This is a genomic window from Streptomyces sp. NPDC031132 (assembly GCF_055570595.1).
This window is the reverse complement of the sequence record NZ_JBVIGX010000012.1, coordinates 173,040-230,239: the sequence shown is the minus strand read 5'-3', so window position 1 is coordinate 230,239 and position 57,200 is coordinate 173,040. Positions and strand designations below refer to the sequence as shown.

The window sequence follows — 57,200 nt, the reverse complement described above, 5'->3', positions numbered from 1 at the left end:
CGGTTACGCCCCTACGTACACAGCTATGCCGGCTACTGGGAGGCGGCGGGCGCCGTGCCCTATCGGGTGCGGTTGGTACCCACGGGTCGAGCCGTCGTGGTGATCAGTCTGGGCGAGCCGTTCACCCACGTCCGCCGGCTGGGGGAGTCGGGTCCCGACAGCCAGGTGACCGGGTCGCTCGTTGCGGGTCTGGAGGACGGGCCCCGGATGTGCGACCACCCCGGTGGCCAGGAGGCGATCCGGCTCGAGTTGACCCCACTGGGCGCCTACCGGCTGTTCGCCGTGCCGATGAGCAAGTTGACCAACAAGGTGGTCGGGCTCGGCGATGTTCTCGGACCCGAGGCCGGACTGCTGGCGGAGCAACTGGCAGCCACCAGCAACTGGGCAGCCCGGTTCGACCTGCTCGACGTCGCGTTGGCGACCCGGATCGAGCGCGGTCCGCATCCCGCACCCGAGGTGAGCCACGCCTGGCGACTGCTGTCCCACGCCGGCGGGGCGATCCAGGTCAGCCGGATCGCGGCCGAAGTGGGCTGGAGCCAGGGCCACCTGGTGCGCCGCTTCACCGAACAGATAGGCCTGACGCCCAAGACGTCCGCCCGCGTGCTGCGCTTCCACCGGGCCGTGCGGCTGCTCTCCCGCGAGGATGCGAATCTCACCGAAGTGACCGCTGCCTGTGGCTTCTACGACCAGGCCCACCTCAACCGCGAGTTCCGCGCCCTCGCCGAGACCACTCCCGGCCAGGTGGCTGCCGCCCGTGTGGCGGAGGGTGCCCTCGCCCTGTGAGGGGCGAGGTCAATTTTGTCCAAGCCAGGCCGCCTGACCGCCGATAGTGTCCCCGTTCGTAGTGGATCAGGCACCCGAGCCCCAGAGCTACGCCCCTGTCGCGAGACGAAGAGACCTTCAACTGGCGGCCGAGGGCGGACCGGGCAACGGTGAACCGGCCCAGAAGGGGGAGTACTCCATGGAAGACCTGATGCGCATCCTCGTGTCCGGCGCGCTCACAGGCGGCTTGATCGGTTTGGCGGGAGCCCTCGGCCGACGCCGCCGCAGGCGTCGGGAGGGCGGTGGAGGAGACGGCCACTGACGGCGAGCACGCCGACGAGGGGACATCGGCGCCGGTGTACGGGGGTCACCGGCGCCGAATCCCCCCGTCGCGGAGGGCGGCTCGTCGTCGGGGGCCCCGACCGGGGCGGGCTCTCAGCCGAGAACTCCGGCGGCCTCCAGGTGTTGCCAGAAGTCCCGGATCATCCGCTCGTCGACCTCGGGCAGGGCCACGCCCAGGCGCTCGAGGGCCCGCAGGGTCCGGTCGTTGCGGTAGGTGTCGGACGGGAGATCTGCAGCGTCCGCCGCGCCCGCGGCGTTCTCCGTCTGCTCGACGTGCTGCTGGAACACGTCCAGGTACGGCAGGAACGGCAGGTCGAGCCCGGCCTCGCTCGCCTGCCTGAGGCGGCGCAGCCACGTGCCGAGCCCCACCGGCTCCGACCGCGTCCCGCGCCACGCGTCGAAGACCCGCAGGAAGGCGTCCGCGCCGGTCTGCCGGGGATGATGCAGATGGTGCACGGCGGCGGAGTCCGGGCCCCCGTCGGTCAGGGCGAGGGCCACCAGGGCGCGGGCCGCGACGTCGGCGGGCAGCAGATCGGCCTGCAGCGCCGTGCCCTCCGGGTGGCAGCCGAGGGCGGCGCAGCTGACCAGCAGGCGGCAGAACATGTCGTCCGGGTTGACGGCGCCCCGCTCCGATTCCGCCCAGATCCGGCCGAGCCGGTACACGCGGGCGGACGCACCGCGGGCGATGGCCTCCTTGACCATCACGTCGGCCACCCACTTGCTCGCCAGGTAGCCGTCGGCGGCCCTGTGCCGCGCGTCCTCGATCGAAGAGCCCTCGGTGATGACACGCGGCGTCGGGCCGTGGCCGAAGATCCCCAGCGTGGAGAGGTGGTGGAAGCGCTTCGGCCTGCCCTCGGCCGCGAGCCGCAGCAAGGCCCGCGTGCCCTCCACGTTGGCCGCCTTCAGACGCTCGTACGCCGACAGGTGGTGCACGTACGCGCCCGCGTGGACGATCGTGTCCAGCTCGTCCCGCAGCCCGCCCCACCGGGCCGCGCCGATGCCGAGGCCGTCCTGCGCGAGGTCGCCGGGCACGATGTGCACACGCCGGGCGTCGGCGCCCACGTCGATGCCGTACGAGTCCAGTACGGCGTGGAGGCGCGCGCGTCCGGTCGGCTCCGCATCCGCGCGCACCAGGCAGTGCACCTCCCCGTCGGTCTGCGCGAGGAGCTCCCGCAGCAGGAACGCTCCGACGAACCCGGTGGCACCGGTGAGCAGCACCCGCCGCGGTGGCGCGCCGAAGCCCCCGGCGTCCCGGAAGCGCAGGCCGGGCCCGAGCCGCGCCTCCGACGGCGGCACCACGGCGGGAGAGCCGGGTGCGTTGCCCGCCGAACCGCCGGAGACGATCCCGGCGAGGTCGCACGGGCGCGGGGCGGTGAGGACGTCCTGCACCCGGACGCGCACGCCGAGTTCGGCGTCCATGCGGGCGAGCAGGCGCACGATCAGCAGCGAATGACCGCCCAGAGCGAAGAAGTCGTCGTCGATGCCGACCCGCTCCACACCCAGTACCTCCGCGAACAGGGCACACAGCGTCTTCTCGTGCGCAGTGCGCGGAGCCCGGTACGCGTCCGCGGCGACGGTGGGGTCCGGCGCGGGCAGGGCGGCACGGTCCAGCTTGCCGTTCGGGGTCAGCGGGAGCCGGTCCAGGACCACGAGGGCCGACGGGACCATGAAGTCGGGCAGCCGCGCCGCCACGAACGCGCGCAGCGCCCCGCCGTCGACGGCGTCCCCCGTCACGTAGGCCACCAACTGCTTCCCGGCGGGCACGTCCCTCGCGACGACCGCCGCGCGGGTCACGTCGGGATGGGCGGCGAGGGCGGCCTCGACCTCGCCGGGTTCGACGCGGAAGCCGCGGATCTTGATCTGGGTGTCGGTGCGTCCTGCGTACTCCAGGTGCCCGTCGTCGTTCCGGCGGGCCACGTCGCCGGTGCGGTACATGCGGGAGCCGGGTGGGCCGTAGGGGTCGGCGACGAAGCGTTCGGCGGTCAGGGCCGCCCGGCCGAGATAGCCGCGGGCCAGCTCGCCGGAGACGTACAGCTCGCCGACGACGCCCCGGGGAACGGGCCTCAGCCAGGGGCCGAGCACGTAGGCGCGCAGGGCGGGCAGCGGGGTGCCGATGGGCTCGCTGCCGACACCGGTCCGGGTGCCGTTGGTGGTGAAGGTGGTGGCGTAGAAGGACTCCGTCTGACCGTAGGCGTTGACGATCCGGACGCCGGGAAACGCCTCCCGCGCCCGCTCGACCAGCGTCGACGGCAGGGCTTCGCCTGCGAAGACGAGCGTCTCGACGGAGGTGGTACGGCTGATCCGGTCGAGGAGTTCGGCGAAGGCGGAGGGGACGGTGCTGATGACGCTGCCGGTCCAGGTGTCACGTTCGGCGAGTTCGAGGATGTCCTGCGCGAGATCGAGGGTGGCGCCGTGGCAGAGGGCGGTGAAGGTTTCGAAGACGGAGACGTCGAAGTTGACGGAGGTGGAGGCCAGCACGCGTGAGCCTGCTTGGATGCCGGTCTGGTCGGCGAGGTGGTGGACGCCGTTGGTGAGGGTGGCGTGGTCGAGCAGGACGCCCTTGGGGGTGCCGGTGGAGCCGGAGGTGTACATCACGTAGGCCAACGCCCGGGGGCCCTGCCCGTCCGTGGTGGCCAGGTCGTCGGCGGGCCAGGGGGAAACGTCGAGGTCGTCCACGTGCAGCATCGGGGCCGCGGCCTCGGGCAGTACGCCGGTCGTCTCCGTGTCGGTGAGGATCAGGGCGGGGGCGGCATCGCTGAGCATGAAGTCCAGGCGCGTGCTGGGGTACTTGGGGTCGACCGGCAGGTATGCGGCGCCCGCCTTGAGGACCGCGAGCATGGCCACGATCAGGTCGGGGGAGCGCGGCAGTGCGATGGCCACCACCGTCTCCGGGCCCGCGCCCCGGGCGGCGAGTTCCCGGGCCAGGCGGTTGGCGCGCGCGTTGGTCTCCGCGTACGAGAGGGCGGCGCCGTCGCAGACCAGCGCCGTCGCGTCCGGTGTGGCCGCCGCCTGCCGCTCGAAGAGCTGGGCCAGCGTCGCTGACGGAACCGCCGCCGCCGTGTCGTCGGGGCCGTGCAGGACGTGGTCGCGGTCCGCCGGGGCCACGACGTCGACCAGGGCCGTCGGCGAGTCGGCGGCAGTCAGGACGAGGCGCACGACGTCGGGCAGGCGCGCGGCGATGCGGCCGACGGTGGCCCGGTCGAGTGCGGACGGCTGGTAGTGCAGCGACAGGCGTAAGTACGGATCCATGCTGGCCATCAACGTCAGCGGGTAGTGGGTTCCGGTGAACGGGCGCAGACCGGTGATGGCGATCCCGGCCGCCGTGCCGGCGTCGGCGGCCGCGGCCCGGTCGACCGGGTACGACTCGAACACCACCAGGGTGTCGAAGAGCTCCTTCAGGCCGGTGGCCTGCTGGATCGCGGACAGGCTGTGATGGTGGTGGTCGAGCAGGGCTGTCTGCCGCTCCTGGAGCCTGGTCAGGATCTGCGCGAACGACATGCCCGGGGTACAACGGACGCGTACGGGCAGGGTGTTGATGAGCAGGCCCACCATCGACTCGACACCGGCGACGGCGGGCGGACGTCCTGAGACGGTGGCCCCGAACACCACGTCGTCACGGCCCGTGAGCCCGGCGAGCAGCACGGCCCAGGCGCCCTGGACCAGGGTGTTGACGGTCACGCCGAGCTCGGTGGCGCGCCGGGACACGGCCTGGGCCTCCTCGGCGGACAACGCCACGTCGACCTGCCCCATGCCGGTCGCTTCGACGGCGTGCCGCTTCTGCGCCGACCTCAGGCTTTCCTGCGCAGCGGAAGGGCCTAACGAACGCAATGAGATCATCCCCCTGGTGATGTGTGCCGTGTCGGCGCGGGGGATTCGCGGCAGTGACCGCCCGGTCGGACCGCCCTCCGCGCGCCCTGCGAGAGCAGTGAACGGCCGCTCTCCAAGAACAGTTAACAGACGGGAAGCACGTGGCGTCCAGACAAATGCAGGCAGGAGCAGCGAAAGCGCGTAGGACGGGCTTGCACGGGGCAAAACGGCGCAGCATTGTCAGGGGGTGGAGCGTGTCGAGGTGTCCCGGCGACGAGACACGGGCACGCTCCACAACGCTGATCCGCACGCCGCCCAGCACTCCACTGCCAGGTGGTTGGCGGTGTGGCGGGACCGAGGACGCGCGGGCCGGTGTCACCCTGGCCGGGGGGCGATCCGAAGGAGAGCGTGTGTCCGAGAACCCCGACGGTCGGCAGGAGATGCCCCACAAAGCCATCGACGACTGGCCCATGCCGCTCGGCGTGGTGTCCGTCGTCGGCTGGATCTGCGTCGTCCCGCTGCTGGTCACTCCTGCCTTCGTGCTCGTGTTCCTGTTGCCGTTCGCGTCGGTCGCGGCGATCGTCACGGGCGGGCTGGTGTTGCGCCGGCTGCGCGGCTCGGCCAACCGCCGAAGGCCCGCGATCGTCGGGCTCGTGCTCGGGACGCTGAGCCTGGCCACCATCGTCAGCATGGTCGTCTGGGTGGAATGACACCGCAGCGCGGCCCGGGGGCTCGATGACGGGCCCGGCTTGCGCCCCGCCACCCCCTCGCGCGTGGCACGACGACTCCAGGACGTCGTCCGGTCGGCCGAGGAACCCGTTGCCTGCCATCGTCCTGTGCACTACTCCTGGTCGGATGGATGAGATCGAGTTACAGCCTGCCGACATACGCAGCGTCGAAGAGTTCATGGCGGCGTTGCGAGGGCTCAAGGCCCGGTCCGGCCTGACCCTGCGCCAGCTGGAGAGCCGCGCTGTGACCCGGGGCGACGTACTGCCCCGGAGTACGGTCGCCGACCTCCTGCGCAAGGACACCTTGCCCCGCCGCGAGACCGTCGCCGCGTTCGTCCGTGCCTGCGGTGCAGAGGACAGATCGGCGCAGTGGCTGGGAGCATGGGAGCTCCTGGCGCGCGGGGACGCTCCTGCGGATGCCGGTGGCGGCCGCGACACCCGGGAACAGTCGCCGACGACGGGAACCGGACACCGGAGGCGGCCCGTGATCGTGGTGGCCGCCGTGACGCTGGCGGGAGCTCTCGCGGCCGGTGCTCTGTTGATCCACGATCTCACGACCTCGGGCCCACGCGTGCCGGTTGCCCCCGCCAACCGCCGTCCTGCGCTCCTCCCCGTGGTCTCCGCCGGGAGCTGGGCCCGCATCCGCCCCGCGCGGACCCCGGAGTTGTGCCTCACGGCGGGGAACGAACGCTCCGGGCGATACCAATCAGAGGTGGCGGTCCAACGCCCCTGCACGGACCCCGGCCCGCGCTCGTTCTTGCAGCCCGTCGGCGACGACCTGGCCAACATCAAGTGGGAGCATCCGAGGAACAGGGCAATGGGCTGTCTGACCATCCTCGACAGCGGACCCGCCAAGGGGCTGGTGGAACCGCAGGGCAACTGCCCGGCCGACAAGGACGCACAGTTCTTCCGCATCGAGCGTTTCAGTACGACGGCGGAGGGCTACCGCCTGAGGCGCGCGCACACCGAGCTCTGCCTGGGAATCCTTGACGGCGAGACGACCGCCGGCGTCGAGGCCGTACAACAACCCTGCGGCGACCAACCCGCCCAACGCTTCCTCGTCGACCTGCTCCCTCAGGCAGCCGTCCCGAGCTGACGGCAGACCCGCGACCGGACGCCGGCTCACGGGGCCCAGCCACGGTCCCGGTCCGGGCAGCGACCCGCCGCCCCGGGGAGGGCGGCGGGTCACCTGGGTTTGACGTGAGGTCAGCCGGCCACCGGCGTGACGTATCCGCTGATCTTCTGAACGCCGTTGGCCCAGGTGCCGACCTTGTAGGAGGCCCAGGTGTGGGAGCTCACCTCGCCGGGCTCGCCCTGGTTGCCGCCCACCACGGTGATCTTCGACCCGGATATGGCCACCACGACGGCCACGTGGTCGTCTCCGACGTCCGGGGTGTGCTGGTTGTAGAGGATCGCGTCGCCGACCTTCGGGGTCGAGTGCACCGGACCGTAGCCGGCGAAGCTGGAGGCGAGGTCGTTGAGCTTGCTGATCCTGCCGCCCACGCTGTTCTTCCACCACACCCAGCCGACGAAGTCGGCGCACCAGGCGTGCGCCTCGGTGTGGTTGGGGCCGCAGCTGCCCGTCTGCTCGGTGCCCCGGCCCCAGTAGCTGCCCTTGTTGTTCAGGCCGCACGGGCCCGCGCCGATCTGTCCCTTGGCGGTGGTGGCGATGTTCGCTCCTAACGAGGCCGGCTGGGCGTTGGCGACCCCTGTCGCGGTGAGCGCCGTACCGGCGAGCAGGGTGACCGCGGCGCCCCTGGCCGCGAGGGAAGTGAACTTGCGCATGGCTGACTCCATCGCTCGAGAGCTGTGGTTCGCACGGCTGTTCGCTGGGATGGCAGAACTCTCGACGGGGCGGCGCGGCGCGGCCAAGCGAAACCGCTGTCCGGGACTGTCCGGGACTGTCCGGCCCGCGTCCGTGCAGCTCGGCGAGGGCTGTGCTGCCGTCCGGGATCAGCCCGGAGGGGCGCGGCGCCCCAGGCCGGCTCGCTCGAACGGTCCGGGATCGGCTCTCGGGTCGTCTCCGTACACTGACGGGCATGGCATGCCGCATCAGTGAGCTCGTCATCGACGCCGCCGACCCCGAGCGGCTCGCCGCGTTCTGGAGCGACGTCCTCGGCTACGTCGAACTCGGCCGGGAGGACGACGGGAGCATCGAGATCGGGCCGCCCGACGCCGGCTTCGGCGGCCCGCAGCCCACTCTCGTCCTGAGTCCCGGCAGCGACCCGCGGCCCGGGAAGCTCCGACTGCACATCGACGTCAACGCCACCGACCGCGACCAGGACGCCGAGCTGGAGCGGCTGCTCGCTCTCGGCGCCAGGCCCGCCGACGTCGGCCAGACCGGCACCGAGAGCTGGCACGTCCTGGCCGACCCGGAAGGCAACGAGTTCTGCCTCCTGCGCACGCGGCTCCAGCCCCTCTGACCACGTGCGGCGGCCCGCCAACGCGTCGAGCTGGCCGCCGTCGGCGTTTCGTCGGCGCCGGAGCGGGGGCGCCGGCCGCCCCGTTCACCGAGGGGCCGGCGCGCCGGAGGCGAGGGGTGGGCTTGTGCGGCCAGGCGACCGCGATCCCGGCCGGCCTCCCGCAGCGCCTCCAGCAGTTCCTGCGTGGATGCGGCCAACGCGGCCGGCAGGGCCTCGCGCTCCCAAGGTGCGGCCGGGGCGCCCACCGATGCGGACTTATCTGCCGGCGGCTCTGTCGCGCTGACTGCCCATCACCGTGTCTCGGCCGACGGACGGCAATTTTTACAGTCGGCGCCGCGGCTGGTCAGCGCGCGTGGGCGAAGTCGGCATCCCCGGCGTTGCCGCCTTCGACCATCCGGGTGATCTCCTCCACCCAGCGCACTCGTCGTAGTTCGAGGAGACCCCGTCCGTGAGCTGGACGTATTGCGGACTGAAGTAGCGGGCCACGGTCCGCTCCAGCGGGAATTCCTCCTCCGATCCGAAGCAGACCTCGTTCAGCGCTCGCTCTACGTACTCCTTGGTGAGCTTCATGATGTCCTCCCATCGCTCGGTGGCCGGGATGCCGGGGCGGGTGTCGAATCGGCTACGGCCGGACCGCTTGCCCGGATGGTCGGCCCGGTCGCCACAGGGCGACCAGGCACGCCGCTACGGCAGCGGCGGCGCCGATGTACAGGAACGTCGGGTAACCGAGCGCGTGTACGGCCTGCCCCCCCGACGGCACCCGCCACCGACAGGCCGACGAACAGTGCGCTGTTGTTCCACGACAGGATGCCGGTCGCCCGGTCGGGGAACAGGTCCACCAGGTGGCGCTGCTGGGCGGGGAAGAAGGCGTACCCGGCCAGCGCGAAGAGTCCGAGCGCACAGGCCAGGCCCCAGGTGGCCGGAGAGACGAGTGCCACGGCGGCCTCCAGCACGGCCGTCAGGGCCAGTGCCGCCCCGGTGACGCGTACGGCGCCGGCCCGGTCGGCGAACCGGCCGCCCACCTGCCCGCCGATGACGGCTCCGACCCCGTAGACGACGAGCAGCCACGTCACCTCGGCCGCCCTGCCGTCGGCGTGCAGCGCAACGGCGAGGAAGGTGGAGAGGCTGTAGACGGAGAAGGCCCACAGGGCCGTGACCGCGACGCCGGACATCGCGACGCCCGGACCGGTCCGCCCGCCTGTCACCGGCGCCTTCGGTCTGCCGCTCACCGAACCTGGTCCGTTGCGCCAGGCGAACGCGTTGGGCAGAGCCAGCAGGAAGGTGCCTGCGGCGAGGATGACGAACGTGGCCTCCCATCCCACGTGCCGGCTCAGCAGTGATCCCGCCGGGGCACCCACCCACAAGGCGGTCAGCAGACCCGATCCCACGACGGCCAGCACCTGGGCCCGTGCCTGGGGCCGGGATCGGGTACTGACCAGCGCGTACACGGTGGGTCCGGTGGCCGCGGCCGCGGCGCCGGCCACCACACGGGTCACCAGCAGCAGTCCGAAGTTCGGCGCCAGAGCGGTACCGATGTTGGCCGCCGAGAACAACAGCAGGGCCCACACCAGGACCGTGGCGCGGTCCCTCCGGTCGGAGAGCCAGCCGGCGAACGGCGAAGCCCCCCGCAGCCACCATCCGAGCGCTGTTCGGACTACCCGTCCGGTGCCGCGTGACCACCCGGTCGTGCCAGTCGTGCGACTTCCGGCTCTCGGCCGACACCGCCGGCCCATGGCCGCGACGGGGGTTGACCTTGACCTTGGGTCAGGGTGCACGCTCGTCGCATGGCTGCCTCGCCGGCGCAACGGCAACCACGCGGGCAACGTTGCGCTCTCGAGCCGTGCCGAACACCTACCACCGCGAGACGAGGAATGACCATGGGTGAGTCCCTCCACACCGTCAAGAACACCGCTGCCGGGCCCGATCGGCCGGAGCTGCAGAAGGCCGTCCAGGAGATCGTCGATGCCGGTTTCGCCGGGGTGCAGCTGCGCGTGCACGACGAGCGGGGCCAGTGGGTCGGCACCGCCGGGGTGCGCAAGCTGGGCGAGGCAGCCAAGCCGCCGACCGACGGGCACTTCCGGGTCGGCAGCATCACCAAGACCTTCACCGCAACGCTGGTGCTGCTACTGGTGGCCGAGGGCAAGATCGGGCTGGACACCCCGGCGGACGACCACCTGCCCGACTTCGGCCTTGACCGACGGATCACCGTGCGGATGCTGCTCCAGCACACCAGCGGGTTGTTCAGCTTCACCGGCGAGATCTACGACGACGGGACGGTCGTGCCCGGTGGCGTCCCCGGGATGGGCAAGGAGTGGATGGACAACCAGTTCCGCACCTACCAGCCGGAGGAGCTGGTACGGATGGCGTTGTCCAAGCCGGCGCGGTTCGAGCCGGGGACGGACTGGAGCTACTCCAACACCAACTACGTGCTGGCCAGGCTGTTGATCGAGAGCGTCACCGGCCGCTCCTACGCCGAGGAGATGCAGAGGCTGATCCTGGGTCCGCTCGGGCTGACCGGCACCGTGGTGCCGGGCGCCTCGCCGGAGATCCCCGAGCCGCACGCCCACGGCTACTACGGGTACGAGGACGCCGGCCGGTGGAAGGTGGCCGACACCACCCGCTTCAATCCCTCCTGGATCTCCGCCGCCGGTGACATGATCTCGACCAGCCAGGATCTCCACACGTTCTTCTCCGCGCTGATGAGCGGCAAGCTCCTGCCGGCCCCGCTGCTGGCCGAGATGCGCACGCCGAACCCCAAGATGGGCTACGGACTGGGGGTGTTCGTGGAGCAGATGGAGGGCGGCGGCACCATCCTCCAGCACAACGGCGGCTTCTGGGGCTGGGCGGCGCTGATGTACAGCACACCCGACGGCAGCAAGACCCTGACCGGCTCGCTGACCATGGGGGAGGCCGAGCTCGACCTGGCGGCCATGGCCGAGGCGTTCGAGAAGGTCAAGCAGCGGCTCGTCAAGGAGGTGTTCGGCGGCGGGCAGACCGAGCCCGCCCAGCCGACGGGCTGAGCACCTCGGACCCGTACCCGGCTCGTGGCCGTAGATCACCAAGCCGTAGGCTCGTGCTGCAACACGACGCGAAGGGGAGCAAGTGGCGCGGGTTGCGGTGATCGGTGGGGGTATCAGCGGGCTGGGGACGGCGCTCATGCTGGGGCGGCGGGGCCACACGGTCATGTTGTTCGAGCAGGACGCGCGGCAGGCCGGAGAGGACCTGAACCAGGACTTCTTCCACTGGGACGGGCCCCGGACACCTCAGGCCGTCCAACCCCACTCGCTCCGCGCGCCCGTACGCACCGTATTGCGCACCGAAACCCCCGATGTCTACGCGGACTTGCTGGCACGCGGAGCCCGGGAGTACCACGAGTTCGACTGGTTCGGTGAGCATCCGCCGCATCGGGCCGGTGACGAGGACTTGGTGACCCTGCGCACCCGCCGGATCGTCCTCGAGGCCGCCTTGACCGCGGCCGTGCGGCGGGAACGCACCGTTGACGTGCGGCCAGGCTGCCGCGTGCGCGGCCTCACCGTCGAGGACGGCCGCCCTGCACGGGTCACCGGCGTGCAAGTGGGCGCGGAAACGCACCAGGCGGACCTCGTCGTCGATGCGGCCGGCCGTCGCTCGCCGGTCCCCGCCTGGCTGACCGCGGCCGGCTGCCGCCCGCCCGCGATCGAGAGCCACCGCGCCGGGATCGCGTACCTGTGCCGCTGGTACCGCCTGCGTGCCGACGGCCCGCGTGATCCCGGGCGGGTCAAGACCGGCTCGGCCGCGCCGTTCGCGATCGCCGGCGTCTTCCCGTCCGACAACGACACCTTCGCGGTGAACCTGGTGCTCTCCACGGGTGATCCGACCCGCGGCGCGCTGACCGACCCCGCCGTGTTCGAGGCCGCCGCCCACCGCTTCCCCGCCACCGCCGCCTGGCTCGACCTGGCCCCCGAACCACAGTCGGACGTGCTGCCGATGGCCGGCCTGGACAACCGCTGGACCGCGCTCGCCGACGACGACGGGCCTGTCGTCACCGGCCTGGTCAACGCCGGGGACAGCCTCGTCCACACCAACCCCACCTCGGGCCATGGCGTGTCCCTCGGTCTTCGCGCCGCCCAGCACGTCGCCACCCATGTCGACCGGATCGCCGCGGACCCCACGGGCTACCACACCTGGACGGCTCAGGAGCTCCGCCAGTGGTTCGACGCGCAGGTGACGGCCGACCGCTCCACCGCGCAGCGCCTCGCCGAGAGCTCACCAGCCTCAGATCGCCGGGCTGCCGCCCTGGGCGCCTGCGCCTTTGACGATCCCGTCGTCATGAGGGCCCGAGCCCAGGTACGCCATCTCTTGCGACCGGCCCACGAGGCCTACGGCACCGATGAAGTGGACCGGCACGTCACCGCCTGGCTGGCTGCCCGCCCGGACTTCTCGCCGCAGCACGACGGCCCGACCCGGGAGCAGTGGGAAGCACTCGTCTCAGACCGATCGGCCGCCCGGCGCCTGACCGCCGCGAAGCCCTGAAGGCAAGCGGCGGGTCACTCGCTCCCCGGTGCCCGGGCCCGGACCGCAGGGCCCCGGTCGTGGCCCTGGTCGTGGCCGTGGCCGTGGCTCGCGCACGTGCTCGCGGTGGCGGCCGCGTGAGTGCCGTCGCCGGCGAACATGGCCGTGTAGCAGGTGTCGTCGTCCTGCCTGCCCGGGACCACGCACCTGGCATGGCCCCTGCTGTCGGTCGTCTCGGCGCAGACCGGGGTCGAGTCGCTGGTGAACAGGATGCTCCTGCCTTCCAGGGGCTCGCCGCCACCGGTCAGTCCGGCCTTCAGCGCGAGACCGGGACGGCCCGGGGTACCCGACGAGTCCTTCGCCTTCCCCTTCCCGTGCTTCTCCGCCTTCAGCGTCATGCCGGTCGGAGTCGCGCCGACGTTCCTCGTTCCGATCGCGATCCCCAAGGGGGTGTCGAAGCCGGAGATGGTGTCGGAGACCGTGTGCGTGTCGGTATCGATCACCGAGACGGTGTCGTCCATGGAGTTGGTGACGTAGGCGTGAGAGCCGTCCGGGGTGACCGCCACACCGAGCGGTTCCTCCCCGACGGGGACCGTGGCGACGACGGACGGCGGGTCGGCGGCGATGTCGATCACCGACACGTTGTCCGAGCCGAAGTTGGCGACGTAGGCGCGGGTGCCGTCCTGACTCACCGCCACGTCGGCGGGTCTCGTGTCGCGGCCGATGGGCACGGTGCGCAGGACGGTGTTGCCGGCGGTCTCGATCACGGACACCGTGCCGTCGCCGAAGTTGGTGACGTAGACACGGGTGCCGTCCGGGCTCGCCGCCACACCCTGCGGGAGCTGGCCGACGGGGACCGTGGTGAGGAGGGTGTTGTCCGTGGTGTCGACCACCGCCACGGTGCTGTCGAGGAGGTTGGCGACGTACGCGCGCGTGCCGTTCACGGCGAGTGCCACGTCCTGGGGACGGGTGCCGACGTGGACCGTGGCGACGACGGACGGCGGGATCGCGTCGGCGGTGACCACGGTCATGTTGTTCGAGAGGGTGTTCGTGACGTAGGCGCGAGTCCCGTCAGGGCTGACCGCCACGCCTACGGGGTTCTCGCCGACGGAGACGGAGACGGCGCCGCCCGTGGCGGGCAAGATCAGCGACATGGTGTCCGAAAGCCTGTCGGCGGTGTAGACGACGTTTCCGTCAGGGCTCACCGCCACACCGTTGGGGTCGTCGCCGACCTCGATGGTGCCGGTGACGGAGTTGTCGGCGGTGTCGATCACCGACACGCTGCCCGCAGGGCCGTTGGCGACGTAGGCGAAGGTCCCGGCCGGCGCGGGGACGGGCTGCGTGGTCGCCGCGGCGGTCGGGACGACCGTTCCGGCCAGCACCGCCAGAGCCGCCAGCCAAACCCGCGCCGCACGACCCGACACTGCGATACCCGACACCAAGACCTCCTGCAGTGCACGACGGCGACGCGTGACGCCGTGGCGGCCGTCAGACCGCCGACCGGTGGCGGTCCGGGCTCTCCGGCACCGTCGCGGCCGACGCTAGGCGGCGCGAGCACGCCGTGCCTCGGGCCACGCCCAGGGACGAAGACCATACGGACCAGCCGAATGCCCCGAACGGCTTCGTGACAGCAGCCTTCAGCTGAGCTGCGCCATGCCGGACCTCCTCGGTGCGGTACGGCCACGGTGGCCGCCGCCTCCCCCTGGGACGGAGCCGGACCTCAGGCGGGTGCAGCGCCGCTTCGGCGCGCAGTGACCAGGAGGTACTCCCACTCCATCGCCCCGTCCCGGAGCGCGCCGCCCGCCAGTTCGTCGAGGGCCCGGTCCAAGGCCGCGGTCCTCCCCGGGTCGTCGGCGATGTTCCGGTAGACCGCGATCGTCGGTCCGTAGGTGGCCTTGAAGAACTCGCGGAAGTCCTCGGGCTTCTCGAAGAGGTCCACGCGGATGGTCTGCCGACGCGCCTCGACGCCGGTGACGCGGTCGCCGAACAGAGAACGGACGTGATCCTCCCGCCCCCACAGCGGCGGCGGCTGTGCCCCCGGCGGCGGAGGCGGCGCGTACTCCTTCATGGTGGTGAACATCTGCCCGATGAACCCCTCCGGGGTCCAGTTGATCAGCCCGATCGTGCCGCCCGGCCGGCAGACGCGGACCAGCTCGTCGGCGGTGGACTGGTGGTGCGGGGCGAACATGACCCCGACGCTGGACATGACCGTGTCGAACGCGGCGTCCTCGAACGGCAGCGCCTCGGCGTCCGCCTCCTGCCAGCGCAGCTCGACGCCGCGCTCGGCGGCCTGCCGCCGCCCTACGTCCAGCAGCTCGGGCGTCAGGTCGGAGGCGACCACGTCCCCGCCGGCCAGCGCCGCCGGAATGGCGGCGTTCCCCGATCCTGCGGCGACGTCGAGCACCCGGTCGCCTGGTTTCACCCCGCACGCCTCGACCAGCGCCGGTCCGAGCGCCGCGACGACCTGCGTCGCGACGGCCGCGTAATCGCCGAGCGCCCACATCGTCCGGTGCTTCGCCTTGAGCGCACGGTCGGCCTCGCGCGCATCCGTCGAATCGGTCATACCGTCCGCCTCCCTCGCCTGACGCTGTGTCACCGCCTTTCTAGCAGAGGTGTCCGGCCGGACCCGGCTGGCGAGCGCCGGACGGGTGAGGAGCGCCGGGGAAGGCGGGACGAGCCAGAGCCCGCCCCTGGTCCGGCTGCCAGCCGAGTCGAAACCGTCCTCACCGACCAGGCCGTCCTGGCCGTCCTGGCCGGACTCGGCCGTCTGCTCGCCGACGAGATCCTGTGGCGCGCGAGGCTGCGTCCCACCAGTCGGGCGAGCGACCTCACCGAGGCCGAGCGGCGTCACCGCACATGCGCCGCACCGTGCGTGCCCCAGTCACCGCCGGCTGCGTTCCGCCACGGGACTCATGGCCACCGGCCACTGAAACGACCCCGCCCCGACCTGCCCGTGCTGCGGAAACACCTTGCGCCGCGCCCGTCTGTCCGGCCGGAGCACGGTGTGGTGCCCGCGGTGTCAGCCGGACGGGTCCTGACCGCCTCCGCAGGCCGTGGCATCGGCGAGCCGGTCCACCACGGCCTCCAGGCTGCGGGTGCGGCGGAACGTATCGCGTTGGCGGTCCGCGCCGGTGCCGTTCCGGTGGAGCCGGTCGAGGAGGCCCTGGACGTCCTGCAGGTCGCCCGCGGAGCGTAGACCGGGCGCCGCGGCCCTCACCAGGGCGGCGGTCAGGTCACGGGAGGGCACGGCGGCGCCGGTGAACGGGTCGAGGGCAGGGCCCGTGCAGCCGTACCGGGCGGCGTATCGGTGCGCCGCACGCAGCCGCGCCATCGAAACGGCGGGCGGCGGCCGGCCCGCTTCGGCCTCGGTCAGGACGGTGGCGCACAAGCCCCGCAGCAGCAGCGCGACGAGAACGGTCGTCTCCGGGTCGGCGTTGACGTCAGCGACGCGGAACTCGACGGTCGGCTGGTGTTCGGAGGGACGGGCGAACCAGTAGATCATCCGCCGGTCCAGCAGGACACCCGAGGAGACCAGGGCATCGGCCGTGTCCTCGTACGTGTCCGCGTCCAGCAGCGGAGCGGGGCCGACGGTGGGCCAGCGGCCGAACTCCATGCAGCGCCGGCTCGCGAAGCCACTGTCGACGCCACCGGCGAACGGCGAATTGGCGGCCAGAGCCTGAAGGGTGGGGAGCCAGGGGCGGACGTGGTTGGCGAGGAGCAGTGCCTGGGCACGGTCGGTGGTTCCGATGTGGACGTGGCAGCCGCAGACGATGCCGAGGCTGCCGTCCACGAGCGTGCCGAATCGCCGCGCCATGAGCTGGTAGCGGGTGGTGTCGGTGACCGGGACCGGATCCCGCGGAGGTACCACGGCCGTGCCGGATGCGACGGCACGGCAGCCCGATTCGCGCGCCGCACGGGCGAGAGTGGTGCGCAGGGAGGCGAGCTGGGCACGCAGGTCCGTGGCGGTGGCGACAGGCTGCGTGCAGGTCTCGACCATGCAGCTGTAGAACTCGGCCTGCACCTGATCCCCCAGGGCCGCAGAGGCTGCCCGGATCACGGGGCGCGCGCGGCCCACGGGTGCCCGGGTGTGCCGGTCGACGAGGAGGAACTCCTCTTCGACTCCCATGGTGGAGACGACGGGCCCGCCGTGCCCCCGGCGGGCGTCGGCGGCCGCGGTTCCCTGTGCGCGGGTGCCACTGGCCCCGTGTCCCACTCCGGTGACGGCCATGCAACCCGTCTACCCGCCCGGGCGGTCCGAAACCAGACCGAGGGACGGTCGTCGGCGGCCGAAAGCCGCCGGATCGGGGCATGGCGGCCCCCGCTCGTGCCATGCTCAAAGGGTGCAGACGGATCCGACGGCCACCGGCGAGGGTGCGCCGCCCGAGGTACTGGCCCTGGCCAAGGTCGTGGCCCGGCTCCGGGTCGAGGTGGCGGAACTGGAAGGCCTTGCCACCACCACGGCGGTACTGGAGCGGGCCAAGGGCGTCCTGATGACCCGGGAGGGGCTTTCCGCCGACGCGGCGTACGAGGCGCTGGTCCGAGAGGCCGGGCTGCAGTCCAGGACCTTGATCGAGCAGTGCTGGATCACTCTCGGCGGCATCCGTTCGAGGCCCGTCGCGGTGCTCCCGCCACCCCCCGGGGCCGGTGTGGGTCCGGCCCCGGACCCTGCCGGGTCGGTCTTCAGCTCCGGCCGCCATCTCCCCGGTCGTGGCCGTGCCTCCGGCTCCCGCCTGCTCCTGGCCGGTCTGGCCGGCGAGCTGGCCGGCGCGCGGAGCCCGGGCGACGCCGCGGGAATCCTGACCGACCGGCTGCGCGCCCCCCTCGGGGTGGACGGGGTGATGATCTACCTCCTGGACGAGGCCGGGAGACTGGAGCTCGTCGGCCACGCGGGGATCGACGAGGTCCTGGCCGCACAGTGGCGGGACATTCCGCCGTTCACCGGCGTCGCTGCGCTGGAGGCGATCACCTCCGGGGAGCCGCTGTTGCTGCAGGACGCGGAGCGGGACGCCGAGAAATACCGGCTCATCGGCTCTCCGGCGCGGTGGCGCACGCGCGCGTGGATCCCCGTACCGGGGGAGGGGGCGACGATCGGCGCCATCGGATTCTTCCGGACGCTCCCCACGCCCTTCGCCGACGGCGACCAGGCTCTGCTCCAGCAGGCCGTGCGGCTGTGCGGCGGCGCACTGCGCGCCTTCGAATGCCGCAGGACCGGACCGGTGGACGAGGAAGTGGCCGCCGTCCAGAAGATCTTCGACGCCCTGCCCGGGTCGGCGATCCTCCTGTCCCCCCTGCGCTCGTCGGCAGGTGAGGTGGAGGACTACCGGATCGACGCGGCCGCTCCGGGTTCGGTGGACGTGGCCGGCCGCCGGGGGAAGGAGCTGGTGGGCCGGCGGATCCTGGAGACCTATCCCACCGTGGCGGGAACACCTCTGTGGCAGGGCTATGCCGACGCCTTGGCCACCGGGACCGTCTACGACGGCGAGCCGTTCGAGTACCGGGAGGTCGTTGCGGGGATCCCCGAGACGTCCGTCTTCTCCGTACGTGCGACGCGGCTGGGCGATCGGCTGATCGTCTCGTGGATCCGCCACGACATCAGCGAACGCGAGAACCGTCGCGTGGCCACCATGGGGCGCCTGGGCAATCTCGGCTGGGCCGAATGGGACCTGACCACGAACACGGTCAGCTGGTCCGAGCAGCTGTACGCGATCTTCGGCCGGGCGCCCGGGCAGGGCCCCATGACGCTGGAGGAGCTCCCGCAGCACGTCGTCCCGGACGACCTGCCGGCGCTCGCCGAAGCCGTCCAGCAGCTGCTGGGCGAAGGGGCCCCGATCGACCAGCCGTTCCGCATCACCACCGCGGCCGGGGTCCGGCACCTGCGGATCGTCGCCGAAGCCGAGGCGGACGCCGACGGCACCCCCGTGGAGGTGCACGGGTTCTTCCAGGACCTCACCCCCCAGCGCGACGCCGAGCTCGCGCTGCGGGAGAGCGAGCGGTCGGTGCTCGTCCAGCGGGGCATGCTGCAGGCCGAACGGGCGATCGCCGCCGGTCTCCGGCACGCGCTGCTGCCCGTCCCGGAGCAGTCGATCGAGCTCGTGGGGCTGCGCGTCGACATCGCCTACGTGCCCTCGGACAGCGGAGTGAACGTCGGAGGCGACTGGTACAGCGCCATCGAACTGCCGGACGAGAGCGCCCTCTTCGTCGTCGGGGACGTCGCGGGCCACGGGCTGGACGCGGTCGGGACCATGGCCCAGCTGCGGTTCACCGCCAAGGGCATGATCGTCACCGGCTCTGCACTGCCCGACGCCATGCGCCGGCTCAACACGCTCCTCCTGCACACGGCCGCGGGGATGTCGGCCGCCACGGCCACCATGATCATGGCGCGGTACCGCCCGGCGGAGCGCCGCCTGGCCTGGGTGCGGGCCGGGCATCTGCCGCCCCTGCTGATTCGCGGTGGCGAGGCGCGATTCCTCCCCCTGCCCGAGGGGAGCCTCCTCGGAGCGTCCTTCGACTCCGTGTACGTGGAGGAGACGCTCGAGCTGGAGCCCGGCGACCACCTGCTCCTGTACACCGACGGGCTCATCGAGGTCCCGGGGGAGGACATCGACAAGGGCCTCAACCGCCTCGCGGAGGCCGCTGCCCGTGCCGTGGCCGGAGGGGCTCCGGAGCCGCTGGCACAGCTGCTGTCGGCCCTCGACCCGGCCCAACGGGACGACCTGTGCGTCCTGGACATCCACCTGCCCCGGCATGCGTAGCCGCAGGGGAGACGCCCCTGCGCACCCGCGTTTTGCGCCGGGTGCCGGGTCAGCTCCTGCGACCGGCCCTCGTCCATGAGGGCTCCTCCGCTACGCGCCCCGGGCGGCCGCCAGCGCCGTGTCCACATCGGCGTGGATCCGGAAGAGACGGTCCGCTCCCGTGACGTGGAACATCCGCTCGACCGGTGGGTGGAGGCCGACCAGCTCGAGGCTGCCATGGGATTCCCCGGCTGCGAGCCGGCCCCGCAACAGCAAGTTCAACCCGGTGGAATCGCAGAAATCCAGGCGGCTCAGGTCGACCAGGAGCCGCCCGCCGACACTCCAGCCGGCGTCGAGAGCCTGCCGCAAGGGCTCCATGGTGTCGTGGTCGAGCTCCCCCACCAGCGCAAGGACCGTGGCCCCCGGGACGGACACCGCCTCGACGGTGAATCTTTCTCCGCTCGCGGCGGACATCAGGCACGCCCCCTCTCGCCGTACCCGGTCCGATCACCCGCTGAGGTTGCCATGATTCCTCCCATCCGGGATTTTTCGGGATGTAAAGCTCCTACCCTGACGAATGCCGCCCACGCCTGCGACCGAGGGGGCGTGAACGTGAAGGCAAGGCCGTGCGGGGCGGTGCCGCGGCCGCCGGGCTGCCGGCCGCCGGCGTGGCGACATGGGTCCTGACGCCTGACGAACACCTTGTGCATCGTAGGGGCGGCCGAGGGGCTCCGGCCGGGCTCACGTAGGGTTTTGACGAACCGTCAGGACATGTGTCAGGGGGCGGAGCGCATGGAGGGGACCGTGGAGGGGACGGGCGCGGGCGGGGTGCCTGTGGAGGGGGAACGTCGAAGGCGGATTCGGCGCGCCGCGCTCGTCGGTGGGATCGGCGGCGCGTTCGGGGTCGTACCGATCGCCATCGAGGGCTGGGGCCATCTGCCCTGGTGGCTCGACGTGTCGATCGCCCTCGGGCTCGCCCTCGTGCTGGGCACCGCCGGGGCGCGGAACGGCTACCGGGACGGCGCCAAGGCGGAGATCCGCAAGGGAACGCTCGATGCGGGCGAGATCGAGCTGAACGCCTACAGGGTGAAGCCGGTCGCCGAAGGCGCTTCGTCTTCCCGCCACATCAAGGCCGACGACGACACCCCCTACTCCCTGACGGTGACCGACCACCGGCTCCAGCTGTGGGAGCTGGGCTCGGAGCTGCGCTGGAGTCACCCGTGGCGGGACCTGCGCCTGACCGCGCAGGGGCACGTCCTGGTCGTGAACGGGCCGCAGGGTCTGCTCGGCCGGTTCGTCCTGGCCGAGATGCTCGTGCCGGAAGAGCTCGTCCTGGTGTCGAACCGGCTCCGGCCCCGCGCACCCCGCTGAGCGCAGCGACGCCCGTCGATCGGTCGGTCTTGACCTTGACACGGTGACAAGGTCTTCACTGCGGTCGAGGAGGTGGTTCCGATGACCACGGCACACCAGGGCACGCATACGGCGAGAGCCCTGCAGGGGCTGGAAGACAGCCGCTCGTCAGTGCGGCTGCGGGCAGCGCTGGCGATCGGCTCCGTCCCGGACGCGCGGTCCGTCGAGAAGCTCGTCGAGCGGTGCGCGATCGAGCCCGAGTTCTCCGTGCGCGAGATGCTGACGTGGGCGCTCACCCGCCACCCGGCAACCATGACGGTCCCACGGCTCATCGCCGAGCTCCGATCCGAGCAGGACCAGGCACGAAGCCAGGCATTGCACACGCTGTCCAAGATCGGGGACCGGCAGGCGTGGCCGGCGATCACCCGGGCGCTCCTGTCCGACGGCGAAGACGAGGTGGCACGGAGTGCCTGGCGGGCAGCGACGGTGCTCGTGCCCGAAGGCGAGGAGGCCGAGCTGGCCGGAGCGCTGGCTGCACAGCTGGGGCGCGGCGGGCGCGAGACGCAGTTGAGCCTCAGCCGGGCGCTGATCGCCCTCGGGGAGGCCGCTGTGCCGACCCTGCGTGCTGCGATGACGGATCTCGACCCTCGCGTGCGTCACCATGCGGTTGCCACGGAACGGCTGCTGCGCGACCCGGATGCCGGATTCGAGTCCGCGATCGAGGAGGCGAAGCGCGTTGCGGCCCTGAAGGACCAGCCAGGAGGAGCGTAGGCAGTGTTGATCGGTGAGGTGGCCATGCGGTCCGGGGTCAGCGCCCGCATGCTCCGGCACTACGACTCGCTCGGCCTGGTGCGGCCGACGGGACGTACCGTGTCCGGCTATCGGGAGTACTCCGGCGAGGACGTCCGGCGGATCTTCCACGTCGAGAGCCTGAGGTCACTCGGGCTGTCCCTGCGTGACGTCGCGCGAGCCCTGGACGACCCGGGCTTCAGGCCCTCGGAACTCGTCGACGACCTGATCCGCCAGACGCAGGAACGCATCGCCGTCGAGACGGCGCTGCTGACGCGACTGCGCCGGATCGGTGCTGCGGAACCGGCCGACTGGGAGGACGTGCTCCAGACCGTTGCCCTGCTGCACGCGCTGGGCTCGGAGAGTGCCGGGAAACGCCAGCGCGCGGCCTTGTCCTCGGCCGAACAGGTGTCGGTGCCGGTGGAAGCCCTCGTCGAGGCGGCGCTGAACGAGACGGATCCGAACGTCGCCGGAGCGCTTCGATGGGCCGTGGCCCAATCAGGCGAGGGCGCATTGGACCTGTTGGCGCAAGGGCTGGCCTCACCGGCAGCCGAGGTGCGGGAACGAGCCGTCCGGTCCATCGCCGAGATTCCGGACGAGCAGGCGACCGCCCTGCTGGAGGGCGCTCTCACGAGCTCCGACACCGCGGTCCGCAGGCGTGCAGCTCTGGCGCTCGGAGTACGGGGCGTAGCCGACGCGGTCCCGACGCTCATCGACATGATCGTCGAGGGGGCCAACGACGTCGATGCAGCCGATGCCCTGAGCGCGCTGGCGAGCAGTCCCGCGCTGGCCGACCAGATCGCCACCGCGCTCGTCGACCGCCTCCCCCACGGTCCCATTGAAGCGGCCACCCGTCGACGGCTGACACAGGCACTCGCGGACATCCCGGGAGCCACCGCCTCACGTGCCCTCACGGGTCTGTCACATGACGAAGACCCCGCCGTTGCGCTCACCGCGGCGTACATCCTCACGCTGCGCGAGGCGCGATGACCGCTCAACTCCGGTGCCCTGGGGGCTCGCTGCCCTTCGTCTTGGTGGGTTAAGGGCAGATCAACTGAACCTTAAGGGTGCCTGTGGTCACCTCGCCCCGGTGTCGATCCAGAGGGTCGGTGTAGGCGCGGCACATGGCGACTTTCCTCGGCACTGGGGTGCTGACCTGCCCCTTTCGATGTGTTTCATGATCTACGAGCCCGGTGGTAAGCCCTCGTCCAGTGCGCCAAACCTTCTCACGGCTGATTTGTGAGCTCGCGACAGGAACTGAACTCGCCCGTGATGTCGGCCGTATGCAGGACGTGGGTGGGAAAGCGTCCATCGGATCGAGGAGTGCCAATGTCCAGGAAACGGACGATGAGTCTCAAGAAGAAGCTCGTGCTCTCTGTCGCAGTGGGAACCCTCGCGACCGGAGGGGTCGTCGTCACGATGGCGACCGGCAATGCCGCCGTCCCCGACGTCGTGTGCCCGGGGTCGACGGTGACGCTGTCGGGAGAGGCGGGTGCGCCGGCGGCGACCAGTGGGACGTTCCCGGTGGGGACGAAGCTGAAGGTGACCAATCTGGACAACGGTCATGCGACGACGGTGACCGTGAACGGTCCGTCGGGCAGTTGTGCCCTGCTGAACAACGCGGCGTTCGACAAGGTCCGGGAGCCGGGCAAGAACCTGATCCGGCGCGCACGCATCGAACGGGTGGCCGGTGGCGTCGGCGCACCGGCCCCTGCGGCGGGTGCGCCCGGTGCTGCGGGTGCGTCCGGTGCGGCGGGGGTGCAGGTGCCGCCGGCCACCGGGGAGGTGGTGTGTCCTGGGTCGACGGTGACGTTGTCCGGTGAGGGGGGTGCCCCGGCCGCGAGCAGTGGGACGTTCCCGGTGGGGACGAAGCTGAAGGTGACCAATCTGGACAACGGTCGTGCGACGACGGTGACCGTGAACGGTCCGTCGGGTAGTTGTGTCCTGCTGAACAACGCGGCGTTCGACACGGTGCGGGAGCCGGGCAAGAACCTGATCCGGCGCGCACGCGTCGAACGCGTGCGCTGAGCGGCCGGAGTCGATTCAAGCCACCGAAGCCACGGCGGGGCAGGGGGCACGCGCCGCCCCCGTCGTGGCATCGGTTTCCCAGGTTCACAACGTGCCTCGCTCCAGGACCTCTTGACAACCGGTCATGCCCCCGACTGCAGTGGCACAGCACCATTGCCACGAACGGCAATCACACCCCGAAGGGGGGCGATCAGCGCATGACCAAGCCTGAGAGCGCGGGGTACGACTACGACGTCGTCATCAGCGGAGCCAGCCTCGCCGGCAGCGCCGCGGCGATCTTGCTGGCTCGACGCGGTGCCCGCGTCGCACTGCTGGAACGCCGCTCGGATCCCGATGCGTACAAGGTGCTGTGCACCCACTCCATCACGGCCAACGCCTACCCGGTGCTGGACGAACTCGGCCTCATCCCCGCTCTGGAGAAGGCGGGAGCCGTCCGCAACGAGGCCCGCTGGTACACCCGCTGGGGATGGATCGAGCCGAGGGCCGCGCCGACAGGCCCCGAGCTGCCGTACGCGTACAACGTCCGGCGCAGCACGCTCGACCCGTTGATCCGGTCCCGAGCGGCACAGACCCCTGGCGTCGATCTGCTCCTCGGCCACCAGGTGACCGGGCTGGTCCGGGAAGCCGGGCGAACCGTGGGAGTGCGCGCGTCGGCACCGCAGGGCGAGCGCGAGATCCGGGCCCGCCTGGTGGTCGGCGCAGACGGCAAGGACTCGGCCGTGGCGAAGTTCGCCGGCGTGCCTGCCCGGCAGTACGAGAACACGCGGTTCGGCTATCTCGCGCACTTCCGCAACCTCCCCCTGCACGGCGGGGTCGGTCAAGCCTGGTTCCTCGAGCCCGACATGGCGTACGCGTTTCCGAACGACGACGGGGTGACGGTCCTCGCCGTGCTCCCGGACAAGAAGCGGCTGCCGGCCTTCCGGGAAGACCTGGAAGGCAGCTTCTTCGAGTTCGTCCGCGGCCTGCCCGAGGCACCGCCCGTCGACTCCGCCGAGCGCATCACGAAGATCATCGGAACGGTCGACTACCCGCTCCACAGCCGCAAGCCGACCGCACCGGGCCTCGCGCTCGTCGGCGACGCCGCCCTGACCGGCGATCCCCTGTGGGGAGTGGGATGCGGATGGGCCCTGCAGTCGGCGAGGTGGCTGGCAGAGGCGGTCGCCTCGGCCGCAACGGGCCGGGGCGACCTCGACACCTCGCTCGTGGCGTACGCACGCAGGCACCGGCGCCGGCTGCGCGGTCACCAGTACCTGGCCGCCGACTTCGCCAAGGCCCGCCCGTTCAATCCCGTGGAGCGGCTGATGTTCTCGGCGGCAGCGCGTGACGAATCGCTGGCGCGGCACATGCACCTGTTCGCATCCCGCCTGATCGGTCCGCTGCGCTTCCTGAACCCCGTGGCCCTGGCCAAGGCTTCGGCCGTCAACCTCAAGCATCGCGGGACGACCGTGCCACCCGCGCACCTGTCACGCACGGGGTCATGAACCGGTACCCCTCCCCCTGTCCGGGCGTCCGAGCGGCAGGAGGTACTGGACCGGCTCGTCGAGATCGTCCAGGCCCAGCAGCTCGTGCGCCAGGTCGTCGTGCAGGCCACCGAGCGGAATGGTGGCCAGCCCGAACGCGCCGGCCGTGAGCTGGAGGGTCTGGGCCAGGTGCCCGGCCTCCAGCAGGCCCAGCCGCAGCGCCCGCAGCCCGTAGCGGCGGCGGAGCAGCCCGAGGTCCAGGTGGACCGCCAGCACGGCCGGTGCCTCGTCGATCCCGACGGAATCCGGGTCGTCCGCCGGGCGCGAGAGGTACGAGGACAACGCCTTGAGCCCGTCGAGGTCCGGGGCGGGTCCGAGGGCGACCAGCGACCGCCGCTCCGGCATGCAGTGGTAGGTGCCGGGGGCCAGTCCCGCCACGGCGAGCGCCAGGAGCCGTACCCGCACGCTGTAGAGGGCGCCTGCGCTCGGGTACGGGCGGTGGTGCACGGTGCGCTCCGTGCCGTCGGCCAGCGGCTGCCTGGACACGTGGCTCGGTGCGTGGGCGTGCCACAGCACCCCGCCCAGCTCCTCGGCAGTGAGCGGCCCCCGCAGCGCCCCGCGCGCCGAACTGCGGCGGCGCAGCGCCTCGGCGAGGGACAGTTCCGGCAACGAGGCGGCGGGGAGCGCGTGTTCGGCCTCGGGCCGGTACTCGGACGGGATGCCGGGCCGTGTGATGCTCCGTACGGCGGTGTCCTGTGCACGACCGATCTGGAACTTGCTCTGTTCCAGGTACCGGTAGTCGGCCGCGCGCGGGCCGGAACCGAAGAAGCCGTCCTCGTCCCCCGTCTCCAGCAGGGCTCGCCCCGCGAGCCGGCACACGGCCCGTTCCTCGTCGGGGGCGACCCCCAACCGGTTGAACAGCATGTGGAGCTGTGAGGCCCACACCCACAGCCGGCGCTGCGTCCGCACCGGTGCGTCCGGCCGGTCCGCGGGGAGTCCGGCGGTACGCAACCGGGCGTCAGCCGCTCGTACGTGCCGGGCCCACTCCGCGAGCCAGGGCGGGGCGGAGCCGTCGTCCAGCCCGGCACGGACGGCCCGAGCACGCCGCCCCAGGTGCGTACGTTGGGCCGCGAACACCGTGTTGACCCGGGTGTGGACGGCGGCTCCGGGCAGCGGCCGCACCTCGGCGGCCCAGCGCCAGGAGGCGGCGTGCCGGCGCAGCCAGCCCGCCGAGGCCAGTTCGTCCAGGCCCAGGGCGTACGCCGTGGCGTGGGCGAGGTCCAGGGCGAGCCGCAGCCGGTCGGCCCGCCCCGGCACGGCACGCAGGGCGGCGACGGCCGCGCGCGTCGCGTGTACGAACACGTCCTCGGCCACCGGGAGCGCGGCCGGCCCGCCGTAGCGCCCGGTCTCCGGCTCGTACGGCACCGCGCGGACCTCCCCGTGCCGGCCGGGCCAGGGGCCGGCCACGGGGGTGGTCGCGGCAGCCAACAGGGCCAGTTCCGTGGCGAGTTCGGCTGCGTCCTCGGCCGCTTCCTCGGCTGCGTCCTCAGTCGCGTCCTCGGGGGATGAAGCGCTGCGGAACCTGATCCGCAGGTGAGGTCCGCCCTCGTGGTAGCGGATGAAGAACCAGGCGCCGCCGTTCGGCCCGTACCGGCCGTCCATCAGCGGGGCGAGCGCCCCGGAGACGAACGCGTCGGTGTCCGCGCCGTCGGTGTGCAGGGTCAGGTGCAGGCTCTGCCAGCCTCCCGCCGGAGCCGGTGCGAGGGCTGCCGTCGCAGCGGCGGGCGCTCCCGCCCCCACGGGGGACGGGGGCGCGTACGGGTCTTCGGTCATCGGATCGTCCTCACGGGAACGGGTGCGGGTACAGGGGGAGTTCGTCATGGCGCAGCGGACGGGCGGTGCGCCCCAGCCGGTGTGGCACCTCGAGCAGCCGGGGCAGCCCGAGCGTGCGGCGGTTGACATGGCCGAACGTCATCGGGAGGGTGCCGGGCACGATCACCTTGGCGCAGTGCAGCCCCAGCCGGTCCCGGATCCCGGGTTCGTCCTGCGTCACGACGACCACCTCCAGCCCCTCGGCGGCCAGTCGCGCGACCGTCTCCGTCAGCAGCCGGGTGAGGTCGGCCACGGGCGTGGGAATGCCCGGCCACCGTTCCTGCCAGGGAACCTCCCGGATGCCGGCGAACAGGAACTCCAGCCGGGGCTGCGCCTCCGGCAGGGTGTTCAGGCCCACGTGGTCGTCGAGGTCGACCACCAGCTCGGGCCGCCGGAGCATGGGGCGAAGCCGCTCCGGGTCACGCGGCCCGCCCGGGCCCGTCGGCCGGTGTACGGCGTCCTGGACGTTGGTGACGACCTCCGCCACCGCCGAACGGATCGCGGCGCGCGGATCGTGGTGGGCTCCGGCGGCCAGGAAGGTCCGGGGAGCGTCGGTGTGGCTCCCCTCGTAGCGGCAGAGCGCGACCACCGCCGGGATGCCGAGGTCGTTGGTGGCGTCCAGCAGACGCAACCGGTAACCCAGCAGTGCTGCGCGTGAGGCCAGCGCGGTCACCAGCGGGTCGTCGGCGGGCAGTGCAATGCCGGGCAGCGGTGTGCGCGCGTACCACGCCATCAGGAAGGCGTCCCGTTCCGCCACCTCGAACAGCCCGTAGAGAGCAGCCTCCTGGGGACTGTTCCCGAGCCCGCAGCCGTTCGAGGACTCGTAGACCACCCGTGCCCGTCCGGGGCCCTGCGCGGGGTCCCAGTACGCCACGTGCTCGGGCACCGCCCGGGCCCGGCCCTCGGTGAGCGACCAGCCGTACACCCAGTCCAGCTCCAAGTCGGCGTGGTACGGGACGGTCCGGGCGGCCGGGTGCCCCCGGTGGGCCGGATCGGGCAGACCGAGCCGGACGGGGTCCACGGCAGCCTCCGGGCCCAGTTCGGCGAAGGACGCACGCATGACCGTACGGCGGCCCAGCGGGCGCATCCCGGCCAGCCGCTCCACGCCCTCGAACAGCGCCACCCGCTCGCTGGAGCGGAAATCGGCGGAGCGCCCGTAGCCGCCGTCGTCGAGGAGACGGCCGTCCGTCACCCAGGCGGTGGTGAGGGCGAACGCCGAGTCCTCGGTGCGGAACAGGCGGCGCACCGGGCCGAACCGCTCGTCGTGCAGCTCGGCCCGCAACCGGTCCGCTCCCGTGCGGTCGTTGGGGCCGCGCAGCACCGCGGGGTCGGGCAGCGGCTGCGGTGTGTCCGGAAATTGGGCCGTGGTGGGGGAGTCGGCCGGCAGCGGGCGGCACACCGGGCAGCCGCCGACCGGGCGGACGTGATGGGTGGACCAGGTCGCCCGGTGCCCCTGGACGATGTGGACGGTGGGCGGCGGCCCCGCCTCCGCCCCCGCCTCGGGGTCGGGCCCGGGCTCCAGAAGGGCGGCCGCGAGCAGCAGGGCCCCCTCCGCCATGGCCGGGGTGCCGGTGCCGCCGAGCACCAGCCGCGGGCTCTGCCAGGGCACCCTGCCGCCCACCGTGGCCAGTCGCTGGTACTCGGTGCAGGTCAAGCACGCCCGCGCCGCGGGCTCCAGCACGGGGCCGATCACCGTCAGCGCACCGTCCTCGCGCACCGGCACCAGGCGCACGGGGTGGCCCATCGCGTGGCGGCTGAGCTGCTCAGCCAGCTCCAGCGTCCAGGAGGTGAGGTGGACGATCGCGGCGCCGCCCGTGGTCTTCAGGGCCGCAGCCGGATCCAGTACGGGCACGGGGCCGGCGACGGTGGCCACCAGCGTCGCGTCGGCAGACGTGGCCTCCGCAGCCGTCCCTTGCATCGTGGCCCCGCTCATCGCGCTCCTCCCCATCCGGCCAGAACCGTGAATCCGCATGCGTGCAGGGCAGCCAGGACCGGCCCGGCGGATCCGGCCGCTCCGCTGCCGGAGAGGTCCGCGAGGTCCGCGAGTCCCGCCCCACCCGGCTGCCAGGGCTCGGGGCGCTGTCCGGTCAGCCGGGCCAGCGCAGTGCACAGCTCCGGCTCCCGCCCTGCGATCCTGGCCAGCCAGCGGTCGGTCCACCCCTCGTCCGTCCAGGCCGCCGGCTCTGCTTCCGCAACGGCGAGCGGCGCCTCGGCCCCGCTGAACGCGGTGTGCACGGCCCCGGCCGGACCGTGCTCGGCGGCCATGGTCCGGGTCACCGCCCCGAGCGCGGCCAGGGCCGCGGCGTCGGCCGGTGTCGCCTCCACCGCACGAGCGGCCACTCCTGCGGTACCGGTCCGGCCGGCGGGGTCCCGTACCACGGCCAGGTAGGCCCGCTCCGCGGGGAACCGGTGAACCGTCATCTCCATCGGAAGCCCCAGATGCCGGGTCAGCACGGTCCACCAGTGGCGGGCCTGCGGATGTTCGCGCCATTCCTCCTCGCCCAAGGCGCTGCCGGGGCGGGCGCAACCCGCGGAGGCGAGGGCGGCCCGGCGCAGGGCCCGTCCCAGGGCGTGCCCGGGTCCGGCGCCGACCGTCACCGGCCCCGGCACCCCTTCGCCCAGGTGCAGTTCTGCCGCACGGCACGCTGCGGAGAGCCGGGCCAGGTCCGTACGGGGAGCCCCCGCCACCAGAGGCCCGGCCACCGAACTGCAGGCCGCGAGTGCGGCGGGCAACTGGGGGAGATCGCCGGGCAGCGGTGCGTCGAGCACTCCCAGGTACGGGTCGCCCAGTGCCCCGATACGTCGCAGTGCCTCGGCGAGGTTGCCGGCCGGGGCGGGGGAGAGGGACGCGGCGTCGGCCGGCCCGGTGACCCAGGGCCGGTAGGACGCGTGCGGCGGCCTGGCCACGGCGACCAGTACGGCAGGACGGCCCGGCAGCAGCTGCGGATCCTCCTCCCGCCCGGCCGGATCGGGCAGACCGGCCGCGGCACACAGCAGCCGCTGCGCTGCCGCGCCCGCGAGCAGGGCCGCCAGCGCCGCCGGTGTCCCGGCTGTCGCCCCGGCGGGCGCGGAGCCGGCGTCCGCGAAGCCGGCGTCCGCAGAGCCGGGATCGGGGTGCAGGCGCAGGGCGATCGACTCGGCGTCCGTACGCGCCCGTTCGGGCTCGACAGGGGCCGTGACGAAGCCGCCGTCGGCGGTACGGGCCACGGCCACGGCCACCGGCGGAGTGCCCGCGACCGCCACCACCCGGTCGGCCGGCAGGCCCGTGTCGCGGAACACCTCCGGCGGGGTCCCCGCGCGTTCGAGGGCGCCGATCAGCGCCCTGGTGAGCGGCCCGTCGGGATCGGCTGCGGCGACCACGGGCCGTGCGGCGGTCAGGGACGCGGCCGCGATGGCGGGGCGGTGCGCGGAGGCCCCCAGCCAGGCGGCCGGTTCGGCCGCCCCTGCCGGATGCTCGGCGAGCAGATCGTGCGCCTGCAGCTGCGTGGTCAGCGCGGCCAGCGCGGCCTCGACCCGGGGATCGGCCGGATCGAGGCGGGGCCGGCCGATCCCCGGATCGAGGCCGTACCCCTCCTCGCCCAGGACATCCACATCCCCGGACCGGGGCCCGAGCCGCTCGAACAGCAGCTCCCACAGGGCGGGCAGGGCCCTGCTCCCTTCGAGCGTCACGCTCCCGTCCCGGCCGCGCAGGTGCAGACCCTCCCGCAGCGGAGTGACCGCCACCCCGGGCCGCAACCGCAGGCGCGGCGGCTCGGCGGCGGTCACGGCGTCCCCTCCACGGCGGCGATGACCTCGTCGACGCGCGCCTGCCACCGGTGCCCGGTGAGTTCCGGCACGCTGCGTACCACGAGGTGGGCGGCGAGGTACCGCTCCACGGGCCGGACGTCGCAGACGGTGAGCAGCCGGTAGAGCCCGTTCGTACAGGCCCGGTAGACGAGGTAGTCGGGGCGGCTCCACATCGTGCCCTGCGGGTCCGAGCGGTGCAGCTGCCGGTGGAAGTCGCTGTACCGGGTGCGTACCTCCGGGTCCCAGCGCTCGACGGTGGCCCGGTCGCCCAGCGCCGCGGCCCGGTCCAGGTACTCCGCATGCACCCCGGTGAAGTCCGCGCCGGCCCTGAACCGTTCCTCCGCGATCCGCCAGGCCCGGGCGGACCAGTCGGCCCAGGCCCGCTCCCAGCCGACCGCACCGCCGCCCGCAATCCGGTCCACCAGCGCGGAGATCCGCCCGCCCGCGGCCTCCCAGCGGCGGTCGAAGGCCGCCCGCAGCCGCCCGTCGCGGTCCTCCTGGACCAGGAAGTCCTCCAGGTGGGAGACGTACGAGTAGTGGCCGCCCACCAGGCCTTCGGGGTGCGCGGCCGCATGGGCCGCAAGGGCCGTCACCACGAGTTCGACCCGGGCGGCGGAGGTGTCCGCGCGCTCGCCGAGGAACGCGGTGCCCGCCTCGAGGGCGGGCAGGCCCAGGGCCAGCAGGTCCTCGCGGAGCCGCACCCCGTCCGGGCCGATCAGCGCGGTCAGGGAGGACCGGTCCACCGGCTCCACCCGCACGGTGTTGTCTAGTACGAGCGGTCCGTACGGGGGCGGGATCAGCTCCGCCCGCCCTGCCGCCGCGGCCTGCGCCAGCAGGTGCTGCCCGTCGACGGGGGCCCGCGACGGATGCGCGGCCGCGCGGGCGCGCAGCTCGGCGGCGGCGCGCTCGGCCGTGGCGGCGACCGCCCCGGGGAGGCCGCGCAGTCGCAGCCGCAGGTGCGGGCCGTGCAGCCAGTGGCGTTCCACGTGGGCGGTCAGCCCGTCCGCGGCGGCCCGTCGGGCGAGGGGCAGAACGGCTTCGCGCAGGAGAGGCGCCTTGACCGGCTCGTAGTGGTAGGCGACCACGTCGAGGGCCGTGGCAGCACTCGAGGCGGGCCGTGCGGTGTCCGGGCCGGTGGCCGGGGCGTTCATGGGTGCCTCCTCGGCGGATGACGGGCGGGTTGCGGCGGGTCCCGCCGGAACAGGCGGCCGGAACGGCGCGGGTGGTACGGGTGGTTCGGGTGGTTCGGGTGGTACGGGGGCTCAGCCCGGCGGGGCGGTGCGGGCGGGCCGGTAGGTCTCGGCGATGAGCTCCACGGCATGCGCGGGGCGGCTCCGGCCGCCGAAGACGGGCAGCGCCTCCTCCAGCACCACGCCGCGCGGATGGCGGGCCAGCCAGCCGGCGAGGCAGCGCAGGTGCAGGGCGCTGCCCAGGTCGAGGGCCTGTGGCTTCGGCGCGCGCAGACTCCGTACGAAGTCCTCGGCGGGCCGCCCGGCAGGGGGCTCCGGTACCGGGTGCAGGAACAACTGCTCGGGCAGCCCCAGCAGGGCCCGCCAACGGGCCGCCGTGGCGGCCGGGATCACGCCGGGGTCGGCCGCGAGGTCGGCGCGGAGCGCGGCCAGTACCCCTTCGGGCAGGTGCCAGCGCCGCCGGGCGAGCACCGCATGGGCGTGGCGCAGCCGGGGGGTTCGCTGCACTTCGCCGCCGGGGACGGCCAGGGTGCGGCGGGGCAGGAGCCGCCGGAAGTCCACGACGCCGGCCGGGTGGTCGCAGAGGAACGGCGCCAGGCGCTGCGGCAGCATGACCGGGGCGAGGAAGCCGAGGTAGAGGACGTCGAGGGGTTCGCCGGTGGCCTGGAGCCGCAGCCGGAGCTGGTCGGAGGCCGGGTCGTGGACCAACTCCACATCGGCCTCGGTGAGCGCGCTCCGGTACCGGTCGGGGCCGATCTCCTCGCCGACCAGCAGTGGATGGAGATTGGCGTTGAATCCGCCCACCGGCCGGATCTGGGCGGCCCGGGCGCCGTCACCGAGACCGCGGCGGATCTCGCGGGCCACCTCCGCGGCGGCGGAGTGGGGCAGGTCGTCCAGGAAGCGGCTGGTGAAGCGGCCCCAGCCGCCGTAGACGTGGTTGACGCAGAGCAGACCGCCGGGGACGGTGCCCTCGGGGCCGCCTACGGCCGGGGCAGCGCTCTGGACGAACCACGCGTAGCTGAGCGGGCGGGCGGCGGTCCAGCCGGGCAGCCGGGCGGCGAGCCCGCGGACCTCCTCGGCGGGCAGGACGACCTCCTCGGCCCAGCCGCCGGGTGCGGCCTCGGCGGCGGACCGTACGAGCTGGACGAACTCCTCCCGCAGCCCGGCCAGTTCGGCCAGCTCGGGGGAGAGCCCGGGGTCGCCGGACGGCCGGACGGCGAGGCGCGCGGCCTCCTCCCACGCGGCGGCGGTGTCGGCGCCGAACTCCCAGGGGGCCGGGCAGGTTCCCCCGCGCCCGTGACGGGAGACGAAGCGCTCCAGCGCTGCCCTGCGCATCAGGTGCCCGAGGTCGAACAGCTCGGCCAGGGCGGTGAGTTCACCGAGCACGGCCCGGTCCGCACCGGTCAGCCGACCGGCAGGGACCGGCCGGCCGCTCCGCACGGTGGCGGTGGTCGGGTACCCGGAGGCGAGCACGTCCTCGGAGAGCACGTTCAGGGGGGCGGCATCGGCCGGCACGGGCCGACCGGCGTCGGCCAGAAGGCGGCGCCAGCGGTCCGCCAGGTCGGCGAGCAGGGCGGGCCGCTCCTCGGCCGGGGCGTTCGCGAACCCGGCGGTGTCGGCAGCGATCCGGTCGATCCGGTCGCTCAGGGCCGCGTCCTCGGGCCACCGGCGCAACCAGTCGGCCAACGCGCGCAACGGGTGCGGGTGTTGAGGGTCGACGGGCGCCACGGGCACCAGCAGGCCACCGTCGGTGAGTTGACCGACAAAACGGCCGACGGCGGGGTCCGTGAGGGGGCGGCCGAGGGCCGCACCGAGTCGGGCCGCCAGCTCGTCGAGGGTCGCGGGCGCGGCCGCGAGTGCGTCGAGCGCGGTCAGGGCGGGCCGGGCGGCGAGCTCGATCGTCTCCTCGTGGGTGACGAGGTACCGGCCGCCCGCGAAGACCGTACGGTCCCGCATGTACAGGGCCCGCCCTTGGGCGGTGTGCCGCGCACTGCTGGTCATACGATGGGCGAGCGCGCGCCGGCGGCGCGGTTGGTCCAGCAGCGCGGCGACGAGCGCCTCGACGAGTGTCCGGTGCTCCCGCACCACGGACCGCAGCGGCGGCAGCGTCCGTACCGGCTCAGCCGACGGGCCCGGACCGCCCGACCACCCCACGGCGGTGAACCACGACAGCGGACTGGTCTTCGTACTGGCACGCAGGGCGTGCCGCAGTACCGAGGGCTCCTCCTTGCGGGCCCGGCGGCCGCCTTCGTCCCGGGCGGCACGGGACACCGCGCGCAGCAGGTCGCCACTGGTGAGCGCGACGGCCCGGGTGAAGCCGGGGGAGCGGCACAGTTCCGCGAGGGCGGATCGCTCGGCGGTCAGGGCGTCGGGGACGGCCGCGGCCAGATCTGCGAGGAGGGCGGCGCGGAGCTCGCGCAGGCTCAGCCAGGTGCCGAGCCGGGGCACCCGTGCGGGCAGGCCGTCGAGACGGGCCAGCAGGGCGGGGCGGGGGATGCGGCCGTTGTGCAGCGCCCGACGCAGCGGGAGGACCACGTGGCGGTGGAACTCCTCGTCGTGCCCTGGACGGGAGGCGAAGAGGTCGTCGCACAGGACCGGACGCAGTTCGTCCTCCCGTACCGCGAGCGCGGTGAGCCGGTCGAGCAGGCTCCGTACCCGCGCGGCCTTCTCCGGCTGTGCCGGGTGCGCCGTCACCGTGGTGCGGACCAGCGCGTACGGGGCGGTCCCGGCGGCCGGCCCCGCCGGCGGGCGAGCGGTCCCCGACACGGGTGCGACGTGTTGCGGTGCTGCTGGCTGGGCGGGGTACGGCAAGGCGGGCTCCCGTGGTGCGGTCTGGGCCTGTGAGCTGTCCTCCGGCTCGGCCCGCAGCCCGTGCGTCCGGCCCGGAGGGGCCGGACGCACGGGAGCGGCCGTGTCACAGCCGTCAGACGACGGGCGTCTCCACCTGCGGCTGGGCGCAGGAGGACGAGCCCTGGCAGGAGCAGGAGCCCCATGAGGCGCCGTTCTCGGGCAGTGCGGCGGTGTCGCTCAGCGCGGTGACGGTCAGCTCGCTGAGATCGAGGTCGAGGTCCAGGTCGAGGTGGTTGTGCCCGGTGGTGGCAGAGGTTTCGGACATGCGGATTTCCTCTCGTTTCTGAGGGGTTGCGGAACCGCGAAGACGGCGTCGGCTGGCCGGCGCCCGCGGCCGACGACGGAGTGCACCCGGGGAACAGACGGTTCGTGGTCGGGGCATCCGAAGGAGCGTCGTGGTGCAGCACGAGTGTCTGCGCCGTCACGGACCGACGGCAACTGCACGTGTCATGTCGGCCTGTTGTCCCGTCCTGGTAAGTCACCTCACGGCAGGCCACAGGCCACAGGCCGCCTGCCGGTGGCCGGGCGTGGTGGCAAGTCCGCGCCGGCCGCGCGCCTGGTCCCCTCCGGAGCCCGTGCCGACGTCAACGGCGTGGTGCGCCGTCGCCTCGCCCGCCCGCAAGGTGTCCTTCGCGTCGACGGACATGGCAGTGCAGCGCCCTCCGCACGGGACGGGTCCGGCCCCGTCGGCCCACCTGCGGGCTCCCCGATCGGGGGATGTGTCGGGTCGGGGCGTCTCGAATTCGGCCGTACGGCGTTACACGACGCGGAGCTTGATCAAAGTCTCGGCGTCCGCCGGGGCGCGCTACGACGTGCGGCCGGGGCGCCGGTGGCCGGCAAGGGAGCATGATGCCAGACCTCATCGAGACGTTCAGCGGCCGCCGAAGGCTTGCCGCGCGCTGCCGTCACGTGTGCGACAAGCCCGCGTTCTCGCTCGGCGTCATCTCGGTGATCCTGTTGAACGCCGTACTGCTGGGCGTCGAGACGTACAGCGGATTGTCAGTGCAGTACGGCGCCGTTCTCCATTCGGCCGAACGCTTCTGCGTCGCCGCGTTCAGCCTCGAGATCCTGATCCGCCTGGGCGCGTACATCGACCGGCCGAAAGCTTTCTTCCGTGACCCGTGGAACGTGTTCGACCTGCTGGTGGTGTCTTCCGCCTTCGTTCCCTTCCTGCGGGAAAACACCACCCTGCTGCGCCTCTTGCGGCTGGCGCGCGTCCTGCGTACCGCGCAGTTCATGCCGCAGCTGCGGGTCCTGCTCGTCGCCGTCGGCCGCAGCCTGCCGGGTACGGTCAGCTTCCTGTTCGTGGGCGCCCTGATCCTCTACGTCTACGCGATGATCGGCTGGATCTGCTTCGCCGGGCACGACCCGGAGCACTACGGTTCCCTCGGCCGGGCCGGGCTGACACTGTTCCTGCTGATGACGCTGGAGGGCCTGGGCGATGCCGTTCATGCCGGACTGGCGGTCTCCCCGTTCAGCATCCTCTACTACGCCTCGTACGTGCTCCTTGCCTCCTTCGTCCTGGTCAACGTGCTGATCGGGGTCGTCCTCAACGCCCTGGAAGAGGCGCGCGAGATGGAAGAGGCGGCGAACCGGAACGAGCAGGTCACCGCCTGGCAGTCCACCGGGCACGCGGGGCGGGCGGTCCCGGAGGGCGCCGACGAACTCCGCCTGCGGATCGCGGCGGTCCGCAGCGCCCTCGACGACATGGAGGCCCAGCTCGACCCCTCGAGCGGGACGGCGCCCGTCATGACCGCGCCCTCCTCCCCCGCCCGGGCATCGGTCGGCGCGCGGTAGGGGAGCGCCGGAAGGCGGGCCATCCGCCGGATTCGTCGGCCTCCCGGCCCCGCCCGTCGGCGTGTACGCGCACCTTGCAGGCCAGGAGTGCCGCACGCTTCCTGGACGTGCTCCCGCGCTCACGTACGCGCACCCCGAGCGCCGAGGCGCCCGACCGAGGGGAGAACCCATGAGCGGAGGCGAGATGTCCAGTTCCGGTTCCCCGGGCGCTTCACCCGGTACGAACACGGGTCTCGGCCCGGTGCCCGTGCGAACCGACCCCGACCCTGAACGCCGCGGTCACCCCCTGTACGAGTTCGCCCTGACCGCGGTGCTGATGTTCACCGTGGTCACGGTCATCCGCTGGGTACTCGATCCGGCCTCCCCACTCGCCCTCGCGAACATCCACCTGGCCCTCCTCGTGGTGGGCGCACTGGCCGGAGCGCTCGTCTTCGGACTGATCCGCTCCCCGTGGGGGCGGCGTTCGGGTGCGCACATGAATCCCGCGATCACGCTCGCGCTGTGGCTGCTACGGGCCTTTCCCGGCCGGGATGTGGCGGTGTACGTCGTCGCGCAGCTGGGCGGTTCGGTCGCCGGGACGGCTCTGGCCCGCCTGGCCTGGGGGCCGGCCGTTGCGCGGGTCGGTTACGGCGCGGCGGCCGCGGCGCCGTCGTGGAACGGCTGGGCCGTCTTCGCGGCCGAGGGCGGCTGCCTGGTCGTGGTCACCCTGATGATCGGCTTCTTCCTCGCGCACCCGGCCCACGCACGATGGTTCCCCCGGGTCCTGGCGGTCCTCATCTGCGCGATCGTGGCCGTTCTGGGCCCCCTCAGCGGCGGCGCCGCCAACCCCGCCCGCCAGTTCGGACCCGCGCTGATGTCCGGAGCCACTGCCGCCCTGTGGATCTACGTCGTGGCACCCGCCCTCGGCGCCGTCCTGGGCGCTGCCGCCCACCACCTGTTCACGCGGGGCTCCACCCGCCGCCCCCGTCGCAACCCCACCGCCCCGCACGCGACCTGAGCCGGGACCGGCGCACCGTCCGCGTCGGCCCTGACGCGGACGGGTTCCACGAGCGGTACAGATACGGACAGTTGGAGGGGCACACACCGACCGCGGGGGCACCGGTCCTCGAAAAGCGCGCGGGGCCTGCCCTGCTCCGCGATCCGGAGGACCTTCTGCGCGCCGGTGTCGCACAAGCATCGCTCGGCCGTCATACGGCCCTGACCGGCCCATCGGGCGCCGTCGCGCCCCTGGCTGGAATGACCGATCGACCTCATCCCAAGCTCCTGGGGGAGACTAGGAGACCTTCAACACCGGCGTCATCGGCCCGCTCCTGGGCGAGAAGACGGGCGTGTTCCGCACCGCACCCGACCCGGCCACCGGCGATCAGTGCATCGTCGGCGCCCTGCCGCTCTTCGCCGACGGCACGGGGCACGCCGGATTCTCGACGTACACCTCCGCCAAGTCGGCCCTGTACCGCACGGCGTCAAGGTCGGCGAGAACAGTGAGCAGGTTGCGGCCACGACGGCGCCGCCGGCGTCCACGGTCCGCTTCGCGGCCCCCGTCGACCTCGCCTCGCGCGCCCCGGCGGGCAAGTCGGTCCAGGGCCCGGTGACCGTGCAGGGTTCGGCGGCCGGGAAGAACCTACGGCAAGTGACGTCGCCGCGCTGACGCACCCCGCGCCGTGACAACGTGCTGGAAAGCGTTCAAGGACGCTTTCCGGCACGTTCGTCCACCGGGGGAAGCCGGCGGTGGACCGGTCACGTCCGCCAGTACGTACCCGCACGGGAATCAACGTGTACGAGGTGCCGGCCGACGCGCACCACGTGGTAACCGGTGCCGGCCCAGGAGCCGGTGTCGCCGTCGTCGGCGGGCAGTGGGGTCCAGATCTCCAGGAAGGTACTGCCGTCCGTGTTGGTGCCCCACTCGATGAGGTTCGCACCCTCCCGCCGGAAGGTGCCCGTGTCATCCCCGGGCTCGCCCTGCAGGTGGTGGAAGTGCACGCGGGAACCGTCGAAGGACGTGACGCCGGCGAAGCCCCGGCTGTCGGCGAAGTAGGGGCCGGCCTGCAGCCACACCACCTCGCGGTCTTCCACCAGGGGCCCGCCGTTCCGGCTGATGCCGCGCCGCAACCACGCACCCCTCTCGGGCACGGGGATGCCCGGCCCGCCCCCCGCCGGAAGGGGTCCGAGGGCGCCTTCCGGCTCAGGCATCGACGGCGGAGTCGTCCACGGCCAGCAGCGAGACCTCGATGTTCCCGCGGACCGCCTGCGAGTAGGGGCAGACCGCGTCCGCCCGGTGGAGCAGGGGCAGCAGGTCAGCCGCCTTCCACCCCGGCAGGGAGACCGTGAGGCCGACCGCGAGACCGTAGCCCGCGGGCGTGTCCGTGGTACCGAGCCGGACCTCGCACGCGACGCGCGCGGCCGAGGCGTCCGCGCCGAACTCGGCTGCCACCTCGGCCAGCGCAGACGTGAAACACGCGGCGAACCCGGCCGCGAACAACTGCTCGGGGTTGGTGGTACCGGGCACCTTCTTGCGCGGCGGGGCCAGGCGGACGTCGAGGCGCCCGTCGTCGGTGACGACCGATCCGGTACGCCCGCCGCTGGCGTGCGCGGTCGTCCGGTAGAGAGTGCGGGTCAGTGGCACGGTCATGTGGTCAGCCCATCTGTGCGACGAGGGAACGCCGCCCGGGGCCGGACAGCGCTTCGGCGCCTGCCGGTGGGACGGCGCCTGGCGCGTCGTCGTGCATAACCGGGTACGGCGCATCTCGTCCGGGGCCTCGGGACCGGGCCGCCGGACAATCTAGCAACGGGATCGGGCCCGCCGGGACCGTCACCTGTGGTGACCCTCCTCACCGTCCCCACCACGACCGTCCCTGGCCGGCTGTCAGCAGCGTCGGCCCTGGCACGGCGGGAGCGCCGACTGCGCTGCGGGCCTGCCCTCGGGCCGGAACAGGGCGACGAGGAACGTCAGTGCGATGCCCGCCGCCACCACGAACAGGGCGTTGCTGATCCCGTGCGCCGTCCCGTCGCGCAGCTGCTCGCCCGTGAGCCCGCCGAGCCCCGCCGTCGCCACCAGCACCAGGAGGGCGAGGCCTACGGCGGCGCCCATCCCGGAGCCGGTGGAGGCGATACCCGAGGCGATGCCCTGGTCCCGGTCGGACACTCCGGTCCCGGCGGCGATGAACATGCCGGTGAACACGATGCCGTCACCGACGCTGAGCGCGACGAGCCCCGGGACCAGCTCTGCGTACGACCCGTCGGGGGAGACCGCCGCGCCGAGCAGGACGGCACCGACCGCGCCGACGGCGAGGGCGCCGAGCAGCGTGCGCCGCAGGCCGAACCGCGTGACGAGCTGACCTGCGGTCGTCGATCCCGCGACGACGACCGCCGTCGGGACCAGGAAGCCGGCGCCGGTCTCCAGGGCGTCGTAGCCGAGGATCTGCTGGAAGTGGAGCGAGAGGAAGTAGAGCACCGAGCCGAAGGTCGCCATGAACATGAACGCGATGACGACGCTCGTGACGAGGCTGGGGTTCGCCAGCAGCCGCGGCGGCACGAGCGGGTCGCTGCTGTGCCGCTCGACGAGCGCGAAGACTCCCAGCAGGAGGAGTCCGGCCGCCGCACTGAGCAGGATGCCGGGCGAGAGCCAACCGATCACGGGCCCTTGGACCAGCGCGAACACGATCAGCGTGACCCCGAGGGTGACGCTGAGCGCACCGGGCAGGTCGAATCTACGGGTCCGGTCGCGCGGCGGGTCCGCGGGGATCAGCACGAAGGCGAGGAGCAGCGCGGGCACCGCGAGGGCCACGTTGACGAGGAACACCGCTTCCCAGCCGAAGGCGTGGGTCAGCAGTCCTCCGAGGAGTACGCCGATCACGAGTCCGGCGGCGCCGGCACCGCCCCAGATCCCCAACGCGCGGTTGCGCGTGCGGCCTTCGCGGAAGGTGACGTTGATGAGGGCCAGCGTGGTGGGAAAGACGAGCGCGCCGCCGAGGCCCTGGACCGCGCGGGCGGCCAGGAGCATTCCGGGTCCGGTCGCCAGTCCGCCCACGAGCGCCGCGGCCGCGTAGAGGGTGAGGCCGGTGGCCAGGATCCGGCGCCGCCCGAGGAGGTCCGCGGCGCGTCCGCCGAACAGCAGGAAGCCGGCGGAGGCGACGGCGTAGGCGCTGATCACGGACTGCAGGGTCTGCGCGGAGTAGCCCAGGTCGCGGGCGATGTCGGGCAGTGCCACGACGACGATGTACTGGTCGAGCGAAACCGTGAGCATGGCGAACGACAGCAGCGCGAGAGTCGCCGTGTCACGGTTCCAGCCGAGCCCGCTGGGCCGCGTCGCCCCGACAGATGCCACAGCAGCACTCCTCGGAAGGGAGCCCGTAGAGGTACGTACAGGAATGCACCACTATGCCATGAAGGTCCACGGCGGCAGGGCGCGGGCGACGTGGCGGGCGGATGCCCAGGCGGATTCGGTGGGCGGCTCGGCAACCACGCCCGCGCCGGCGGGCCCCGCTGCCAACTGGTCCCAAGTGGTGGACTGAGCGGGCGATCTCCCGGCCCTGACTGCCACTCCTTCGGGCTGATGCACCGTCATCTTTTCTTGTGCCGTGCCCCGGCACTTCGAGCCCGTCCAAGGAGAGGCCCATGTCCCGACTCTCGTGCCTGGCCGCCACTACCGCGGCCGCCGCTGCCCTCACGCTGACCGCGTCAGGCACCACCGCGGCCGGCGAACCGACCCTGTCGAATCCCCGCGTCCTCGCGCACTTCGACTTCGCCGCCGGGCAAGCGGCGGAGAGCATCGCCCTCGAACCCGACGGCTCCGCGATCCTGTCCTTCGCCTTCGCCCGGGAGGTCGTCCGCGTCGACAAACGGGGGGTTGTCCGCATCCTCGCGACCCTGCCCGCCGTGACGAACCCGAACACCCCGGTCCTCGGCGCGGCCGTGGTCATGGGCGTCGTGCGCGCCCATGACGGCACCCTGTACGTCAACTACGCCACCGGAACGGGCGAGACCGGCATCTGGCGCGTCGGGCCCCGCGGCGGGACGCCCGTCCAGATCGCGCAGCTTCCGGTGGACGGGCTCCCCAACGGCCTCGCCCTCGACGAGGAGCGCGGCGTGTTCTACGTGGCCGACACGGCACGCGGGATCGTCTGGCGCGTCCCGCAGGAAGGTGGCACCCCCACGGCCTGGGCCGCGGGGGCCGCGCTGCAGCCGCTCCCCGAGGCCGACGGCTTCCAGGCCGGCGCCAACGGCATCAAGGTCCACAACGGCGCCGTGTGGGTGTCCAACACCGACCGCAAGACACTGCTGAAGATCCCCGTACGCCATGACGGCTCCGCCGGCACCATCCAGACCAGGGCGACCGGACTCGACTGGATCGACGACTTCGCCTTCACCGGCGACGACGACACGGTCCTCGCCACGCTGATCATGGCCAACCAAGTCGTGCTGGTGCGCCCCGACGGCACCCACGCGATCGTCCTCACCGAGCGGGACGGACTGTCCAACCCGAGTGCCGTGGCGGTGCGCGACAAGCAGGGCAAGCAAGATGAGCAAGACAAGAAGGACCAGGGCGACAAGGGCAGCAACGACAAAGATGACAAGGGCGACAAGGACAGCAACGACAAGGACGACAAGGACGACAAGGTCGTCTACGTGCCGAGCGCGTCCTACTTCGCCGCCGTGAAGGATCCGAACCTCCTCCTGGCCCAACTCCACAAGGGCAGGCCCTAGAGCTGCCACGGACTTTGGCGTGAGGGTCGGGCAGCTGCCGTGACCACTGGCCCCGCCGCGCCGCCTGCGGTCGAGGCCGGCCGCCCCTCTGGCCCGGGCCGGGGCCCGTCGGGCGATCTCGAGTGGTCCGGACTCAGGTCAGCCGATGTTCTGGTGGTCCGCGATGTCGCAGTCGGTGTAGACCGGCGGCCTGGTCATCAACGCCGAGAGCTGCTGGGCCAGCTCGCTCGTCTCCGGCGCGTTGCTGTTGGCCATCGCGGCCTCGTAGGACTCGAACTGGACCACGGCGAGGTAGCGGTTGGGCTCGGACCGGTCCTTGAGCAGGGTGCGGGAGGCCGGGGTGCCGGTCCGGCCCGTCGACCGGACCCGTTCCTCGTAGGCGCGCAGGAGGTCTCGCACCTCGTCGATGCGTTCGGTCTCGAAGTCGATGATCTGTGCGAACTTCATGCTTCCGGTTCCTCCTGGCGTATGGCGGCCCCGCGGATGGGGTCCTTCCCTCCGTCAGCAAACACCGCCGTGCGTCGCACCCCCGGCTCATACGCCCGTCGGCGCGGCGATTCCACGAGGTTGGCGGGTGGCGGGGACACAATGGGCCGCAGGAGCCGAGCTGCCTCGGATGCGGAGGGCGAACAGGTGTACCGACCTGACGGCTGGGACACGCGGGCGCGCATCGGGGTGCTCACCCCGCACGCCGACGTAGGGCCGGAGTCCGAGCTGCGGGCCATGGCACCCGGCGACGTCGGCGTCCACGCGGCCAGGGTCCCCTTCGGCGCGATGCGGTCGGGCGGTGCCATGGACCCCACGATCCCGCTCGCCCCCGCACGGGCTTTCGCCGAACCTCCCCATGTCGACGAGGCGGCGGAGCTGCTGGCCGCGGCCCCCGTCGACGTGCTCGCGTTCGCGTTCACCAGTTCGGCGTACGTGATCGGGGCCGAGGCCGAGGCGGGAATGCTGGAGCGGCTGTCCGCGCGGGCGCACGGCCTGCCGGTCGTCGCCACCTGCTCAGCGACGACGCAGGCGTTGCGGGCCCTGGGGGCGGGCCGCATCGCGTTGGTCGACCCGCCGTGGTTCGACGCGGAACTGAACGACCTCGGCCGGGCCTACTACGAAGCCGCGGGCTTCGGCGTGGTGTACGCCGCTCCGTGCTCGCTCCCCAGCGGGCAGCAGCTGATCCGGCCCGCCGAACTGCACGACTGGGTCGTCGGCCACGTCCCGGCCCACGCCGAGGCGGTGGTCGTCGGCGGCAACGGATTCCGCGCCGTCGGAGCAGTGGAGAACATGGAGCGGACGCTACGGCGGCCCGTGCTGACGGCCAACCAGGTACTGCTGTGGGCCGCCCTCGGCGCCACCGGAAGCTCGGCCGCCGGCATCGAGGGGTACGGCCAGCTGTTCTCGCGCACTGCCGGCCGCTGACGCCACCGCGTTCCGAACGCCGCCAGGTGGCGGGACGAGGCCACGGCACGACACGTGATCCGATGCCTCAGGAGCACGCGCCCCCCAGCGACCAGCGGTGCAGCCGGTTGCCGTCGTGCGATACGCACCGGCGACGCCGCCGCCGAACACCACTGCGCCTTCTGGTCCGGCCTCGGCCTGGCGGGAGCGCGACCCTGACCGATCGACGGCACGGGCAGGACCCGGACGGCGCTCGGGACCTCTGACTTCCCGATGCCGGTCTCCGTCCGCCCGCCGCTGCGCGCATCATCGGAAGGGGGGACACCTGGGAGCCGCCTGGGAATGGTGATGAGGAATGAGGCTGTCGTTCCTGGAACCCCTGTACACGGCGTCCGGCCCGTTCGCCTCGGTGTACCTGGACACCTCGCGGGACATCGCGCAGCCCGACCGGTCCGTCGCCCTGCGCTGGCGCCGGCTCCGCGCAGACCTGACCCGGCAGGGTGCGGACCGGGAGCTGCTCGGCGCTCTGGAGGAGGTGGTCGGCGCGGACGCGGAGCTGCCGGGAACGCACGGGCAGGCGATCTTCGCGGCCAACGGCTCGCTCGTCATGGACGGGGAGCTGCCCCGGCCGCCCGCCCGCGACTCGGCCCGATACAGCACCCTGCCGGACGCGATGCCGCTGGTCACCCAGCATCTGCCGGAGATCCCCTACCTTGCGGTGGTGGTGCACTACGGCGGGCTCCCCACGGCCGAGACGCACGGCTGGGTGAGGGTGGAGGCGGAGTCCGGCACCTGGCCGGCCTCCACGGTGACCCCCGGTGAGCGGCTGCACCACGAGGTGGCGGTGGCCACCTGGCACCACAGCGCCCTCCGGCTGGGCCACCGGCTGGACGCCTGGGCGCGGCGCACCCACGCCGACGCCGTGGTCGTCGGCGGGGACGCGTGGGCGGGCAACGTCCTGGTCCGCCGACTGCCGCACGCACTGAGCGGCAAGGTCGTACGGGTCGGGGGCCCCACCCCGACGGACACCGGACGGGCCTTGCTGGAGCCGCAGCTCGGGAGCGTCTTCCGCGGCCGGATGGCCGCGCACGACCGGGACCTGGTGAACATCTTCATCGGCCGCCGGGCCCTGGGCGGGCCGGCGACGGAAGGGATGGGGGCCACCCTGGCCGCCCTGCAGCGCGGCCAGGTCGCGGCGCTGCTGCTGAACCACCCGCCCGCCGCCTCACTGCGGCTGTGGACCGGCCCGCAGCCCACCCAGCTCGCTTTGACGGAGGAGGAGCTGATCACCTTCGGAGTACGGGCGCCCCGCGAGGAACCCGCCGGCGAGGCCCTGGTGCGGGCCCTCGTCGGCACCGCCGCGGAACTGGTCGTCGTTCCGGAGGACGAGCTGGGTCTGGACGGGGGAGTCGGGGCGCTGCTGCGGTACGCAGATCCCGACAGCCCGGTCTGACGGCGCACCGCGGTGGTCCACGGGGCCTCTCCCGAGCACCTGGTCCTCGAGGCCCGGACCGCGGGGGAGCGACGTACGGCTGCGGGAGGTCGTACGAGCCGTCCCTAGTGCCGCTGGTACGTGCCCACCAGGGTTCCGCTCGCGAGTTCCTTGCCCCGCACGGCGCTGTGCACGGCGTCTGCGCCGGGCCCGTCGTGCAGGCGGACCGGCTGCGACAGTGCGTACAGGCGGAAGAAGTAGCGGTGCGGCCCGTGCCCGGGCGGCGGCATCGGTCCGCCCCAGCCCGGCCGTCCGAAACCGTTGGGCCAGGACGTCCCGCCGTGCGGCTGCTGGCCCTCCTCCACCCCGCCGGTCCACGGATCGATGCCCGTCACCAGCCAGTGCAGGAAGCTGGGGCCCGGCGCGTCCGGGTCCTCGCACAGGAGCAGCAGCTCCGCCGTGCCATCGGGTGCGGCCGTCCAGGTCAGGGGTGGCGAGACGTCCTCGCCCTCGCCGCTGTGGCGGCGGGGGATCTCCGCGTGGTCGGCGAAAACGGAGCTGGTCAGCTGAATTCCGGTCACGGCCGCCGTCCTCCCCGGCCGAGGCCCTCCCCGTACCGCTCCGGGCCCGGAATCCAGCCGACCGGCCCCACGCTCCGTCCCGTACGGGCGAGCGTGCCGCGGCTGACCGGCCGGGGTCGGCGGGCACGCGCCCGGCGGGCAGGGCATCCTGAAAGTGGTGTGCCGACCTGTGCTGCCATCGTCAGGCCCTCCCCGAAGCCTTCCTGAACCCCCTGGGGGACATCATGGAACTCGGCTTTCTCAAACCGCTCTTCGCCCGCCAAGGGCCCTGGGCTTCCGTGTACATCGAGACCACCCGCGCGACCGAGGACGCGCAGCGGATACAGGCGCTCCGAGAGCGCGAGGTCGCGTCCCAGTTGATCGACGCGGGCGCCGACGCCTACACCGTCCGGGCCGTGGTGAACCGGCTCGCCGGGGAACCCGTCAGCGGGGCTCCGCCCGGCCGCGCGCTGTTCGCCGCGGGCGCCGAGGTCGTACTCGACATCCCGCTCGGTGCGACCCCGGCCGCCACCGAGGCGACCTGGTCGTTCCTGCCGCACGTCGCCCCGCTGGCCGGACTGCGGGCCGACGAGCCGGGCTGCCTCGTCGCGTACATCGACCGCACGGGAGCCGATCTGGAGCTGCGCGACGCCCACCACCGAGAGGCCGTGGGCCAGGCCCAGGGCCGGGAGTGGCAGGGCCGCGGGCACCGCAGCATCCCGGCGGACCGGTACGAGTGGCACTACCGGAACAAGGTCGAGAACGCCTGGAACGAGACGGCGGGCATCATCGCGGCGGAACTCGCCCGGCAGTGGCCCGAGAGCGGCGCCGATCTGGTGGTGCTGACCGGCGATCCCCGTGAGCGCCATGCCGTCCGTGACCAGCTGCCCGAGCACATGCGGGCGATGACCGTCGAAGTCGACAGCGGTGGCAGGTCGCCCGGCGCCTCGAAGGCCGCCCTCGACCGCGAGATCGCGCAGGTGCGCGAGAAGTTCGCCCGCGAGCGGCTCGAGAGCGCCCTGGAGCGCTTCCGCATGGGCCGGGGCCGGCCCGGTGAGCACCGCGAGTCCACTGTCGACACCGGGCCGGGTGAGGCGGCCGAGGGCATGCCGGCCGTCGTGGACGCCGTACGCACCCACCAGGTGGCCACGCTGCTGCTCAGCCCCGACGGCTCCGACGCGGCGCGCGAGGTGTGGATCGGCCCCGGCGTGGACGAGGTCGCGGTGCAGCGCGGCCAGGCCGAGGCGATGGGCGTGCACAAGCCGGTACGGGCCCGAGCGGACGACGCCCTCCTGCGGTCCGCGGCAGCGGCCGGCAGCGAGGTGCTCGTCGTACCGGCGGGTATGCCAGGGCCGTCGGGGGGCCTGGGGGCGGTGCTGCGCTGGACCATGTGACGGCCGACGTCGTGCCCCTCACCCCGGTCCGCAGCCGAGCCCCGGCAGGCCGGGCAGGCCCGGCCCTTGTCAGTGGCGGCTCGTAGGGTGCGGGGCATGAGTATGGTGACGTTCACCGACGAGACCACTGCCGCGAGCGGCGCCCGCGGCCGCGGTGTGGAGATCGCCGAGGACCGGCTCGCACTGCGTGAGTTGATCCGGCTGCGGGTCTCCCGGGACGCCGTCGACCCGAAGGCGTGCACGGCCCTGGCGCTCACCGCGTTCCGGCGCAGCGGTTTCCTCGTCCTGGTCGACAACCGCCGGGTGCGGGACCTGGACGAGGAGGTCGACCTCCGGTCGGGCACCGAGGTCACCTTCCTGAAGCTGGCGCTGGCGGGCGGGTGACGAACGCCGTCGGCCCACTGAGCCGGGCCCGGCCGGACGGTTGCCGGAATTCGACGGTCAGCGTTGCCCGCATGTTCTTGTTCACGAACAGATAGGCGGGCGCGGTCTGGTCGCGCTCGAACCGCAGCCGGAGCTGGGTCCGACCGGACCGGTTGACCGCGCCGAGACCCGCTGGGCTCAGGTTCGTCGACGCCTGGCTGCCCGTGGTGAACGGGGCGACCTCGGCCGCCCCTTGGGCCGTCGCCGCGGCCGCCCAGTCCGAGGGCTCGACGGGGCAGCCGCCCAGGCAGCCGTTCTGGACGTCGACCAGGAGCCGGTTGCCGGCCGGGTCGGCCCAAGGGCCGCCCGAGCCACTGTTCCTGGTCAGCGTCACGTAGGCCCGGGTGATGGTCTTGTCCGCCGGAATGCCCGAGGTGTCGAAGGACAGCACCGTCCGGTTGAACTTGCCGTCGGTGCCACGCCCCATGGCCAGGCCGTACGTACCCTCCAGGGTGCCCACGGCCGCGCCGGAGCCGTCGGCCGCCGCCTTGACGTAGCCGTCTTCCGCGTCGACGCTGGACAGCGTCATGCTGCCGCCCGCGGGCGGTGTCCCGCCGCCCCCGCCGCCGAGCGCCCGGACCATGGACATGATCGTCTCGATCTGCTTCCCGCCGTGCTGGGAGTAGGCGGAATCGCCGAGGTAGCCCCACCAGTTCCAGCAGCCGTTGGGGTTGTCCAGCGTCGGCGTGGCGATGGCCTGCGGGTAGAGCACGATGAGGTCGTTCGTGTCGGCATGCTCGTTCAGGTGGGCCTTGTCGAGGAACGTCGTGCCGAAGCCCTGGTACGAGTACCCCTGCTTGCAGCCGTGCAAGGCGACGACCACCTTGCAGGTGGCGCCGTTCGCACAACTCTGCGGCACGTAGACGAAGCCCGTCTCGTCCATGGAGACCGACTTGGCCTGCCCGCCGGGCACGTACCGGTTCTGGTCGAACCGGATGAGCGAGCCGCCCGGTGCGGCCGCGGGAGCTTTGACGGAGCCGAGCAGATGGCCCAGGAAGGTCCGTTCGGCGTCGATCCCGCAGTTGTTGATGAAGGGGGCGGCTGTCGCCGTACACGCATTCGGCCCCAGCGGGCTGATCCAGGCGTGGCCTGCGGCGGTGCTGTTGTCGTAGAGGACGTTCGCCCCGAAGTGGGTGTAGTAGTCGGCCAACGCGCTGACGACCGGCTGCTTGACCGTCGCGTCGCCCGTTCCGCTGAACAGGTAGACCGGATCACCGGACAGCCCCGCGACGTCGTCGATCGCCCCGTGTGCCGCCCGGTCGATCGTGATCTGCTCCAGCTGGGCGAGCTGCGGGTCCTGGGTGGTGTCCATACAGGCGTTCAGCGCGGTGTCGAGGTTGTTCCGCGCACAGTGGTACGGGCCGGAGGCGAAGACGGCCGAGCCGTCGAACGTGCCGGAATAGGCCACGTGCAGCTGGGTCGCCATGTAGCCCCCGGACGAGATGCCGGCGCTGTAGACCCCGTCGACGGCGTAGGACTTCAGCTCGCCCGGCACGGGTGGCACCGCCGTCGCGCCCGGCGCAGCGACGAGAAGCCCCAAGAGGGCCACCGCAAGGCCGGCGACGGCCCTGCCGCGCAGGCCCGGCCTGTCAGGAAACGCGTTCACGGACACCTCCAGGAGGTACGCGGGGTCACCCGACCCTGAAGGCCGGAACGTGACCGTACGCCCGACCGACTCCGCGTACCCATGGCAAGGAGCACCACAACCGGCCGCGCTGTGATGGGTGCTGATGACCTGTGCGATGACGCACCCATCCGCTATCCCCGCTGCGACGGTCGACTCAGGATTCCGACTCGGCCGTCGACCGGATCGGTACGACGCGGTGGCGTGCACACTTCGGCCGCCGACCGGTGGCCCAGAGCGGGCGCGGCCTTCGAGTCGAAGAGGACCTTGTCGAGGGCCCCGTGATCGACCGAGAGTTCCTTATCCAGGACCGGTCTGCGGTGGAGCCACTCCATCGACGTCATGAGCACCTGGCACGCGGCCAGCCCGACGGTGGCTCCCAGTTGCCGGGCCTCCCGTCAGGATCAGCCGGGCCCGCCCGGCGTCGGTCGCCCGTCCTGCGTAGGGGGCGAGCAGCAGCGCGCCGATGCTGGTCATCGCCAGAACGATGCTGACCACGAGCGACCCGTAACTCTCCACGTGTTCGAGGAAAATCGGAAGATTGAAGGTGAGGAAAATCGAGAGGCACCGCACCACGGTGAGGAAGGGGAGGAGCCCGGTGCGTTCACCCAGGCTCGTCCTGGCCACGGCCCGACTCGGAGCGTTCCGCCTTCCCGGGGAGAAGGGCAACCGCCGCGGCCGCCGCGACGAGCACAGCTGCGCCCACGTAGAACGCGGCCGAGACGGCGGTGGTGACCGCAGCCTTGAGAGCCGGGACCAGGTCGGCGGGGATCCCGGCGGGCAAGGGTGCCCCCTGCTGTGTCGCCGCCACCGTCTTCCCGATGGATCGCTCCACCTGGTCGAAGCGGCCGGCAGGAACACGGCCGTCCCGGTGGAGGAGCTGACTCAGCCGCGCTCCCTGGAGGTTCGCCACGATCGCGCCCATGACCGCCAGACCCAGCGCTGCACTGATCTCCCGGGCGGTCTGCAACGCCCCCGCCGCGCTGCCGCGCATCCGCATGGAGGTGCCGTTGAGCGCGGTGATCCAGGCCGGGCTGATGCAGAGCCCCATCCCGATGCCCATCATGCAGTAGAAGGGCACCAGCCAGCCGTAGTTCTGCCGATGCAGTGCCAACGCCGAACAGAGCAGAGCCGCCACACACAGGCTCATGCCCGTTCCCAGGGGAACGCGCGGCCCCATACGGTCGTAGAGCCTTCCACCGAGAGGCGCGAACACAACCGTGGGGAGAGTGAGCGGCAGTACGGCGAGACCGGCTTCGAAGGGCGACATTCCCACGACGTCCTGAAGCCAGATGACCCCGAACACCGCGAATCCTACGAACGCGAAACGCACCGTCGAGATGACCGCCGCCCCCACCGCGAACTCCCTGCTCGCGAACAACTCGAAGTGCATGAGCGGATCCGAACGCCGCCGCTCGCGTACCACCAGGAGCGTCATCAGCACGGCTCCGGTGGCGAGCAGCGAGATGACGGCAGCCGAGGACCATCCCCAGTACCGTGCCTGCATGAGAGGGAGGACCACGCACACCAGACCGCCGATCAACAGCGGCGTGCTCGCCCAGTCGACTTGTTCGCGCCGTGGTGGCTCGCTCGTGAGCAGAAAGTGCGCAAGGAGCAGTGCGCCGATGCCCAGGGGCGGGTTGATGAAGAAGATCGCGCGCCATGAGAACGCCGTCGTCAACACGCCCCCGATCAGCGGGGCCATGCCGTACAGCAAGGTGGAGACGCTGGACGAGATGCCCATGGCCTGGCCCCGCTCCCCGCGTCCGAATTCCTTGATGATGAGCACCTGCGAGGCGGGCCGGAGGACCGCTGCACCGGCCCCCTGGGCCGCGCGCGCGGCGATGAGCCAGGCCTCGGACTGGGCCAGACCCGCCGCGAGCGAGGCCAGGACGAACAGTACGGTTCCGAAGCGGAAAGCGCGTTCGTGCCCGAAGATGTCGCCGATGCGTCCGCCGAGCGGGCTCATACAGGCGAAACTGAGCAGATACGCGCTGATGACCCACTGCGCTCCGGTGGTCGAAGCATCCAGATTCCGCTGGATGCTGGGAAGGGCGACCAGCACCACCAGGGCATCGATGGCGATCATCGACGAAGCGCAGGTCATCACCCCCAGGACCCACCAACGATGACGCTTGCTCATGAAATGTTGTCGCCGCTTCACGAATTCCCTTCCGGTAGATTCCGGGCGACGGAGACCAGAGCCTGCCGGGAGTTCGGCCTACTTCGAGAAGGGCACAACGGTAACAAGACGAGCTGACCCGCTTCGTGTGGACACTCTGGCCAAGGGATCTGTTGGTCCGACGAATGGTGGGCGGCGCTGGCGGAGGCGGGTGGGAGCGGCGCGGCGTTGTACGGCCTCCCCGGGATCGGTCGGGACGGCGGTGACCGGAGCGGCAGCACGCGCCGGTACCATCCGGTCAGCGAGACGAGCCGAAAGAAGGGTCCGAGGCCTCGGGGTCGACGGAAGTGCGTTTGTAGTGACACGGGTAGGGATAGGGGTCCCCCCCGTCCGCGGAGACGGTCCCATCCATCTGCAGCTCTCCGTCCTCCAAAAAGAAGTGCAGAATCTGGACGTCGTTGTGGTTCTTGAAGCTGAGTACCAGATAGGGCGACAGGCCGGGGTCTTCGTTGACCCCGTGCCATTTCCCGTCGGATGAACGGCGTGTCACCTGCGCGTCCGGCACGGGGCCGTCCCACTGGACTGGAAAGTCTTTGCTGGAAAAAGTGTAATCGTCACGTAGTCGAACTAGCGGCGATCCGCATTTCCGCTCCCCGTCCCAGCGGCCGACCAGTTCGGAATGAGTTACGGCCTCTGGAGTGACGACGGGTTTGCCTGCCCCGCAAGAGGACGGGACGAGTGCCGTCACGCTGACAGCTGCAAGGCTTGCACTGATGCGAAATATGTCGGTTTTCACGCTGTCTGCTTCCGGCCGTATTCTGGATGGCGCCCAGTATGCCGGTCGGTGATCCGATAGAGGCGGCGGCCTAGCCCGCGCTGACGGCCGTCACGTGCGTCGTACCGTCACGCAGGGCGGTGATGCGCACCTGCCCCGCGGGGAAGGAGTCCCTCCCGTTCGGACCGGGGATCTGCGCGAACGGCGTCCAGGAGCCGTCCGGCCTCCTCAGGTTGTGCCAGATCCGTCCGTCGAGCCCGACCGCCACGACCTGGGCGGAGCCGTCCCGGGTCCCCGCAATGCCGATGGCGCTGGCCCCCATGGTGGGCGTCGTGACGCCCCGCGGGGGCCGGAACCCGGTCCACGTGCCGTCGGGCCGCCGCTGCTGGTGGTAGACGATCCCGTCGAGCCCGATCGCGAGGACCTGCGAGGAACCGTCGGGCATACCGGTGATCGCCAGGGCGGGACCCGAGAACGTCGGGGCTCCGTTGTAGCCGGCCAGGCGACCCCAGGCCGTCCACGTACCGTCCCGCCCGCGAAGGCAGTGGTACATGGCGCCGTCGGTGCCGTAACTGAGCAGCTGGGCCGACCCGTCGGGCATGGCGGTGATCGACGCCTTCGTCGCACCCCATCGGCTCGTCGTGGTGAACCCGGGCACGGCCCGGAACCCGGGCAGGGTGCCGTCGGCGCGCCGCTGCTGGTGGAACGTGGTGCCGTCCAAGGCCGTCACCACGATCTGGCAGGTCCCGTCGGGGAACGCGGCGATGTCCGCCTCGCGTACGGTGAATCCGGTCGCGCCGTCCGGTCCCGCGAGGCGCTGCCAGGGCCGGAGCGTGGTCGAACCCCGTACGGCCGTCAGCCACAGGCTGTTGTCGAGCGCGATGCCCAGCACCACGACGGAGCCGTCCGCCATGCCGGCCGCGGCACTCTGGACCCCCGCGAAGGACGCGGCGCCGGCCGTGGCCCCCGGCAGCGGACGCATGCTGCTCCACGACCCGTCGGGGCGGCGCTCGGTGTGGAAGAGCGCGCGCCGCTCGACGTCGTACGGGGGCAGTTGCGCGGAGTAGAACCACACCGGGTTGGTGATGGCCACCAGTTGGTCCAGCGTGGTGGAGGCGGGCTTGGGCCGGCGCACTTCGGCTCGGGCGAACAGGGACGCCTTGCCCCATCCGCGCCAGCGCAACTGTCCCCTGCCGCTCCCGTCGATGCAGGTGGCGGCCATGATGCCCCACTCGGTGTACAGCGTGGCGATGCTGTCGGGGGCGCCCGTCACGTCCAAGGTCACGTCGACCGTGTCGAAGAACGACAGGGGCAGTTCCTCGCCGGGTCCGGCGACCGCCCCGCCGGTGCGGGCGGTGAAGTCCACGGTCACGGCCGCGGATTCGACGGCGTACGACCGGCCCCGGCGCAGCGCGTCCAGCACGGCGGGCGTGGACAGGCTGGTCGCGTGCACCACGTTGTGCGGCCGGCCGACGGCGTCCGCGGGGCTGTGGGCGTCGCTGTTGCCCACGGCGGCGACGCGCTTGCCGAGGCACAGCATGACGTGCCAGGCGGCGATGTTGGCCGCGTCGTCCAGTGTCCACGGCCCGTTCCACACCTCCAGCGCGTCCACCCGGTCGAGGCCGAACTCCCAGAAGGAGCCCGCTGCTGGAGTGAGCGGATGGGCGGCGATCGTGAGTCCGCCCAGGCTGTGTACGCGCCGGGCGTGGCTGTCGAACGCGCCTGGGTCCGCAGGGCCGTAGCGCCAGTCCACCCACTCGCCCTGGGGCAGGCCGACGGCCAGCCAGTGACCGTGGCGGGTGGTGACCTCCCGGCGTTGATGACCAGGAGGTCCGTCGGGACGTTGCCGCGCCATGTCAGGCCGGTGGAGCTGGTGTTGTGGTCGGACGTGGCGATGAAGTGCAGCCCCTCCTGGCGGGCGGCGGCGACTATCTCGTCCACCGTGCGCTTCCCGTCGGAGTGCACGCTGTGCAGGTGCAGGTCGCCCCGGTACCAGCCGGGCCCGCGCCCCGCCAGCGAGCTGGGCAGGATGTCGTACGGGGTCCGGGGGAGCGGGTCTCCGTGGTGCAGGGTGACGTCGACCTGCCAGGCCATCCCGCCGTCGGCGCCGACCATCGGCCCGAGGATGACCGACCAGCTGCCGGGTTCGACCGGCGCGGGTATGTAGCCGGGGGTGGTGTCCGCCGCGGAGAGGGTGAACCCGGCCCGCTCGCCGCCCGACCAGCCGCGGAAGCCGGACGGGCCGAAGATGCCGAGGTCCAGGATGCCGGCGGCGGCGTCGTGCGAGGTGTCGACGGAGATCCGCTGCACCCCCGGGGGGACGTCGAAGGCGACGTACGCCCACTGGTCGTTGCCCTTCGGGGCACGGCCCTGGTAGGTGGTGGTCACGGTGTCGGTCCCCTGACCCCTCGTCGCGGCGTGCGCGATCGGTGCGGGAACCAGCGCGGCGGCCCCGCCCGTGGCCAGCAGGGCCCCTAATCGGAGCAGGGACCTGCGCTCGACACCCGGGCCGGGGTCGGCCACGGTATTCGGGAGGTGTTCACTCGACACGGCGGTGCTCTCCGTTCACATGGGGTGGCAGGGAAGGCGTGCGGGTGCGAGGGGGGTGCGGGTGTGGGAGCCGGAGCGTGCGGGACCGGACGGAGCCGCGTAAGGGGCGAGCCGGCGGTCCCGCCGGGCGGCGCGGGACCGAAGACATCCCCTAACGGTGTGAGCGTTGGGCCTCGACGATCTGTCGCACGGAGCCGTCGAGGCCCGCCCGTGCCTGGACCCGCTCGGCGAAGCCGGGGAACTGCCCGGCGACGGCGCTCAGCAGCCGCAGCTCGAGCGGGGCCACGTTGACCTCGCACCGGTCGCGGTGGACGGCCCGTACGACTCCGTCGGCGACCTGGCCGGGCGTGACGGTCCTGAGGCCCTTCGGCGGGGTGGCGCCGGTGGCCGCGAACATCCCGGCGTCCCGGACGAACCCGGGCTGCACCAGGGACACACCCACCCCCGTGCCCCGGAGTTCTTGGCGCAGCGCGAGGGCGAATCCGCGCAGCCCGAATTTCGTCGCGTTGTACAGGGACGTGGACTTGGTCGCCGCCTTGCCCGAGATTGACCCGACCAGCACGATGTGGCCGCGCCCGCGTGCCACCATGTGCTCCGAGAGCAGCCGGGACAGCAGGATGGGCGCGCGCAGGTTGACCTCGAGCGCGCGGTCGAGCTGTTCCTCGGTGTAGTCCTTGAGGTCGCCGCTGGCGGGCAGGGCGGCATTCGCGACGAGGACGTCCGTCTCGGCGCAGGTTTCGGCGAGGCGGAGGACGTCGGGCCGGACGGCCAGATCGGCGACCGCGGTGCGGGCGCCCCAGGCATCTGCGACGGCCTCGAGGGCTTCCTTCCTGCGCCCGCTGACCGTGAGCCGGGCCCCCTGCGACGTCAGACGCCCGGCCAGGGCGGAGCCGATACCTCCGGTGGCCCCGGTGAGCAGAACGTTCGATCCGGATATGTCCACGATCACTCCAGTGCAGCGGCCCTCTACTGTTCGTTCGAACGAACAGTAGGGACTGCCTCGTCGGCTGTCCACACCTCGGATGCCTCCAACTCCCCGGCACCGCCCGGGCAGTGGCTCCGGCCGATGGGGCAGAATGCAGACATGTCCCCTGCTTCCGAAACCCGCCAGAGCATCATCGACGCCGTACTGCGGATCATCGGGCAGGACGGCATCGCCGCCGTCACCAACCGGCGGATCGCGAAGGAGGCCGAGGTCTCGCTCGGCTCGATCACCTACCACTTCGCCACTCAGCACGAACTGCTGCGCGAGAGCCTGCTGCACTTCGTGGCAGAGGAGACCCGGCACTTCACGACCCTCGCCGACGAGTGCACCGACGAGCGCTTCGACATCGGGCAGGCGGCCGAGGTGGTGGCCCAGGTCGCGGGCGGCAACGCCTTCGACAGCCGTCACATCGCGCCCTTCGAGCTGTACGTCCAGGCCGGCCGCGACGAACGGCTGCGTGCCGCCGCGGCCGAATGCTTCGCCGCCTACGACCTGCTGGCCACTCGGATCCTGGCCCAACTCGGCGTGCCGGACCCCGAGCGCCTGGCCGGCGTGGCCGTCGCCCTGGTCTTCGGGCAGCAGCTGCGCCGCCTGGCCACCGGCGCCCCCGCCGAGGACCTCGTCGACACCCTGCTGATCCTCACGAAGTTCACCCCGACGCAGGCCCCTTCCACGTCCTGGTGAGTGGGCGCCCGGCCCCCTGGACCGTCTTGTGCACGCGTTGCGGATCCGGGGCTGTCCGTCCCGTCGTTCGCCCTGCAGCTGGCCGGCGCCCTCACACGAAGGTCGGACGAGCCCGTCCGAACCCGCACGGGAATGAGCGCCCGGACATCGCTCATGTCCGTTCCGTTCCGTGCACCGGCCCGTGACGTAGGCGCCGAACTCTGCGGGGACCCGGTCGGTCAACCGCTCGCGCGACCCGCCGCCACCAGGCCCGATTCGTATGCCGCGATGACTGCCTGGGCGCGGTCGCGGACGCCGAGTTTGGTGAAGATGCCGGTGATGTGGTTCTTGACCGTGGAGACGCTGATCTCCAGGGTCCCGGCGATCTCCGCGTTGTCGAACCCGGCCGCCAGCAGCTGCCAGATCTCCAGCTCGCGCGGTGTGAGGCCGGCCGGGGCCTTCGCCGCCGGGCGCGGCCGGGCGGGGGCCCGTACATAGGTGGAGATCAGCCTGGTGAGCAGTCGGGGCGCGACGGCGGCCTCGCCGGTGTGGACGGTGTGGACCGCGGCGATGAGCTCCTCGGGGGAGATGTCCTTGGGGAGGAAGCCGTACGCGCCGGCGCGCAGCGCGGCGACCACGTACTCGTCCATGTCGAAGGTGCTGAGGGCCAGAACGCGCGATCCCGGCAGTGTCCGCGCCAGCTCCTCGGTGGCCTGGACGCCGTCGAGGACCGGCATCCGGATGTCCATGACGACCACGTCGGGCCGCAGCTCGTGGGCCAGTTCGACGGCCCGGGCGCCGTCCTCGGCCTCGCCCACCACCTCGAACGCCGGGTCGGGCGCCAGGATCAGGGCCAGGCCCCGCCGTACCAGCGGCTGGTCGTCGGCTATGAGCACACGGATCATCCGCGTCGGTCCTCTCGCTGTCCCCCCGGGTCGCCTGCCGGGAGCCTTGCCGCCACCCTGAATCCGCCGCCGTCGCACGAGCCGGTCTCCAGGGTGCCGCCTTGCAGCCCGACGCGTTCCCGCATTCCGATCAGACCGTACCCGCTGCCGGGGCCCGGCCGCGAAGCCCCCGGCCGGGCGCCGCGCGCACCGTTGTTCCGTCCCTCCCCGTCGACGCCCTCCGGGCCATACGTCCGCCGTACGTGGGGCCGCGCGCCGAAAGAACG

General features: G+C 72.5%; 46 protein-coding genes and 1 riboswitch (1 of these 47 only partly in view). Of the genes, 21 read left to right on the top strand and 25 right to left on the bottom strand.

Annotation, left to right across the window (positions count from 1 at the left end):
- Positions 1–783 carry the 3' portion of a helix-turn-helix domain-containing protein gene (locus ACZ49B_RS20485; RefSeq protein WP_468307760.1) on the top strand. 48 nt of this gene lie to the left of the window's left edge, so only the last 783 of its 831 coding nucleotides appear in the window; the start codon falls outside the window, past its left edge; the stop codon is at positions 781–783.
- Between the two features lie 414 nt (positions 784–1,197).
- Here ACZ49B_RS20485 and ACZ49B_RS20480 read toward each other — a convergent pair whose 3' ends face one another.
- The gene (locus ACZ49B_RS20480) at positions 1,198–4,854 is read right to left on the bottom strand and encodes a non-ribosomal peptide synthetase (protein WP_468307757.1); all 3,657 of its coding nucleotides are present in this window, start codon (positions 4,852–4,854) and stop codon (positions 1,198–1,200) included.
- Positions 4,855–5,321: 467 nt separating this feature from the next.
- On the opposite strand from ACZ49B_RS20480, the gene ACZ49B_RS20475 reads away from it, so the two are divergent.
- Together ACZ49B_RS20475 and ACZ49B_RS20470 are read left to right on the top strand one after the other, a co-directional pair.
- Positions 5,322–5,621, top strand: coding sequence for a hypothetical protein (locus ACZ49B_RS20475; RefSeq protein ID WP_468307755.1), 300 nt, complete (start codon positions 5,322–5,324; stop codon positions 5,619–5,621).
- A 145-nt stretch (positions 5,622–5,766) separates the two neighbouring features.
- Positions 5,767–6,735 (top strand): RICIN domain-containing protein, encoded by a 969-nt coding sequence (locus ACZ49B_RS20470; protein WP_468307752.1) that lies wholly within the window; start codon positions 5,767–5,769, stop codon positions 6,733–6,735.
- A gap of 110 nt (positions 6,736–6,845) precedes the next feature.
- Here the strand turns inward: ACZ49B_RS20470 and ACZ49B_RS20465 are convergent, their stop codons facing one another.
- Entirely contained in the window at positions 6,846–7,424 is a 579-nt protein-coding gene (locus ACZ49B_RS20465) for a CHAP domain-containing protein (RefSeq protein WP_468307750.1), read from the bottom strand.
- A gap of 254 nt (positions 7,425–7,678) precedes the next feature.
- Between ACZ49B_RS20465 and ACZ49B_RS20460 the strand changes: the two genes are divergently transcribed.
- On the top strand, positions 7,679–8,062 hold the full coding sequence (locus ACZ49B_RS20460; RefSeq protein WP_468307747.1) for a VOC family protein: 384 nt from the start codon (positions 7,679–7,681) through the stop codon (positions 8,060–8,062).
- Positions 8,063–8,383: 321 nt separating this feature from the next.
- Here ACZ49B_RS20460 and ACZ49B_RS20455 read toward each other — a convergent pair whose 3' ends face one another.
- Positions 8,384–8,632 (bottom strand): hypothetical protein, encoded by a 249-nt coding sequence (locus tag ACZ49B_RS20455; protein ID WP_468307744.1) that lies wholly within the window; start codon positions 8,630–8,632, stop codon positions 8,384–8,386.
- Positions 8,629–9,795 carry an MFS transporter gene (locus tag ACZ49B_RS20450; RefSeq protein ID WP_468307741.1) on the bottom strand — a complete coding sequence of 389 codons (1,167 nt, stop codon included), beginning with the start codon at positions 9,793–9,795 and terminating at the stop codon, positions 8,629–8,631. The genes ACZ49B_RS20455 and ACZ49B_RS20450 overlap by 4 nt, the downstream gene beginning before the upstream one ends.
- 144 nt (positions 9,796–9,939) lie before the next feature.
- Here ACZ49B_RS20450 and ACZ49B_RS20445 point away from each other — a divergent pair, with 144 nt between their 5' ends.
- Both ACZ49B_RS20445 and ACZ49B_RS20440 read left to right on the top strand, forming a co-directional pair.
- A complete protein-coding gene (locus ACZ49B_RS20445; RefSeq protein ID WP_468307738.1) occupies positions 9,940–11,082 on the top strand; it encodes a serine hydrolase domain-containing protein in 1,143 nt (380 codons plus the stop codon).
- A gap of 82 nt (positions 11,083–11,164) precedes the next feature.
- Positions 11,165–12,574: an FAD-dependent oxidoreductase gene (locus tag ACZ49B_RS20440; RefSeq protein WP_468307735.1), complete on the top strand. Its 1,410-nt coding sequence runs from the start codon at positions 11,165–11,167 to the stop codon at positions 12,572–12,574.
- 14 nt (positions 12,575–12,588) lie between these two features.
- On the opposite strand, the gene ACZ49B_RS20435 is transcribed toward ACZ49B_RS20440, so the two are convergent.
- Positions 12,589–13,992, bottom strand: coding sequence for a beta-propeller fold lactonase family protein (locus tag ACZ49B_RS20435; RefSeq protein WP_468307732.1), 1,404 nt, complete (start codon positions 13,990–13,992; stop codon positions 12,589–12,591).
- Between the two features lie 281 nt (positions 13,993–14,273).
- Positions 14,274–15,116: a class I SAM-dependent methyltransferase gene (locus tag ACZ49B_RS20430; RefSeq protein WP_468307729.1), complete on the bottom strand. Its 843-nt coding sequence runs from the start codon at positions 15,114–15,116 to the stop codon at positions 14,274–14,276.
- A gap of 406 nt (positions 15,117–15,522) precedes the next feature.
- On the opposite strand from ACZ49B_RS20430, the gene ACZ49B_RS20425 reads away from it, so the two are divergent.
- Positions 15,523–15,591 carry a zinc finger domain-containing protein gene (locus ACZ49B_RS20425; RefSeq protein WP_468307777.1) on the top strand — a complete coding sequence of 23 codons (69 nt, stop codon included), beginning with the start codon at positions 15,523–15,525 and terminating at the stop codon, positions 15,589–15,591.
- Here the strand turns inward: ACZ49B_RS20425 and ACZ49B_RS20420 are convergent.
- On the bottom strand, positions 15,573–16,781 hold the full coding sequence (locus tag ACZ49B_RS20420; protein WP_468307726.1) for a carboxylate-amine ligase: 1,209 nt from the start codon (positions 16,779–16,781) through the stop codon (positions 15,573–15,575). The genes ACZ49B_RS20425 and ACZ49B_RS20420 overlap by 19 nt on opposite strands.
- A gap of 112 nt (positions 16,782–16,893) precedes the next feature.
- Here ACZ49B_RS20420 and ACZ49B_RS20415 point away from each other — a divergent pair, with 112 nt between their 5' ends.
- A complete protein-coding gene (locus tag ACZ49B_RS20415) occupies positions 16,894–19,305 on the top strand; it encodes a SpoIIE family protein phosphatase (RefSeq protein ID WP_468307723.1) in 2,412 nt (803 codons plus the stop codon).
- Between the two features lie 90 nt (positions 19,306–19,395).
- Here ACZ49B_RS20415 and ACZ49B_RS20410 read toward each other — a convergent pair whose 3' ends face one another.
- Positions 19,396–19,758 (bottom strand): STAS domain-containing protein, encoded by a 363-nt coding sequence (locus ACZ49B_RS20410; protein WP_468307721.1) that lies wholly within the window; start codon positions 19,756–19,758, stop codon positions 19,396–19,398.
- A 318-nt stretch (positions 19,759–20,076) separates the two neighbouring features.
- Here ACZ49B_RS20410 and ACZ49B_RS20405 point away from each other — a divergent pair, with 318 nt between their 5' ends.
- The 5 genes from ACZ49B_RS20405 to ACZ49B_RS20385 all read left to right on the top strand — a co-directional run bounded on the left by ACZ49B_RS20405 (position 20,077) and on the right by ACZ49B_RS20385 (position 24,932).
- The gene (locus ACZ49B_RS20405; RefSeq protein ID WP_468307718.1) at positions 20,077–20,655 is read left to right on the top strand and encodes a hypothetical protein; all 579 of its coding nucleotides are present in this window, start codon (positions 20,077–20,079) and stop codon (positions 20,653–20,655) included.
- An 81-nt stretch (positions 20,656–20,736) separates the two neighbouring features.
- A complete protein-coding gene (locus ACZ49B_RS20400) occupies positions 20,737–21,405 on the top strand; it encodes a HEAT repeat domain-containing protein (protein WP_468307716.1) in 669 nt (222 codons plus the stop codon).
- A gap of 3 nt (positions 21,406–21,408) precedes the next feature.
- Positions 21,409–22,413, top strand: coding sequence for a HEAT repeat domain-containing protein (locus tag ACZ49B_RS20395; RefSeq protein WP_468307713.1), 1,005 nt, complete (start codon positions 21,409–21,411; stop codon positions 22,411–22,413).
- Between the two features lie 333 nt (positions 22,414–22,746).
- Positions 22,747–23,451, top strand: a complete 705-nt coding sequence (locus ACZ49B_RS20390) for an RlpA-like double-psi beta-barrel domain-containing protein (RefSeq protein ID WP_468307775.1) — start codon at positions 22,747–22,749, stop codon at positions 23,449–23,451.
- A 197-nt stretch (positions 23,452–23,648) separates the two neighbouring features.
- Entirely contained in the window at positions 23,649–24,932 is a 1,284-nt protein-coding gene (locus tag ACZ49B_RS20385; RefSeq protein ID WP_468307711.1) for an NAD(P)/FAD-dependent oxidoreductase, read from the top strand.
- Here the strand turns inward: ACZ49B_RS20385 and ACZ49B_RS20380 are convergent.
- The 6 genes from ACZ49B_RS20380 to ACZ49B_RS20355 form a co-directional block, all read right to left on the bottom strand.
- The gene (locus ACZ49B_RS20380; RefSeq protein ID WP_468307708.1) at positions 24,927–26,744 is read right to left on the bottom strand and encodes a thiopeptide-type bacteriocin biosynthesis protein; all 1,818 of its coding nucleotides are present in this window, start codon (positions 26,742–26,744) and stop codon (positions 24,927–24,929) included. The genes ACZ49B_RS20385 and ACZ49B_RS20380 overlap by 6 nt on opposite strands.
- A 10-nt stretch (positions 26,745–26,754) precedes the next feature.
- Entirely contained in the window at positions 26,755–28,716 is a 1,962-nt protein-coding gene (locus ACZ49B_RS20375; protein ID WP_468307705.1) for a TOMM precursor leader peptide-binding protein, read from the bottom strand.
- On the bottom strand, positions 28,713–30,548 hold the full coding sequence (locus tag ACZ49B_RS20370; RefSeq protein ID WP_468307703.1) for a hypothetical protein: 1,836 nt from the start codon (positions 30,546–30,548) through the stop codon (positions 28,713–28,715). The genes ACZ49B_RS20375 and ACZ49B_RS20370 overlap by 4 nt, the downstream gene beginning before the upstream one ends.
- On the bottom strand, positions 30,545–31,720 hold the full coding sequence (locus ACZ49B_RS20365) for a lantibiotic dehydratase C-terminal domain-containing protein (RefSeq protein ID WP_468307700.1): 1,176 nt from the start codon (positions 31,718–31,720) through the stop codon (positions 30,545–30,547). The genes ACZ49B_RS20370 and ACZ49B_RS20365 overlap by 4 nt, the downstream gene beginning before the upstream one ends.
- Before the next feature lie 111 nt (positions 31,721–31,831).
- Positions 31,832–34,525: a lantibiotic dehydratase gene (locus ACZ49B_RS20360; protein WP_468307698.1), complete on the bottom strand. Its 2,694-nt coding sequence runs from the start codon at positions 34,523–34,525 to the stop codon at positions 31,832–31,834.
- A 157-nt stretch (positions 34,526–34,682) separates the two neighbouring features.
- Positions 34,683–34,874, bottom strand: a complete 192-nt coding sequence (locus ACZ49B_RS20355; protein ID WP_468307696.1) for a thiazolylpeptide-type bacteriocin — start codon at positions 34,872–34,874, stop codon at positions 34,683–34,685.
- Positions 34,875–35,458: 584 nt separating this feature from the next.
- Here ACZ49B_RS20355 and ACZ49B_RS20350 point away from each other — a divergent pair.
- Both ACZ49B_RS20350 and ACZ49B_RS20345 read left to right on the top strand, forming a co-directional pair.
- Positions 35,459–36,406, top strand: a complete 948-nt coding sequence (locus ACZ49B_RS20350; protein ID WP_468307772.1) for an ion transporter — start codon at positions 35,459–35,461, stop codon at positions 36,404–36,406.
- A 169-nt stretch (positions 36,407–36,575) separates the two neighbouring features.
- On the top strand, positions 36,576–37,403 hold the full coding sequence (locus ACZ49B_RS20345) for an MIP/aquaporin family protein (protein ID WP_468307694.1): 828 nt from the start codon (positions 36,576–36,578) through the stop codon (positions 37,401–37,403).
- Between the two features lie 740 nt (positions 37,404–38,143).
- Here ACZ49B_RS20345 and ACZ49B_RS20340 read toward each other — a convergent pair.
- The 3 genes from ACZ49B_RS20340 to ACZ49B_RS20330 form a co-directional block, all read right to left on the bottom strand.
- On the bottom strand, positions 38,144–38,479 hold the full coding sequence (locus ACZ49B_RS20340) for a hypothetical protein (protein ID WP_468307691.1): 336 nt from the start codon (positions 38,477–38,479) through the stop codon (positions 38,144–38,146).
- A gap of 109 nt (positions 38,480–38,588) precedes the next feature.
- Positions 38,589–39,035, bottom strand: coding sequence for an Ohr family peroxiredoxin (locus ACZ49B_RS20335; protein WP_468307688.1), 447 nt, complete (start codon positions 39,033–39,035; stop codon positions 38,589–38,591).
- Positions 39,036–39,115: 80 nt separating this feature from the next.
- A riboswitch (guanidine-III (ykkC-III) riboswitch) is annotated at positions 39,116–39,178 on the bottom strand.
- Between the two features lie 91 nt (positions 39,179–39,269).
- Positions 39,270–40,730: an MFS transporter gene (locus ACZ49B_RS20330; RefSeq protein WP_468307685.1), complete on the bottom strand. Its 1,461-nt coding sequence runs from the start codon at positions 40,728–40,730 to the stop codon at positions 39,270–39,272.
- 290 nt (positions 40,731–41,020) lie between these two features.
- On the opposite strand from ACZ49B_RS20330, the gene ACZ49B_RS20325 reads away from it, so the two are divergent.
- Positions 41,021–42,109 (top strand): SMP-30/gluconolactonase/LRE family protein, encoded by a 1,089-nt coding sequence (locus tag ACZ49B_RS20325; RefSeq protein ID WP_468307683.1) that lies wholly within the window; start codon positions 41,021–41,023, stop codon positions 42,107–42,109.
- 138 nt (positions 42,110–42,247) lie between these two features.
- Here ACZ49B_RS20325 and ACZ49B_RS20320 read toward each other — a convergent pair whose 3' ends face one another.
- Complete coding sequence (locus tag ACZ49B_RS20320) at positions 42,248–42,556, bottom strand: hypothetical protein (RefSeq protein ID WP_468307680.1); 309 nt, start codon at positions 42,554–42,556, stop codon at positions 42,248–42,250.
- A 186-nt stretch (positions 42,557–42,742) separates the two neighbouring features.
- Here ACZ49B_RS20320 and ACZ49B_RS20315 point away from each other — a divergent pair, with 186 nt between their 5' ends.
- The gene (locus tag ACZ49B_RS20315) at positions 42,743–43,522 is read left to right on the top strand and encodes a maleate cis-trans isomerase family protein (protein ID WP_468307677.1); all 780 of its coding nucleotides are present in this window, start codon (positions 42,743–42,745) and stop codon (positions 43,520–43,522) included.
- A gap of 334 nt (positions 43,523–43,856) precedes the next feature.
- Positions 43,857–44,954: a baeRF2 domain-containing protein gene (locus tag ACZ49B_RS20310; protein ID WP_468307674.1), complete on the top strand. Its 1,098-nt coding sequence runs from the start codon at positions 43,857–43,859 to the stop codon at positions 44,952–44,954.
- A gap of 104 nt (positions 44,955–45,058) precedes the next feature.
- Here ACZ49B_RS20310 and ACZ49B_RS20305 read toward each other — a convergent pair whose 3' ends face one another.
- Positions 45,059–45,514 carry a YbhB/YbcL family Raf kinase inhibitor-like protein gene (locus tag ACZ49B_RS20305; RefSeq protein WP_468307671.1) on the bottom strand — a complete coding sequence of 152 codons (456 nt, stop codon included), beginning with the start codon at positions 45,512–45,514 and terminating at the stop codon, positions 45,059–45,061.
- A gap of 224 nt (positions 45,515–45,738) precedes the next feature.
- On the opposite strand from ACZ49B_RS20305, the gene ACZ49B_RS20300 reads away from it, so the two are divergent.
- Positions 45,739–46,887, top strand: coding sequence for a baeRF2 domain-containing protein (locus tag ACZ49B_RS20300; protein ID WP_468307669.1), 1,149 nt, complete (start codon positions 45,739–45,741; stop codon positions 46,885–46,887).
- Between the two features lie 96 nt (positions 46,888–46,983).
- Positions 46,984–47,271, top strand: a complete 288-nt coding sequence (locus ACZ49B_RS20295) for a ubiquitin family protein (RefSeq protein ID WP_468307667.1) — start codon at positions 46,984–46,986, stop codon at positions 47,269–47,271.
- Here ACZ49B_RS20295 and ACZ49B_RS20290 read toward each other — a convergent pair.
- From ACZ49B_RS20290 to ACZ49B_RS20270, 5 genes are all read right to left on the bottom strand, one after another.
- Positions 47,237–48,916 carry an extracellular catalytic domain type 2 short-chain-length polyhydroxyalkanoate depolymerase gene (locus tag ACZ49B_RS20290; protein WP_468307664.1) on the bottom strand — a complete coding sequence of 560 codons (1,680 nt, stop codon included), beginning with the start codon at positions 48,914–48,916 and terminating at the stop codon, positions 47,237–47,239. The two genes, ACZ49B_RS20295 and ACZ49B_RS20290, sit on opposite strands and share 35 nt — an antisense overlap.
- A gap of 622 nt (positions 48,917–49,538) precedes the next feature.
- Positions 49,539–51,077, bottom strand: coding sequence for an MFS transporter (locus ACZ49B_RS20285; RefSeq protein ID WP_468307661.1), 1,539 nt, complete (start codon positions 51,075–51,077; stop codon positions 49,539–49,541).
- Positions 51,078–51,354: 277 nt separating this feature from the next.
- The gene (locus tag ACZ49B_RS20280) at positions 51,355–51,852 is read right to left on the bottom strand and encodes a hypothetical protein (RefSeq protein ID WP_468307660.1); all 498 of its coding nucleotides are present in this window, start codon (positions 51,850–51,852) and stop codon (positions 51,355–51,357) included.
- 70 nt (positions 51,853–51,922) lie between these two features.
- Entirely contained in the window at positions 51,923–53,686 is a 1,764-nt protein-coding gene (locus ACZ49B_RS20275; RefSeq protein WP_468307657.1) for a CehA/McbA family metallohydrolase, read from the bottom strand.
- 846 nt (positions 53,687–54,532) lie between these two features.
- On the bottom strand, positions 54,533–55,324 hold the full coding sequence (locus ACZ49B_RS20270) for an SDR family NAD(P)-dependent oxidoreductase (protein WP_468307654.1): 792 nt from the start codon (positions 55,322–55,324) through the stop codon (positions 54,533–54,535).
- 141 nt (positions 55,325–55,465) lie between these two features.
- On the opposite strand from ACZ49B_RS20270, the gene ACZ49B_RS20265 reads away from it, so the two are divergent.
- Positions 55,466–56,050: a TetR/AcrR family transcriptional regulator gene (locus tag ACZ49B_RS20265; protein WP_468307651.1), complete on the top strand. Its 585-nt coding sequence runs from the start codon at positions 55,466–55,468 to the stop codon at positions 56,048–56,050.
- Positions 56,051–56,268: 218 nt separating this feature from the next.
- Here the strand turns inward: ACZ49B_RS20265 and ACZ49B_RS20260 are convergent, their stop codons facing one another.
- Complete coding sequence (locus ACZ49B_RS20260; protein ID WP_468307648.1) at positions 56,269–56,934, bottom strand: response regulator transcription factor; 666 nt, start codon at positions 56,932–56,934, stop codon at positions 56,269–56,271.
- Positions 56,935–57,200 lie beyond the last annotated feature (266 nt).

Excerpts from the sequence above, each read along its gene's own strand:
- ACZ49B_RS20430 (WP_468307729.1), bottom strand. The coding sequence starts at position 15,116 with ATGACCGATTCGACGGATGCGCGCGAGGCCGACCGTGCGCTCAAGGCG.
- ACZ49B_RS20265 (WP_468307651.1), top strand. The coding sequence starts at position 55,466 with ATGTCCCCTGCTTCCGAAACCCGCCAGAGCATCATCGACGCCGTACTG.
- ACZ49B_RS20465 (WP_468307750.1), bottom strand. The coding sequence starts at position 7,424 with ATGCGCAAGTTCACTTCCCTCGCGGCCAGGGGCGCCGCGGTCACCCTG.
- ACZ49B_RS20285 (WP_468307661.1), bottom strand. The coding sequence starts at position 51,077 with ATGAGCAAGCGTCATCGTTGGTGGGTCCTGGGGGTGATGACCTGCGCT.
- ACZ49B_RS20335 (WP_468307688.1), bottom strand. The coding sequence starts at position 39,035 with ATGACCGTGCCACTGACCCGCACTCTCTACCGGACGACCGCGCACGCC.
- ACZ49B_RS20385 (WP_468307711.1), top strand. The coding sequence starts at position 23,649 with ATGACCAAGCCTGAGAGCGCGGGGTACGACTACGACGTCGTCATCAGC.
- ACZ49B_RS20405 (WP_468307718.1), top strand. The coding sequence starts at position 20,077 with ATGGAGGGGACCGTGGAGGGGACGGGCGCGGGCGGGGTGCCTGTGGAG.
- ACZ49B_RS20450 (WP_468307741.1), bottom strand. The coding sequence starts at position 9,795 with ATGGGCCGGCGGTGTCGGCCGAGAGCCGGAAGTCGCACGACTGGCACG.
- ACZ49B_RS20325 (WP_468307683.1), top strand. The coding sequence starts at position 41,021 with ATGTCCCGACTCTCGTGCCTGGCCGCCACTACCGCGGCCGCCGCTGCC.
- ACZ49B_RS20260 (WP_468307648.1), bottom strand. The coding sequence starts at position 56,934 with ATGATCCGTGTGCTCATAGCCGACGACCAGCCGCTGGTACGGCGGGGC.
- ACZ49B_RS20420 (WP_468307726.1), bottom strand. The coding sequence starts at position 16,781 with ATGGCCGTCACCGGAGTGGGACACGGGGCCAGTGGCACCCGCGCACAG.
- ACZ49B_RS20460 (WP_468307747.1), top strand. The coding sequence starts at position 7,679 with ATGGCATGCCGCATCAGTGAGCTCGTCATCGACGCCGCCGACCCCGAG.
- ACZ49B_RS20455 (WP_468307744.1), bottom strand. The coding sequence starts at position 8,632 with ATGAAGCTCACCAAGGAGTACGTAGAGCGAGCGCTGAACGAGGTCTGC.
- ACZ49B_RS20295 (WP_468307667.1), top strand. The coding sequence starts at position 46,984 with ATGAGTATGGTGACGTTCACCGACGAGACCACTGCCGCGAGCGGCGCC.
- ACZ49B_RS20320 (WP_468307680.1), bottom strand. The coding sequence starts at position 42,556 with ATGAAGTTCGCACAGATCATCGACTTCGAGACCGAACGCATCGACGAG.
- ACZ49B_RS20310 (WP_468307674.1), top strand. The coding sequence starts at position 43,857 with ATGAGGCTGTCGTTCCTGGAACCCCTGTACACGGCGTCCGGCCCGTTC.
- ACZ49B_RS20445 (WP_468307738.1), top strand. The coding sequence starts at position 9,940 with ATGGGTGAGTCCCTCCACACCGTCAAGAACACCGCTGCCGGGCCCGAT.
- ACZ49B_RS20350 (WP_468307772.1), top strand. The coding sequence starts at position 35,459 with ATGCCAGACCTCATCGAGACGTTCAGCGGCCGCCGAAGGCTTGCCGCG.
- ACZ49B_RS20400 (WP_468307716.1), top strand. The coding sequence starts at position 20,737 with ATGACCACGGCACACCAGGGCACGCATACGGCGAGAGCCCTGCAGGGG.
- ACZ49B_RS20300 (WP_468307669.1), top strand. The coding sequence starts at position 45,739 with ATGGAACTCGGCTTTCTCAAACCGCTCTTCGCCCGCCAAGGGCCCTGG.
- ACZ49B_RS20480 (WP_468307757.1), bottom strand. The coding sequence starts at position 4,854 with ATGGGGCAGGTCGACGTGGCGTTGTCCGCCGAGGAGGCCCAGGCCGTG.
- ACZ49B_RS20345 (WP_468307694.1), top strand. The coding sequence starts at position 36,576 with ATGAGCGGAGGCGAGATGTCCAGTTCCGGTTCCCCGGGCGCTTCACCC.
- ACZ49B_RS20275 (WP_468307657.1), bottom strand. The coding sequence starts at position 53,686 with ATGGCGCGGCAACGTCCCGACGGACCTCCTGGTCATCAACGCCGGGAG.
- ACZ49B_RS20470 (WP_468307752.1), top strand. The coding sequence starts at position 5,767 with ATGGATGAGATCGAGTTACAGCCTGCCGACATACGCAGCGTCGAAGAG.
- ACZ49B_RS20355 (WP_468307696.1), bottom strand. The coding sequence starts at position 34,874 with ATGTCCGAAACCTCTGCCACCACCGGGCACAACCACCTCGACCTGGAC.
- ACZ49B_RS20380 (WP_468307708.1), bottom strand. The coding sequence starts at position 26,744 with ATGACCGAAGACCCGTACGCGCCCCCGTCCCCCGTGGGGGCGGGAGCG.
- ACZ49B_RS20375 (WP_468307705.1), bottom strand. The coding sequence starts at position 28,716 with ATGAGCGGGGCCACGATGCAAGGGACGGCTGCGGAGGCCACGTCTGCC.
- ACZ49B_RS20365 (WP_468307700.1), bottom strand. The coding sequence starts at position 31,720 with ATGAACGCCCCGGCCACCGGCCCGGACACCGCACGGCCCGCCTCGAGT.
- ACZ49B_RS20410 (WP_468307721.1), bottom strand. The coding sequence starts at position 19,758 with ATGTCCGCCGCGAGCGGAGAAAGATTCACCGTCGAGGCGGTGTCCGTC.